This window comes from Pedobacter sp. Leaf132 (assembly GCF_920984695.1).
Lineage (GTDB): Bacteria > Bacteroidota > Bacteroidia > Sphingobacteriales > Sphingobacteriaceae > Pedobacter.
On record NZ_CAKLBO010000014.1, the window covers coordinates 57,672 to 100,420 of the forward strand.

The 42,749-nt window shown below is 37.3% G+C and carries 37 protein-coding genes and 1 tRNA gene (1 of these 38 only partly in view); 36 read left to right on the plus strand and 2 right to left on the minus strand.

Going from position 1 to position 42,749, the window contains the following annotated elements; genetic code table 11:
- The 18 genes from LUA86_RS18500 to LUA86_RS18585 all read left to right on the plus strand — a co-directional run.
- Positions 1 to 1,027 carry the 3' portion of a L,D-transpeptidase family protein gene (locus LUA86_RS18500; protein WP_231465590.1) on the plus strand. Its footprint begins 539 nt before the window's first position, so 1,027 of the gene's 1,566 nt are visible here — the last part of the coding sequence; the start codon falls outside the window, past its left edge; the stop codon is at positions 1,025 to 1,027.
- Positions 1,028 to 1,123: 96 nt separating this feature from the next.
- Positions 1,124 to 2,671, plus strand: a complete 1,548-nt coding sequence (locus LUA86_RS18505) for a L,D-transpeptidase family protein (RefSeq protein WP_231465593.1) — start codon at positions 1,124 to 1,126, stop codon at positions 2,669 to 2,671.
- Between the two features lie 18 nt (positions 2,672 to 2,689).
- Entirely contained in the window at positions 2,690 to 3,094 is a 405-nt protein-coding gene (locus LUA86_RS18510; RefSeq protein WP_231465595.1) for a hypothetical protein, read from the plus strand.
- Between the two features lie 70 nt (positions 3,095 to 3,164).
- Complete coding sequence (locus LUA86_RS18515) at positions 3,165 to 3,932, plus strand: TlpA disulfide reductase family protein (RefSeq protein WP_231465597.1); 768 nt, start codon at positions 3,165 to 3,167, stop codon at positions 3,930 to 3,932.
- 325 nt (positions 3,933 to 4,257) lie between these two features.
- Positions 4,258 to 6,297 carry a BatA and WFA domain-containing protein gene (locus LUA86_RS18520; protein ID WP_231465599.1) on the plus strand — a complete coding sequence of 680 codons (2,040 nt, stop codon included), beginning with the start codon at positions 4,258 to 4,260 and terminating at the stop codon, positions 6,295 to 6,297.
- On the plus strand, positions 6,294 to 7,550 hold the full coding sequence (locus LUA86_RS18525; RefSeq protein ID WP_231465601.1) for a dihydroorotase: 1,257 nt from the start codon (positions 6,294 to 6,296) through the stop codon (positions 7,548 to 7,550). The genes LUA86_RS18520 and LUA86_RS18525 overlap by 4 nt, the downstream gene beginning before the upstream one ends.
- Positions 7,551 to 7,634: 84 nt before the next feature.
- Positions 7,635 to 8,303 carry a hypothetical protein gene (locus tag LUA86_RS18530; RefSeq protein WP_231465603.1) on the plus strand — a complete coding sequence of 223 codons (669 nt, stop codon included), beginning with the start codon at positions 7,635 to 7,637 and terminating at the stop codon, positions 8,301 to 8,303.
- Between the two features lie 12 nt (positions 8,304 to 8,315).
- The gene (locus LUA86_RS18535) at positions 8,316 to 8,888 is read left to right on the plus strand and encodes a DUF4199 domain-containing protein (protein WP_231465605.1); all 573 of its coding nucleotides are present in this window, start codon (positions 8,316 to 8,318) and stop codon (positions 8,886 to 8,888) included.
- A gap of 179 nt (positions 8,889 to 9,067) precedes the next feature.
- Positions 9,068 to 10,018 (plus strand): glycosyltransferase family 2 protein, encoded by a 951-nt coding sequence (locus LUA86_RS18540; protein WP_231465607.1) that lies wholly within the window; start codon positions 9,068 to 9,070, stop codon positions 10,016 to 10,018.
- 75 nt (positions 10,019 to 10,093) lie between these two features.
- Entirely contained in the window at positions 10,094 to 11,083 is a 990-nt protein-coding gene (locus LUA86_RS18545) for a glycosyltransferase family 2 protein (protein WP_231465609.1), read from the plus strand.
- A gap of 84 nt (positions 11,084 to 11,167) precedes the next feature.
- On the plus strand, positions 11,168 to 11,956 hold the full coding sequence (locus tag LUA86_RS18550; protein ID WP_231465611.1) for a hypothetical protein: 789 nt from the start codon (positions 11,168 to 11,170) through the stop codon (positions 11,954 to 11,956).
- A gap of 53 nt (positions 11,957 to 12,009) precedes the next feature.
- A complete protein-coding gene (locus LUA86_RS18555; protein WP_231465613.1) occupies positions 12,010 to 13,509 on the plus strand; it encodes a GH3 auxin-responsive promoter family protein in 1,500 nt (499 codons plus the stop codon).
- 20 nt (positions 13,510 to 13,529) lie between these two features.
- Positions 13,530 to 13,766, plus strand: a complete 237-nt coding sequence (locus LUA86_RS18560; protein WP_231465615.1) for a hypothetical protein — start codon at positions 13,530 to 13,532, stop codon at positions 13,764 to 13,766.
- A 128-nt stretch (positions 13,767 to 13,894) separates the two neighbouring features.
- Positions 13,895 to 15,055, plus strand: coding sequence for a 1-deoxy-D-xylulose-5-phosphate reductoisomerase (locus LUA86_RS18565; RefSeq protein WP_231465616.1), 1,161 nt, complete (start codon positions 13,895 to 13,897; stop codon positions 15,053 to 15,055).
- Positions 15,056 to 15,084: 29 nt separating this feature from the next.
- The gene (gene rseP / locus LUA86_RS18570) at positions 15,085 to 16,401 is read left to right on the plus strand and encodes an RIP metalloprotease RseP (RefSeq protein WP_231465618.1); all 1,317 of its coding nucleotides are present in this window, start codon (positions 15,085 to 15,087) and stop codon (positions 16,399 to 16,401) included.
- Between the two features lie 85 nt (positions 16,402 to 16,486).
- Positions 16,487 to 17,005: an iron-sulfur cluster co-chaperone HscB C-terminal domain-containing protein gene (locus tag LUA86_RS18575; RefSeq protein WP_231465620.1), complete on the plus strand. Its 519-nt coding sequence runs from the start codon at positions 16,487 to 16,489 to the stop codon at positions 17,003 to 17,005.
- A gap of 110 nt (positions 17,006 to 17,115) precedes the next feature.
- A complete protein-coding gene (locus LUA86_RS18580; RefSeq protein ID WP_231465622.1) occupies positions 17,116 to 17,421 on the plus strand; it encodes a DUF3817 domain-containing protein in 306 nt (101 codons plus the stop codon).
- Positions 17,422 to 17,501: 80 nt separating this feature from the next.
- Positions 17,502 to 17,584 (plus strand) — tRNA-Leu (locus LUA86_RS18585).
- On the opposite strand, the gene LUA86_RS19370 is transcribed toward LUA86_RS18585, so the two are convergent.
- Together LUA86_RS19370 and LUA86_RS18590 are read right to left on the minus strand one after the other, a co-directional pair.
- A complete protein-coding gene (locus tag LUA86_RS19370) occupies positions 17,535 to 19,208 on the minus strand; it encodes a recombinase family protein (protein WP_109924960.1) in 1,674 nt (557 codons plus the stop codon). The two genes, LUA86_RS18585 and LUA86_RS19370, sit on opposite strands and share 50 nt — an antisense overlap.
- 253 nt (positions 19,209 to 19,461) lie before the next feature.
- Positions 19,462 to 19,725 carry a hypothetical protein gene (locus LUA86_RS18590; protein ID WP_109923930.1) on the minus strand — a complete coding sequence of 88 codons (264 nt, stop codon included), beginning with the start codon at positions 19,723 to 19,725 and terminating at the stop codon, positions 19,462 to 19,464.
- Between the two features lie 97 nt (positions 19,726 to 19,822).
- Here LUA86_RS18590 and LUA86_RS18595 point away from each other — a divergent pair, with 97 nt between their 5' ends.
- The 18 genes from LUA86_RS18595 to LUA86_RS18675 all read left to right on the plus strand — a co-directional run bounded on the left by LUA86_RS18595 (position 19,823) and on the right by LUA86_RS18675 (position 42,392).
- The gene (locus LUA86_RS18595; protein WP_109923929.1) at positions 19,823 to 20,662 is read left to right on the plus strand and encodes an RES domain-containing protein; all 840 of its coding nucleotides are present in this window, start codon (positions 19,823 to 19,825) and stop codon (positions 20,660 to 20,662) included.
- Between the two features lie 226 nt (positions 20,663 to 20,888).
- Complete coding sequence (mobC, locus tag LUA86_RS18600) at positions 20,889 to 21,296, plus strand: plasmid mobilization relaxosome protein MobC (RefSeq protein ID WP_109923928.1); 408 nt, start codon at positions 20,889 to 20,891, stop codon at positions 21,294 to 21,296.
- The gene (locus LUA86_RS18605) at positions 21,281 to 22,531 is read left to right on the plus strand and encodes a relaxase/mobilization nuclease domain-containing protein (RefSeq protein WP_109923927.1); all 1,251 of its coding nucleotides are present in this window, start codon (positions 21,281 to 21,283) and stop codon (positions 22,529 to 22,531) included. Before mobC (LUA86_RS18600) ends, LUA86_RS18605 begins: the two co-directional genes overlap by 16 nt.
- 9 nt (positions 22,532 to 22,540) lie before the next feature.
- Positions 22,541 to 24,547: a conjugal transfer protein MobC gene (gene mobC / locus LUA86_RS18610; RefSeq protein WP_109923926.1), complete on the plus strand. Its 2,007-nt coding sequence runs from the start codon at positions 22,541 to 22,543 to the stop codon at positions 24,545 to 24,547.
- Between the two features lie 70 nt (positions 24,548 to 24,617).
- A complete protein-coding gene (locus LUA86_RS19375) occupies positions 24,618 to 24,935 on the plus strand; it encodes a DUF6660 family protein (RefSeq protein ID WP_370634396.1) in 318 nt (105 codons plus the stop codon).
- A gap of 67 nt (positions 24,936 to 25,002) precedes the next feature.
- Positions 25,003 to 29,376: a CusA/CzcA family heavy metal efflux RND transporter gene (locus LUA86_RS18615; RefSeq protein WP_109923925.1), complete on the plus strand. Its 4,374-nt coding sequence runs from the start codon at positions 25,003 to 25,005 to the stop codon at positions 29,374 to 29,376.
- 1 nt (position 29,377) lies between these two features.
- A complete protein-coding gene (locus LUA86_RS18620) occupies positions 29,378 to 30,565 on the plus strand; it encodes an efflux RND transporter periplasmic adaptor subunit (protein ID WP_109923924.1) in 1,188 nt (395 codons plus the stop codon).
- Positions 30,565 to 30,978 (plus strand): Fur family transcriptional regulator, encoded by a 414-nt coding sequence (locus LUA86_RS18625; RefSeq protein WP_109923923.1) that lies wholly within the window; start codon positions 30,565 to 30,567, stop codon positions 30,976 to 30,978. Before LUA86_RS18620 ends, LUA86_RS18625 begins: the two co-directional genes overlap by 1 nt.
- A complete protein-coding gene (locus LUA86_RS18630; protein ID WP_231465629.1) occupies positions 30,953 to 31,210 on the plus strand; it encodes a hypothetical protein in 258 nt (85 codons plus the stop codon). Before LUA86_RS18625 ends, LUA86_RS18630 begins: the two co-directional genes overlap by 26 nt.
- A 16-nt stretch (positions 31,211 to 31,226) precedes the next feature.
- A complete protein-coding gene (locus tag LUA86_RS18635) occupies positions 31,227 to 33,230 on the plus strand; it encodes a heavy metal translocating P-type ATPase (protein WP_109923921.1) in 2,004 nt (667 codons plus the stop codon).
- A gap of 1,045 nt (positions 33,231 to 34,275) precedes the next feature.
- Positions 34,276 to 36,510: a cation-translocating P-type ATPase gene (locus LUA86_RS18640; protein WP_109923919.1), complete on the plus strand. Its 2,235-nt coding sequence runs from the start codon at positions 34,276 to 34,278 to the stop codon at positions 36,508 to 36,510.
- Positions 36,511 to 36,522: 12 nt separating this feature from the next.
- Positions 36,523 to 36,735 (plus strand): heavy-metal-associated domain-containing protein, encoded by a 213-nt coding sequence (locus tag LUA86_RS18645; RefSeq protein ID WP_109923918.1) that lies wholly within the window; start codon positions 36,523 to 36,525, stop codon positions 36,733 to 36,735.
- Between the two features lie 113 nt (positions 36,736 to 36,848).
- Entirely contained in the window at positions 36,849 to 37,412 is a 564-nt protein-coding gene (locus tag LUA86_RS18650; RefSeq protein WP_109923917.1) for an AraC family transcriptional regulator, read from the plus strand.
- A 101-nt stretch (positions 37,413 to 37,513) separates the two neighbouring features.
- A complete protein-coding gene (locus tag LUA86_RS18655) occupies positions 37,514 to 37,999 on the plus strand; it encodes a hypothetical protein (RefSeq protein WP_109923916.1) in 486 nt (161 codons plus the stop codon).
- Positions 38,000 to 38,077: 78 nt separating this feature from the next.
- Positions 38,078 to 38,557: a DUF3347 domain-containing protein gene (locus LUA86_RS18660; RefSeq protein ID WP_231465623.1), complete on the plus strand. Its 480-nt coding sequence runs from the start codon at positions 38,078 to 38,080 to the stop codon at positions 38,555 to 38,557.
- Positions 38,558 to 38,624: 67 nt separating this feature from the next.
- Entirely contained in the window at positions 38,625 to 39,191 is a 567-nt protein-coding gene (locus LUA86_RS18665) for a DUF3347 domain-containing protein (RefSeq protein ID WP_109923915.1), read from the plus strand.
- A 1-nt stretch (position 39,192) separates the two neighbouring features.
- Positions 39,193 to 39,663, plus strand: a complete 471-nt coding sequence (locus LUA86_RS18670; protein WP_109923914.1) for a heme-binding domain-containing protein — start codon at positions 39,193 to 39,195, stop codon at positions 39,661 to 39,663.
- Positions 39,660 to 42,392 (plus strand): multicopper oxidase domain-containing protein, encoded by a 2,733-nt coding sequence (locus LUA86_RS18675; protein WP_109923913.1) that lies wholly within the window; start codon positions 39,660 to 39,662, stop codon positions 42,390 to 42,392. The genes LUA86_RS18670 and LUA86_RS18675 overlap by 4 nt, the downstream gene beginning before the upstream one ends.
- Positions 42,393 to 42,749 lie beyond the last annotated feature (357 nt).

The window sequence follows — 42,749 nt, forward strand, 5'->3', positions numbered from 1 at the left end:
TAGTTTAAACATGGTTCAGCTATTGGGTACAGAAAGTTTATTAGATTCATTAAGAAGCATTCAGCCAAAATCTGAACAGTACAAAGGTTTACAGAATGCTTATCTAAATTCTAAAAGCGAGGCTGAAAAACGAATTTTACTGCTAAATATGGAACGTTTTCGTTGGCAAATGCCCGAAACCGGTACAAATTATGTACAGGTAAATATTCCTGATTTTAAGTTAACATGGTTTGATAACCAAGATACCGTTATCACCATGAAAGTTTGCGTAGGCGGCAAACGTGAAAGCGGTTATGAAGATAAATTAAAAGCCTTTGCCAAATCTGGTAACTTGGATGATAAGCCTAAAAACCACGAAACACCGCTTTTATTCAGTAAGATTAACTCAATTCAGGCAAATCCGGTTTGGAATATTCCGGTAAGTATAGCGCAAAGCGAAATTTATTGGATGGCCAGAAAAGACCCATATTACCTATCAAATAGCAACATTAACGTTTATTATAAAGATAAATTAATTGCCGAACCTGATACAATTAACTGGGATAGATACTCAAGAGATAAACTGCCTTTTAAATTTAAACAAGGCTCTGGTGGTGGAAATGCACTGGGTAAATTCAAATTTATTTTTGATAATAGCTCGAGCATTTATTTGCACGATACCAATAATAAAAACGGGTTTAATTTAAGCAACAGAGCCATTAGCCATGGTTGCGTAAGAATTGAAAAACCTTTAGAGTTTGCAGAAAAGCTTGTTGGTGATGATTACACATACGATAAGCTTAGAGCAGAAGTAGATTTGCCTCCGGTTGATAGTACCCACAATAAATGGTACAAAAAACGCCTGGCAGCAAAAGCAGATACCACCAAGGCCTTTAAACTGAAACCGGCGTGGTTTGGTCCTAAAAAACCAGTTCCTTTGCTGATTACATATTATACAGCATGGCCACAAAATGGTAAAATTCAATACAGGCCAGATGTTTACGACATGGATGAAAAGCTTTGGTTGGCCATGAAGAAAACAAGATAATTTATCTTTTAGTTATAAAATGTTTCCCTGCGTTTTATAACTTATTAAATATACATCCCAAACAAACTGACATTTTTATTCTAGCGGATTTATATTTTGAAAACCTTTATTGCTATTTTTTTTCCAGCCGCCTTACTATGCTTTTATGTTGCTTTTAATTTTAAACCCTCCACCGGTGACTTATTGGCCGAAAGTTTGGGGAAAGATATTTATACAAATTTCGATTCCGTAAAATTCGATTCTGTTTTTGTGAATGAATTAAGTGCTTTATGCAAAGCGGATAATAATCTTCGTGATCTAATAAAGTATTTTAATGGCAATAGTAATCCGAATTTTACCATTCGCTTTTTCGGTGCTAAAGGTTTAGACACTTTAATTAGTCATTTAGAGCATAGTTATAGCCACGGCTTTAATCCTCAAACTTTCCATGTAAAAGAAATTAAAGATTTATCTATAAGTTTAAAAGAAAGCAATTTTACCAATATAGAGGAGAGTTATTCAAAACTTGCACGGTTAGAAATTCTGTCATCAGCCGCTTATGTTAAATATGCCAGCTGTTTAAAGTTTGGTGTTGTTAATCCAAAGAAAATATATTCTAGATATCATATTGATGTTAAGCAGGCTGATAGTTTATTTATACCACAAATGTTGGCATCCTTAAATATTATTGATAGTTTAACTGTTCTGCCAAATAAATCGATGCAGTATTTAGCATTACAGAAGGCTTATTTATCATCAAAAAATGATTCTATAAAAAAGATTCTGGCTGTTAATATGGAACGTTTAAGGTGGGTTTTGCCGATTAAAAGTAACAAATATATCCAGGTAAATATTCCCGATTATCGCCTGGTTTACTTTAATGGCGAAGATACCATTACAACAATGAAGGTTTGCGTTGGCGAAAAAAGGGAGTTAGATTATGATAAAAAATTGAAAATTTTTGAAAAAACCGGCGATTTAGATGATAAACCAAATAATAGAGAAACGCCACAATTAGCAAGTGCCATAAAATTTTTGTACTCAAACCCTGAATGGAATATACCGGAAAGTATTGCGCAAACTGAAATATATACTATGGCAAAGCGAAATCCAAGCTATTTGCGCCGACATAACATTTTGGTTTATCATAAAAATAAATTGATAGAAAATCCATCTAGCATCAGGTGGTATAAATACGATAGAAAAAAATTGCCATTTTTATTTGTTCAACAATCTGGTCCGGATAATTCGCTTGGGAAATTAAAATTTATGTTTCCGAACAAAAGTAGCGTCTATCTCCACGATACAAACGTTAAAAGTGCTTTTAAATTAAGCAATAGAGCCATAAGTCATGGTTGTATTCGTTTGGAAAAACCTTTGCAACTTGCCTGGCATATTATGGCCAACGATACCAGGTTTGATAGTGTAAGGACTGAACTCGGTTTAAAGCCAATAAAACCAACATTAGCCATCAAAACTATTGTATCAAAAACTAAAGCGGATGAGAAACCTCCTTTAAAACCCGTTAAATTTTTATTAGATAACGAAATACCCTTGCTAATTACCTATCACACCGCCTGGGCAAAAAATGGTAAAATAGAATATCGTAAAGATGTTTACAACATGGACGATAAACTTTGGATGGCTATGAAAAAGTTTAGATAGAAGCCGTAGATTTGCCGGATGCAAGAAAATCCTAATTTTAATTACCAGGCCGATATTGTTAATACTGCCATCCGTTTTATAAATGCGTGGTTTAAACAATCAAAATCAATCACTGCCGAATTAAGTGATTTTTTTATCCTCCCGGGAAATAAAATAATCGGTAAAGATGTAATTATTAGCAGACTTAAAGGGATTTTTGGACAAGCTGATGAATACGTTGGCGGCAGATATGATATTATTGATGTGCATTTTGAATTGATGGGTGAGGAAAAGGGTATGGGCTTTGTTGAAGGCGTTGCAGGTTACCGCTCTGTATTGGCAAAACAATCAAAAATTGTAAGCGGTCCATTTAAATTATATTTTGCCCTAAGCAGCAACGAGTGGAAAGTTGTTAATATTGAGTTTCCTGGCTTTTCTTATTAAGCATATTTTTAGAACTATTTTATTAGTTTCAGAAAATTCTTTATATATTACAATAAAACCTGTAATCATTATGAAGTTTAATGCTCTACTGTATTTACTCATTTGTCTAATCTTGCTATCGTGTTCAAACGAGCAAGAAAAGCCCAAATTTGCTGCATCAGAAATATTGTTAAGTTCTGATGCATTTTGGAATTATTACTATAATGAAATTAACCTTTCTGATGATTTTATTGCTTTCGATACAAATAATAAGCCCGTAAGCAGGAAAGATTTTTTTGCAAAGCTGGAAGAAGGTTATTTTTTACCTATTTCTCTAGAAACAAAAGATTCGCTAAAACATTATAAGCTTTATGAGTTAACTACCGCTATAGATTCAGAACTAAGGGGCTTTATTATGAATACATTTAAAACAGATGTCAAATTTTTCAACATGGAGGGTAGCTCGATTCCTGAATTTAATTTTACAGACCTAACTTCAAAGGTTTATAATCTAAAAACAGTAAAGGATCAACTTGTATTGCTAAAGTTTTGGTTTATAGGTTGTGGAGCCTGTATAGAAGAAATGCCTGCGTTAAATAAACTGGTTTCAAAGTATTCCAAACGACAAAATGTAAAATTTTTGAGCTTGGCAACTGATTCAGATAAAATTCTTCGTAAGTTTTTACAAAAGACTAAATTTAATTATGCAACAGCATCTGTTGAAACAGATTATGTGACAGAGAAAATAGGCGTAAATTCTTTTCCTACGCACATGATTGTTAAAAATGGTAAAATTTTAAGAGTTATTTCTACAGAAAAGCAGCTTGAAGAAGTTTTAATGAGGTACCAAAAGCCATAATAATTGCAATTCATATTATATACTTGTTGCAATATATTAGACTAGAAACACCTGAATGGGAATGTATAGACAAAAAGATGAAAATTTTAAAATTGGAACTTTTAATTTTTTTTTAAGAAATAAACCAGACTTCGAATGAAATTAAAAATTTACAATTAAAGCTATGGCTTTCCATCAAACTAAAGGAAAGATTGCTACAGATGTCGATTGATAAAGAATTACTCGATGATTTCTGAAATAATGTTAAACCTGTATCTAAAGAGTATCATCAATAAAAAATAAAGATTCTAAATCCTCTGCATAATTTTTCTATCTTTGGTTTTTAATGAATTTCCTGTATCCGGGCTTTCTTTTCGCACTATTATCGGTCGCAATTCCGGTTATCATTCATTTATTCAATTTTCGCAAGTTTAAGAAAGTCTATTTCTCTAATGTTCAGCTTTTAAAAGAAGTAGAACAACAAAATTCATCCAGAGAAAAATTAAAAAATTTACTCATTCTGCTATCGCGAATACTCGCAATTATATTTTTAGTGTTGGCTTTTGCACAGCCATATATTCCTTTAAACAAACAAAAAACTACCATTTTAAATAATTCTGTAAGTATCTATATCGATAATTCTTTCAGTATGGATGCTGTAAATAAAGATGGCAGCCTGCTCGATGAAGCGAAAAGAAACGCCAGAGAATTAGTTAAAAATTTTGGCTTAAATGATAGATTTCAGCTACTAACCAACGATTTTGAGGGTAAATACCAAAGGCTGTTAAGTAAAGAAGAATTTTTGAAAGCGCTTAATGATGTTAAAATTTCATCAGCCAATAAAACATTACAACAAATTTTAGGCAGACAATGCAACATACTAACTGGTTCTGCCAATAAATACAGTTTTATAATATCCGATTTTCAAAAGAATTTTTTTAATCAAAAAAAGTTAGATGCAAAACAGGATATTCAATACGCTTTCTTAAAGTTGAATGCAACAACCTTACCTAATATTGCAATAGATAGTGTTTGGACATTGTCGCCCAATCATCAACCAGGTGCTAGTGAGAGATTGGTTGTGCAGCTGAAAAACTACTCTGAAGAAGATGCGAAGAACATCTCGCTTAAATTAAGCATCAACAACCGTCAAAAAGCTGTAAATGCTGTAAGTATTTTGGCTGGTAAAACCGTAAAAGATACGCTCAGTTTTTCGGGTTTAACCGCTGGTTGGCAAAGAGGAATGATTACCATAAAAGATTTTCCAATAACTTTTGATGACAGTCTTCTTTTTAGCTTTAATGTTGATGAAAATTTTCAGGTATTAAACATTAATGGTAGCGCAAGCCAAGATTATATCAAGCCATTATTTTCGGCAGATAAATACTATAAACTCACAAATAATGTCGAAACTAACATTAACTACAATAATTTTTCAAACTATGGCTTAATTGTTTTAAATGGATTAAGAAATCCTTCAACCGGCTTAGCTCAGCAATTAAAAACTTATGTAAATGCTGGCGGCATTTTGGCTGTTTTTCCAGATTTGGATGTTGATGTAAAAACGTTTAATACATTTTTAAGTGGGCTATCGCTTCCTTCCGTTTCAACATTAAACACCACGGCGACTAAAGTTGATAAAATTGATTTAAAGAATCTTGTATTTAAAAGTGTTTTTGAAGAAGTGCCAAAAAATCTGGATTTACCTGTAGTTAACAGATATTTCTCGTTTATTGAAAGTAACAAAACCAATAAAGAAGATATTTTACAACTTCCGGGAAGTAAATTATTTTTTGCAAAGTATGGTTTAGGTCAGGGGCAAATATATCTGTCGGCCACAAGTTTAAATCAAACCGATGGTAATTTTGCCCGACATCCAATTTTCGTGCCTTTGATGTTTCGTTTAAGTTTAGGTGCAGGTAGTTACGATGCCTTATATTCAGCAATCGGTTCTGAAAATGTGCTAAACAGCAAAAACATAACAATTGGAAAAAACCAATCTTTAAAACTCACCTCAAATCAGTTCGAATCTATTCCTGATGTGCGTTTTACAGAAGGCAGAACATTAATTTACACAGCCGATCAGATTAAAAATCCGGGGTTTTATAACCTAAAACTTAATGATTCTTTATTGGCTGTTTATAGTTTTAATAGTAATCGATCTGAATCGGATATGCACTATTTAAGTAAAACGGAATTGAATAGCTTAATTGGAAAAAGTAACTTAAAAATATACGACACAGAAAGAGACGCTGTAAAATTAATTTCTGGTCAGAACCAAATAGGGCAAACTTTATGGAAACTTTGTCTAATTTTGTCGCTGATTTTTATTGCAGCAGAAATTCTGCTCATCCGATTTTTTAACAACCCTAAAAAAACAATATGAATCTCCTTGTAAAGCAGGTAACCATTGCCGATCCTCAAAGTAAATTTAACAACCAACAGTGTGATTTAAGGATTACTGATGGTAAAATTCAGCAAATCGGTAAATTATCTGCCGAGAAAAATGAAGAGGTTTTTGAGGCAAATGGGGCTTTTTCAACTCCAGGTTTTTTCGATTTAAATTGTGCAGCAGGCGACCCTGGTTTTGAAACTAAAGAAGATATCCAAACTTTAACTGCAGCTGCAAAAGCTGGTGGTTTTACAGGTTTAGCGTTATTACCTCAAACTAGCCCGGTTGTTCAATCAAAATCTCAGGTAGAATATATTGTAAACAAATCAAAAGGAAATCTGGTTGATGTTTTGCCAATCGGAGCGATTAGTCAGAATCGAGAAGCAAAAGAAATTGCCGAATTATTTGATATGCAACAAGCCGGGGCTATCGCCTTTTCTGATGGCGACCGTGCCATTCAGGATGATGGCTTTATGAGTCGTGCTTTGCAATATGCTAAAGGATTAAATGCGCTTTTAATGGTTTATCCGGAGAACAAATCAATCGCCGGCAAATCTCAGATTAACGAAAGCAAAAACAGCGTTTTACTTGGTATGAAAGGTTTACCACCATTGGCCGAAGAAATGCACATCGCAAGAGATATCTTTTTAGCAACGTATAACGATACCAAAATTCACATTAGCAATATCTCTACGGCTGGCTCGGTTGCATTAATCCGCAAAGCGAAAAAAGATGGAGTAAAAATTACCTGCGACGTTACAGCGCATCACCTTGTGTTTACAGAAGACTTATTAATAGATTTTGATAGCAATTACAAAGTAAAACCACCCTTACGAAGCAAAGCTGATGTTAAGGCTTTAATAAGCGGATTAAAAGACGGTACAATTGACGCCATCGTTTCGCAACATCGTCCTGAGGAAATTGAATTTAAAAATGTTGAATTTGAAATAGCTCATTATGGTATTATCGGTTTACAAACTGTTTTACCCCTGTTACTAAAAGCTGGTTTAGATGCGGTTTTGATTGCAGAAAAATTAACCATTAACCCACGCAAATTGCTAAATTTAAATATTCCGGTAATTGCAGAAGGAGCAGAGGCGAACTTTACTATTTTCGATGCAAATGAGAAGTGGTTGTATAATTCAGGCTCTAACCAGTCAAAGTCGGCTAATAGTCCGCTACTTGGAACAGAACTAACCGGAAAAGTTAAATTAGTTTACAATAACAACCAATATTATACAAGCTAAAAGGCTATAAATTAAAGATTAGAGCTGAAGGTTGAATAATCAGCTTTAACCAAGTCTTGATACTAAATACTTGATACTAAAAACATGGATAACAGAGTAAAAAAAGCGCTAAGTGCATCAATAAATAAATATGCCGAAGTTTCGGCAGTTAACACCGGAAACTTTGAAACTGAGTTAATTGCAGCTTTTGAGTTAGATGTTAATTTTTTAGATAAAGCAACAGCTTTTGATGCAGTTTTCGATTCAAACCCTGATTTTGAAGACTTGAGAGAAGTTTTCTTCGATTTATTAATGGTGAATTTTTTCAGCAGCGATGTACAAAAACTCGAAGAGGATTATTTGGAAAGTGAAGAATGGGCAAATATTGAGGAAGAAACTATTGATAGGGGAACAGAACTTTTAAATTTATTATTGTATATTAAAGAATGTAAGGATGAAGATTTGGAACCGGAACTTGGCGATTTTCTGAAAGAATTTTTATTAGTGGAGGATGATGAATTTCAAGATGAATTTGAGATTTATGAAGAACTGATTAGCAACCAGCAACTTGCCGAAAGCAGTGTTGAAGATATTTGTAAAGCTTCAGGGAAGTTAAACATCAGCGAAGAAATGAAAGATTTGTTTGTTCCTTTTATGGTTTTTTTCCTTGATACTGAGGGTAGTGCAACAACAGTTCAAGAAATAAGTAAATTTAGTAGTAACAAATCGTTCGATTCAGCTACTTATATATTAATAACTACCATTAATAACTAAACTAAACTAAACATGGACAAAAGCACTTTAATTTCAAAACTATCCTTAAAATATGGATTAACATTAGCAGCAGTTTCTGTTGTTATTTCTTTAACATTCCATTTTATCAATCCCGTAATGCTTTACACTAATTTTTTAGCTCCCATTGGCGTTTTAGTGGTTTTTATTGCATTATTAGTTATTGTTGGTCTAAACATTAGAAAAGAAATTGGCGGCTATTGGACATTTGGAGAAGCTTTTAAATCGTATCTAATAATAGCATTAATCTTGGCTATCACTGCGGTATTGTTTAATGTGATATTAATGACTTTTATTGACCCTGATTTGCCTGCCACAGCAGCAGCAGCTATAGAAGAATCTCAACGTAAGATGATGGAGGGTTTTGGTATGTCTGGCGAACAGATTGATGATGCTTTGGCAAAAGCTGGTAATATGCAGGAAAAACTTCAGCCTACTTTTAAAAATTCATTAACTAGTTTTGGAGTTTCAATAGCCATGTATGGTGTCCTTTCATTAATTCTTGCCGCAATACTTAAGAAAAAGGAACCAGTTACTTTTAATAACTTTCAAGATCCTACTGCTTAATTTTATAAAATTATAAAATTTTCTAACGTGCAAGTTTTATCATTTAATTTGATGAAATTTGCACGTTATTCAATAATACGTCATTGCGAACGAAGCGTTGAAATGAGTAGAGTGTGCGGCAATCTTTATCAAATAGATTGCTTCGTCGTGCCTCCTCGCAATGACGAAAACACTAATAAATGGATATATCAATTGTAGTACCTTTATATAACGAAGACGAATCTTTACCCGAATTAACGGCCTGGATTGCTAATGTGATGAACGAGAATGGTTTCAGCTATGAAATTATTTTAGTTGATGATGGCAGCACCGATAAATCATGGGAAGTTATAGAGTCGTTGAAGCTACAAAACGATTCCATTAAAGGCATCAAATTCAGAAGAAATTACGGTAAATCTGCAGCATTAAACGTAGGCTTTGAAGCAACGCAAGGCGATGTAATCATCACTATGGATGCTGATTTGCAAGATAGTCCTGATGAAATACCAGAATTATACCGCAGAATAAAAGAGGAAAAACTGGATTTAATCTCCGGCTGGAAAAAGAAACGTTACGACCCAATAACTAAAACCATCCCAACAAAATTGTTTAACGCTGCAACCAGAAAAATGAGCGGCATTGAATTAAACGATTTTAATTGCGGCTTAAAAGCTTACAGAAGCGATGTTGTCAAAACCATCGAAGTTTATGGCGAAATGCATCGTTATATTCCTGTAATTGCAAAATGGGCAGGATTTACCAAAATTGAAGAGCAGGTTGTAGAGCATCGTGCCCGTAAATATGGTACAACAAAATTCGGTTTCAGCAGATTTATTAACGGCTTTTTAGATTTACTATCTATATTTTTTGTTGGTAAATTCGGCAAGCGCCCAATGCACTTTTTCGGTTCTTTAGGTGTTTTAAGCTTTGTTATCGGAACTTTTATGGCACTTTGGATGATTGGTGTAAAGCTTTATCACATCGCAGCGCACATTCCTTACAAAAGAGAAATTACCGATCAGCCTTTGTTTTACATTGCTTTGGTGGCCATTGTTGTCGGCTCGCAAATGTTTTTAACAGGTTTTGTAGCTGAATTGGTTACCCGAAATGCGCCAGAAAGAAATCAGTATTTAATAGAAAAGAGGGTTTAAGATAAATGGTTTAAGGCGTACGGATATTCGCCTAAACCCTACACCCTTTACCTTCTACCTTTTACCTTTTAAAAGATGTTTTTCTCCATAATAATTCCGCTTTATAATCGTCCGCAAGAAATTAACGAACTATTATACACATTAACCAAGCAAACTTATCTACAGTTTGAAGTTTTGGTTATTGAAGATGGTTCAAAAGATGATGCAAAAGCAATTGTAGAGAGTTACGCCAAGAAGCTTGATATACGCTATTTCTTTAAGGAGAACGAAGGGCAAGGTTTCACCAGAAATTTTGGTTTTGAAAGGGCAAAAGGCGATTACTTTATCATTTTCGATTCGGATTGTTTAATACCTTCTGATTATTTGGAGATAGTTAAAAATTACCTTTACGAACACGACCTGGATGCCTTTGGCGGTCCTGATGCAGCCCACGCAAGTTTTACACCAATTCAAAAGGCCATTAGTTACGCCATGACATCTCCTTTCACAACTGGAGGGATAAGAGGTAATAAAAAGCATGTCGGTCGGTTTCATCCACGTAGTTTTAACATGGGTGTTTCAAGAGAAGTTTGGGAAAAAGTTGGTGGTTTTATACTAACACGACTTGGAGAAGATATTGAATATAGCATCCGAATTCATGAAAATGGATTTAAAATCGGCTTAATTCCTGCGGCAAAAGTATATCATAAACGCAGAACAAGTTTTAGTCAATTTTACAAGCAGCTACACTTTTTCGGAAGGGCAAGAATCAATATTTATAAACATTTCCCTAATGAGCTTAAGCTCGTACACTTTTTTCCGGCAGTGTTTACGGTAGGCTTCATTTTCAGCGTGTTTTGTAACTTTATCTACCTGCCTTTGGCCTATGTTTGTAACTTCTTCATTCTGATTTACTTTATGTTGATATTTTTTCATTCATGGTCTGTAAATAAATCTATAAAAGTTGCATTTTTGAGCATCATTTCTTCTTTTATCCAACTAACAGCCTATGGCTTAGGATTTATCCAGGATTTGTTTAGGAGAGTAGTGTTTAAGGGGAAGTGGAAAGTAGAAAGTGGAGAGTAGAAAGTGGAAAGTGTAAAGTGGAAAGTATTAGGTTTGGAAATGAACATCTAAAAAACGAAACAACAAACCAACTAAAAAACTAAAATGATAAATTATTTAAAAGAAAGCACCTTTGCCGTTAACGATGTAATCCAAAAGGCTTGGAACATCACCAGGAAGCATTATTTTTCTATTGCAACCTTATGCTTTCTGATGTTTATTACAGCCAGCGCATCAAGTTTAATGGCGTTTTTTATCAAAGATGTAAGCAAAATATTAAGCTTTTTAATGGTTTGCATTTTCATCATGCTTTATTTTACTATCAACTTATCATTATTCAAATATATTTTCCATTTAATGGATGATGAATTGAATGATGTAAAAATTGTAGATACCATACCAACAAGGCAACAGATTATCAGATTTTTAGTTGCAACACTTTATTTTGTAGGTTGTATTTTAGGCGTTTATTTGGTTGTGATTTTAGTCGCCTTTCCATTTATCTATACCGGAATTAATATAGAAATTGTTAAAAATGTGGCAATTTCGGTCGGTATCGTTGCAATCTTTATTACCTGGTTAAGGATTTCTTTCTTTCCGTTTTTTATTATAGACAAGAATGCAAAGCCTTTCGAATCTATTAAGCTGAGCCTGGCCACTACGAAAGGTAATTTCACTAAAATATTATTGCTTTTAGTTATTTTGGGTGGCGGGTATTTAATTTATCTGTTATTGAACTATTTACAGTGGCCAATTGTTGCGTTTATTGTAAATATATTAAGTTCATTTATTATTGTTCCGCTTTCCAGCGTTGCACTAACGGTTGCATATCGTAAAATCTCCAGCGAATATAAGGGCGATGAACATCCCGATATTTTGCACAATATTGTTTAAGAGCAACAAAGTCATTCTATCATTTAATCATCCAATAGGTCAATCATTAAAATATGGGATTAAAAGCAGCATTAAGTAAGCCATTTGCAGCCTTCGTAGTTTGGCAGGTAAACAAATGGAAAAATAATGCCGTTGAAGCTCAAAAAAATACACTCTCGAAATTAGTAGCTCAAGCTGAAAAAACAGATTTTGGAAAAGATCATCAGTTTTCTTCTATTAAAAATTATACAGATTTTAAACAATGCGTTCCGATAAGAGATTACGAAGCATTAAAACCTTATGTTGACAGGGTTGTAGCGGGTGATGAAAATGTATTGTGGCCGGGTAAACCGCTTTATTTTGCTAAAACCTCTGGTACAACCTCTGGTGTAAAGTACATTCCGCTGTCTAAAGAATCTATGCCAGAGCATATTAAAGCTGCTCGAAATGCTATTTTAACCTACATTAATGAAACTGGCAAAGCCGATTTTGTTAAGGGAAAAATGATTTTTTTACAAGGAAGCCCGGTTTTAACTTTGAAAAATGGCGTAAATGTTGGTCGTTTATCAGGAATTGTGGCGCACCACGTGCCAGGCTATCTCCAAAAAAACAGATTACCATCATACGAAACGAATTGTATTGAAGATTGGGAGCAAAAGGTAGAAGCCATTGTAAATGAAACCATTCAGGAGAACATGACCTTGATTTCGGGTATTCCGCCATGGGTGCAGATGTATTTTGATAAGTTAAGTGAAAAAGCCAGTGGCCAAAAAATTAAAGATATTTTTAAAAATTTTAGCTTGTTTATTTACGGTGGTGTTAACTTTGAGCCTTATCGTGCTAAAATAGAGCAAAGTATCGGCAAAAAAATAGATTCTATTGAAACCTATCCGGCTTCCGAAGGATTTATAGCTTATCAGGATTCGCAACAAGATAAAGGTTTGTTGCTTTTAGCCGATGCCGGCATATTTTACGAATTTATTCCTGCTGATGAATACCACAACGAGAATCCAACGCGATTATCGCTAGGTGAAATTGAATTAGATACCAATTACGCTTTAATTTTGAATACGAATGCAGGCTTGTGGGGATATAGTATTGGTGATACGGTAAAGTTTGTATCTAAAAACCCTTATAAAATTGTTGTAACCGGGCGCATAAAACATTTTATTTCTGCCTTTGGCGAACATGTAATTGGAGAAGAAGTTGAACATGCGCTTTTAAGTGTAGCAAATGAGGAACAGGTAGAAATTACAGAATTTACGGTTGCGCCACAGGTTAACCCGAATGAGGGTGAATTGCCTTACCACGAGTGGTTTGTAGAATTTTCTAATCCGCCGAAAGATTTGGCAGCATTTAGTAAGAAAGTGGATGAAACTTTGCAGAAGAAAAATATTTACTATTTTGACCTAATTGAGGGAAAGATTTTGCAACCATTAATCATTCGGTCGTTGCAAAAAGATGCTTTTGTTAGTTATATGAAGAGTGAAGGTAAATTAGGTGGACAGAATAAAGTGCCGAGGTTGAGCAATGATAGGAAGTTGGCGGATGAGTTGGGGAGATATATTGTCTAAACTTCACATTATTGCAATGAATGAAGCAATCTCTTATTCGTCTTGGCCAGACAGGCTTTTTTCTTTTGGTACCAAAAGAAAAAAGAGTGTCGGGAGATACAAAAGAACAGATTCATTTGCCATTTAAACCCGATGGTAGTGGAAATACTTTTTTCTGCTGGGACCATAAATTTACTGTCATGCTGAGGAACGAAGCATCTGCCACCGATGAAACAGATGCTTCGTTCCTCAGCATGACAGCAGTTAAAAAAGATTGAAGCGGACAGCGGGGGGGTCGGAAGCGATAAGCAATAACCTGCTTTTCAAAATAAAGCAAGAAATGATTTTAAGCTTTATGAAAATATTAATTTAATACAGAGAAATAAACTGTAGCAAAACAAATAATTTGAAAAACATAATCATATTAGGCTCTACAGGGAGTATCGGTACGCAGGCGCTTGAGGTTGTTCGAGATAATCCGGATATTTTTAGAGTTACCGTACTATCTGCGCTTAAAAATTTAGCTTTGCTTATTCAGCAGGCTAAGGAGTTTAAGCCAGAAGTTGTTGTGATTTGCGATGAAACTAAATATCTAGAGGTTAAAAACGAATTATCATCATTCGATATTAAAGTTTTAGCCGGAGAGGCAGCTTTAACTGAAGCTGCGGTTTATCCAAAAGGTGACATTGTATTAACCGCATTAATGGGTTCTGTAGGTTTAAAGCCGACAATTGCAGCCATAAAAGCAAGAAAAAACATTGCGTTAGCAAACAAAGAAACTTTAGTAGTTGCCGGCGAATTAGTTACGCAACTGGCAATCGAAAACCAAGTTAAAATTTTACCTGTCGATTCCGAACATTCTGCAATATTTCAATGCCTGGTAGGCGAGGAGCAAAATGAAATTGAAAAGATTTACCTAACAGCTTCTGGCGGACCTTTTTTAGGGAAGGATAAGGATTTTCTTTCATCTGTTAAAAAAGAGCAAGCTTTAAAACACCCCAACTGGGTAATGGGGGCTAAAATTACGATCGACTCGGCAAGTTTGATGAATAAAGGCCTGGAAGTAATTGAGGCGAAATGGCTATTTAATTTAAATATAGACCAGATTGATGTCATCGTTCATCCTCAATCTATTATTCACTCTATTGTGCAGTTTACGGATGGCTCTATGAAAGCACAAATGGGCGTGCCGGATATGAAATTGCCAATTCAGTACGCTATAAATTATCCCGATAGGCTAAAAAACAATTTTAAACGTTTTAATTTTTTGGATTACCCAAATTTTAGCTTTCAGCAAGCCGATATAAAAACCTTCAAAAATTTAGGTTTAGCATTTGCTTCATTGAAAAAAGGAGGGAATATGCCTTGTATTTTAAATGCAGCTAATGAAATAGTTGTAGAGGCATTTTTGAATGATAAAATAGGTTTCCTTGAAATGAGTGATGTAATAGAACGGTGTATGAGTGATATCAATTTCATTGAAAAACCACAATTAAATGATTATTTAGAAACTGACAAACATAGCCGTATCTTAGCGGCCGAATTAGTAACAAAAAGTATATTCTAACATCTAACATAAAAACTTTATAATAGCATATGAATGGATTGATAATGGCGGGGCAGCTGTTGCTTGGATTGTCTATATTGGTAATACTACACGAATTAGGGCATTTTTTAGCAGCAAGGGCGTTTGGAATCAAAGTAGAAAAATTTTATCTGTTTTTTGATGCATGGGGATTTAAACTCTTCAGCTTTAAAAAAGGAGATGTTGAATATGGTGTGGGATGGTTGCCTTTGGGCGGTTATGTAAAAATTGCCGGAATGATTGATGAAAGCATGGACACTGAGCAAATGGCTCAGCCAGCTCAACCCTGGGAATTTCGCTCAAAACCAGCTTGGCAGCGTTTAATTGTAATGCTAGGCGGAATTATCGTAAACGTTATTGTAGGTATCATCATCTTTTGGATGCTAACTTTCAAGTATGGTGAAACCTTTACCCCAAATAGTGCGGTTGTAAATGGTATTCAGGTGGGTAAAGTTGCGGCTGATATCGGTTTAAAAAACGGCGATAAAATTCTTGCGATTAATGGTAATAAGGTTATCCGCTTTGAAGAGCTTAAAAGTTCTAAAGTTTTGATGGGTAACACACTTTTAACGGTTATCCGCGGCGATAAAACTCTTGAAATAAAAGTACCTGATGATTTTTTAAATAAAGTTGCAGATGGTAAAAGCTTATTTGCAGAGCCGCGTTTAAAAAGTATTGCAGATAGTTTGCTGCCTGGTTATGGCGCCATAAAAGCCGGTATGAAAGTAGGTGATAAAATTACCGCTGTGGATGGAATTCCGGTTACTTATCAGGATGAAATTAAGCCGATTACACTAAAAAAGAAGGGTAAAACTGTCGCTGTTGATATTAATAGGGCAGGAAAACCGCTCAAACTTAATGTAGCAGTAGATACGGCCGGTGCCATTGGTTTTTACGGAAACTTTAATGAAATTAAACGCAAAACCATTAATTATAGCTTTATGGCTGCACTTCCTATTGGTGCAAATATGGCTTGGAGTACTTTTATGGACAATGCTAAAGGCATCGGCAAGATGATTACCGGTAAAGTTAGCGCCCGCAACATTAGCAGTCCGATTGGTATTGCAAAAGTTTACGGAAGTACTTTCGATTGGGTTAAATTCTGGACTTTAACCGGATTAATCTCCATGGCGCTTGCATTTATGAATTTATTGCCTATTCCGGGTTTAGATGGTGGTCACGTAGTGTTTCTTTTAATTGAGATGATACAGCGCAAGCCGGTTAGCGAGAAAGTGCTTGAAAAGGCACAGATTGCAGGCTTTGTAATTTTGATTAGCTTAATGGTATTTGCTTTCGGTAATGATATTTTAAAAATATTCGGTAAGTAAAACACATATATTTTAAAGATGAGGCTAAGATTGAGGATTAACCTCAGCCTTAGCCTCACTTTTGTTTATCAGCAATCTATTTTCTATGAATTATTTCGATTTTTACGAACTGCCCGTTTCTTTTAAACCAGATTTGAACCTTGTAAAATCTAAGTTTTACGCACTTAGCAAAAAGTTTCATCCAGATTTTTATGCAAACGAATCTTATGAAAAGCAACAAGAGGTTCTGGATTTATCTACATTAAATAATAAAGCCTATCAAACGCTTAGCAACCGAAATAAAACACTCAAATACGTTCTGGAATTGAAGAATGTTGTTCAACCCGAAGAAGCTTATCAATTACCTCAGTCATTTTTAATGGATATGATGGACGTTAATGAAGCATTGATGGATTTAGAATTTGATCCGGATGCTGAAAAATTGCAGGAAGTATATGCAGATGTTATCTCAATAGAAAGAAAATTAGATGAAGAGCTGGAAAAACTTATCAGTCAATTTGATGAATCGCCTGCTGAATCTGACAGTTTGTCGAGTGAAATAAAAGACATTTTCTATCGTCAAAAGTATATCGCCAGAATCAGAGAAAAATTACCGAAGATTTAGCAAGGTTATTCAGTTTCCATCAAATTTCAATAACACTGTATTGTAAAATCATGATTTAGTTTTTGACGATGCTCAGCTTTGGCTTATTTTAGAAGCAATTAATCAGATACATGAGTTCTCTTTCCATCTTTAGAAAAGTTGCTGTTTTAGAAGGTATTTCTTATCTCCTTCTATTATTTGTAGCCATGCCCTTAAAATATTTTGCAAACCTGCCTTTGTATGTTAAATACACAGGATGGGCCCATGGTTTATTATTTGTGCTTTACGGTGCAACGTTAGTTTTAGCCTGGCAAGAACAAAAATGGAAATTTGGTAAAGCGGCATTGATTTTTCTAGCATCATTACTTCCATTTGCTCCATTTATTGTTGATAAAAAGCTTAAAGACGAGCACCCTGAAAACGCAAATGGCATATAATAAGTGTTTTACAGACTATTTTAAAATAATTTTGTGATTTAGCCAGGGGTTATATACATTTGCAACCCCGTCCAACACATGCCCAGCTGGCGGAATTGGTAGACGCGCTGGTCTCAAACACCTGTGGGAAACCGTGCCGGTTCGACTCCGGCGCTGGGTACCAAGCCGGAGTTAGTTCTAATTTTAGTTCTAACTCCGGTTTTTTTATGCGATAACAAACTGTTAATCTGATAGATAAGATGCGCTGCAAGATTGACTTTACCGGTTCGACCTTTATTTTCTAAAATAGTCCATTTTTCTGGAAAGATCGAACCGATAATATAACGTTTTGCTTCAATATCGCCTTTAGAATATAATTCAGTGAGCTTTTTGAACCTTTTTAAAGCTTCATCAACGATATCACTTACATCTGTCTTTGCATTGGCTTGATCTTTTAACTCTTTTAGCTGTGCTTCAAGTCTTACAATCTTCTCTTCACACTTTGATTTCATAATTTTATAATCAGCTACATCAATATCATCAGACAACAGCAATGCTCTTATTTTGGTCAGCATATTATTTTGATCTGAAATCTCAGAAACTAACTGTTTTCTTTTTTCATCAAAATTCTTTTTATTATCACCAAAGGTGTCACAAACAACCTGCTTGTATAATTCTGCCATTCCAGGTTTCGGAACAAACTTTTGCAATTCACGAACAAAGTCCTTATTCAATTCTTCAGCTTTAAACCTAGCTTTACATGGAGGTTTACAGTGGTAGTAATAATAATAGCCAGGCCTGCCCTTAGAAGCACTTCCAGTTAACGTGTGGCCACAATCTGGACAATACAAAAATCCTCTGAGAGGTAAATTTTCTGGGGTTTGTATTTTCACTTGCTGAACCTTTTTTCGGCCATCTAAAACATCCTGAACCTCCCAAAATAACCTCTCACTTATGAGGGGAGTATGCTTTCCGTCGGAAAGAAACATTCCATTATTCTCATCTGGTGGAACAATGATCTTTCCGCAATAAACAGGATTTCGAATGTTTGCCCAAAAAGTATTCCTTCTACATTTCATTCCTCTATCACTAGCAAGTTTCCAAACATGGTCTGTCGGATAAAGGCCTGAAGCAATTGCCTCAAATGCCCATTTCATGTGGGAAGCTTCTGGCTCAATTAAATCGATGTACTTATATTTATCTTCACGGATCTTATTTATATAACCTGCTGGCGCTTTTCCCATCCATCTTCCTTCTAACTTACCCCTGCGCATACCAACAACCACATTCATTCCTCGCCTAATATTCTCAGCTTCAGCCATAGAAATATATACAGCTAGCATTATTCGGCTTTCAGGTACTCTTAAATCTAATAATTGATCGATCGCATTTGGTTCTATATTCAAACCTGTAAGCGTGTCGATCATATTGTAAGCGTTGGCTGTATTCCTACTAAATCGATCCCACTTGGTAAATAAAATCAAATTACAATTCCTACCCTTAGTCTTTTTCAACTCTAAAAGTAGTTTAGACCAAGCAGGGCGCTTTTTAAATGTCTTGGCAGAATAATCTTCATAGATTACCCTTCCCACTTTTATATTATTCCGTTGGCAATATTCATGCAAGCGCTGATCTTGGTCTCTTTGCGAAAAACCTCTGTCAGCCTGTTCGTCTGTACTTACTCTGATATATAAAAAGGCGGTTGTTTGCTGTATAGTCTTTAAGCTGTTTGCCTTATTTCTTTGCTCTGGTTTATGTGTTCTTCTATCACGATAAACAATCTGATCAACTATATTTTTTGCTCCCATCGCTATTCGAATATTTATTTTTAACTAATTGATTTACAGACAATATAGCAAAATTATACATAAAATCCAAAATTATTTTTGCTTCTTCAAACGTTACAGTTGTGCCGTGGTTATTAAGTATTTCTATAGCTTTTTGAGGAGTTATCGAACGCTTTTTATCCTGCATAATTTACCTTACCTTTCTTTAATCAAAAGCAATATGCAAGGCATTAAGTTACATTGTGCGCAATAGGTACGGAAGGTGCGAGAATATTTAACTATTTCCGATTGAGCCAGGTTCAATTATATATTCTGCAAAAACTTTAGTAGGATAAGCTTCAACCTCAATACCATCTAAATGCGCTTTTGGCCCGAACTTATATTTTATAGCATTTCCGTAATGAACTTCAAAAGTATATTCCTTTTCTTCCTTATCTTTCTCATCTTTAATAACAACCAACTTTCGTTCAATATCTGTTTCTGGGATTAAAGTTATGTGGCAATATCCCTCGCTTATACTTCTTACATCATATTTCATATTAAAATTTTAAATTTATTGTATCACTGAAAATTATTATACCTCTGCCATTTCGATTGTGTAATTTTAAATAAATGTAATTAAAAGGGAGGTAAATATGACTATACAGAATGTTCAGAAAGCAATAGACAAATTAGAAGCAATTGATCCAAATGATGAGTTTGCTTACGAGAAAGCTTTTATGGCATATAAGATCATTCAGCAACTTCCAATACTTATTTATGACATTCATGATAATATTGAGGTTTTCAGAGCCAGAACACATTTTGAAGATGTATTTTACACATCTAAGAATGACATTTCATTAGCACCTCACGAAGCTATTAAGTCTTTTGCAAGATGCAATAGACCATACCAATCCAAATTTTACTGTGCAGAAAATAGACCCACATCATATTTAGAATTGGTAGATTATTGGTCCAAGGAAAAAGAAATAGATGAAAATCTTTACGTAACCATTGGCCGATGGATTGTCAAACGTCCTTTTACAACATTAATTATCACATCTCCAGATGCAGAAAATAGAGCCTCAAAATTTGATCTACAGCACGGGCCAGTCTTGGATGATTTTATCAATCAATACGATGGGGAGTTCAAAGAGGCGAATATCTTATTTTATCGATTTTTGTTTGAAAGGTTTAGAAAATCTGGTAAGGAAGATCCGCTAACTTATCTTATAACATCAGCCTACTGTAACATAGCTCTTTTTGAATTACCAATGAATGTTGATGCTATCTATTATCCGAGCGTACCATTTGATGGACAGGGTGTTAATTTCGCATTTAACAACAGATTTATTAACGATAATAACATCGAACTTATCAGTGCACTTAGAGATGAATTTAAAGTTTATCGTGTAGAAAATGATAAAAAGGATTTTCGCCAGATAAATGAATTTGAATCAAGAAAAGTTGAAAACGGCATCATTACTTGGTAAATAAACTTTCCGCACCTACCACCATACTTGCGCTTTGGCAATTTTTAAGTACACAATCTTTACATCACAATTAACCGAAGTTCAATTCACTTTCGGGAGGTCAGCGTTGTAGTCCGCGTGGACTTAGCAAAGATGTATTTTTGCATGCAAAAATATCTTTGCTGTCCTTACGGCCAGGACTTCACTCGGAACTCGTGAAGTCTGAACTTTCTAAAAGGTGCTGTATATGCCAAGAAAGAGAGCGACAAATCAAGATGCATTATTAACTAAAAATGTTATCGTCCGGATAACTGAAACTACGTTCAACAAGTTAGAAAAAATGCGGGTTGAAAGTGGTAGCGCTTCCATGGCTGAAGTTATCCGTAGAATTCTTTCAAACCGTAAGATCAAACTATTACATCAAGATAATTCTTTGAATGCTCCAATGGAAGAAATGGCTTTGATTAGAAAAGAGCTGAAAGCAATCGGCATCAATATCAATCAGATTACCAGAACATTTAATCAAGACAAGGTAGAAACTCATCGAGCTTTTTATGTAATGAAGGTCGCTGAACTGTACAAGAATGTTGATGAGAGGGTTGAAAAATTACTGGTTATAATTTCACAATTAGCGGAAAAATGGTTGCAAAAATAAAGATCGGTAAAAGCATCAGGGGCATCTTACATTATAATGAGAACAAGGTTTCTGAAGGAAGTGCTAGCTTGATTTTGGCAAGCGGTTTTGCAGGCGATATCGAGAAAATGAACATCCAACATAAAATCACAAGGTTTAAGCACCTTACTGAATTAAGGTCTAGCGTAAAAACCAACGCACTACATATATCACTAAATTTTGAGGCAAGCGAGAAAATTGATAACGCTAAAATGCAACAGATTGCCATCCGATATATGGATCTGATTGGGTTCGATGAGCAACCATTTCTAGTTTACAGGCATAGTGATGTAGCGCATCAGCATATCCATATTGCCACCACAAGCATCCTGCGGGACGGCAAATCGATCAACCTACATAATATTGGCAGAGAATTATCAGAGCCAGCCAGAAAGCAGATTGAAAAAGATTTCAATTTAATTGTGGCAGAAAGTAAAAAGTTTAAGCCTATGCCTGCAATAAAGCCAGTAAATCCAGATATCATTAGCTATGGTCGTACTCCAACAAAGCGGGCAATCAGTAATGTTGTTAATGCGGTGGTGGACAGTTACAAATTTACTTCAGTTGCCGAATTTAATGCAGTTCTCAATCTATTCAATGTAATCGCAGACAGAGGAAAAGACGACACTGCAATGTTCCAAAAAAAAGGACTACAATATGCTGTTTTGAATCAAACTGGACATAAAATAGGTGTTCCTATTAAAGCCAGCTCGTTTTATAGCAAACCTACTCTTAGAAATCTTGAAAATAAATTCGTAGGAAACACAGAAAAAAGAAAGCCTTATAAACAGGATTTGATGGGCCGAATAGACAGAACTTTAAGGAAGTATGATTCTATCACTGAAAAAACTCTTTTAACTGAGTTGAGAAAGCAAGGCGTAGATATAGTTTTCAGAAAGAATGAACAGGGATATAACTATGGAGCAACATTTATTGACCATATCCACAAAACCGTCTTTAATGGAAGCTCACTAGGAAAGTCCTACAGTGCTAAAGTCATTAATGAATTAATCAAAGATAAGGATCAACCTAAAACTTATCTGAAACCTAATAAGCAATGCAAGACAAATTTTATAATAGGCATTGCTCAACCACAGGCATACTTAGAAGCAATTTCAAATACCAATTATCTAAATGATTTACTAGGTAAAACTGAAAATGATTCTAAACCAACAATCGGCAAGAAGAAGAAAAAAAGAAGAGGGATAACTCGATAAAGCAAAATTATGAATACAGGAGAAGACATACAGGGACTAAGAAAAATAATTGATTTTACACGTTTACTCAGTTTGTTTATATTAAGCATACATTTCTATTTGTGCTGTTATATAGCTTTTGAACAATGGGGATTTACAGCAGAAATTACAGATAACATCATAGCAAATATTTCAAAAACAGGGCTGTTTAATGGCTTTCTGATACCTAAACTAGCAGTACTTCTTTGCTTGTTTATCTCTCTTATTGGGGCAAAGGGCAAAAAAGATGAAAAAATAAACATCATATCAATATCTAGCTACGTAGCATTTGGTTTGGTTTGTTATTTCACTAGTGTTTTTTGTTTTTACATTAACAGCGCCCCTACAACAGTTGCGATTTTTTATATAACTATTACGTCCTTAGGTTACGTTTTAATTCTTACTGGTGGAGGTTTGTTATCAAGACTGATAAAAGAAAATCTAAGCAAGGACATATTTAACGATGAAAATGAAACCTTTCCACAGGAAGAACGATTATTGGAAAATGAGTATTCAATTAATCTTCCGGCTAAGTATCGGTTAAAAGACAAAGTTCGTGATAGCTGGATCAACTTTATCAATCCTTTTCGTGGAATGCTTGTAGCGGGAACTCCGGGAGCAGGTAAATCTTATTTCGTAATCAGACATATTATAGATCAGCACATTAAAAAAGGATTTTCAATGTTTCTCTATGATTTTAAATATGATGATCTAAGTAAAATTGCTTACAATAAATTATTGAAATATCAAAAGAGCTATAAAATTAAACCCTCATTTTATGTTATTAACTTTGATGATCTAAACAGAACGCATCGCTGCAATCCACTTGACCCAGCGGGAATGGAAGATATAACCGATGCGACTGAGGCAAGCCGTACCATAATGTTAGGCCTAAATAGGGATTGGATAAAGAAACAGGGAGATTTTTTTGTTGAGAGTCCGATTAACTTTCTAACGGCAATAATATGGTTTTTACGAAAATATGAGAATGGGAAATATTGTACGTTGCCACATGTTATTGAATTAATGCAGGCCGATTACGACCCTTTGTTTGCTGTCCTACAACGGGAAGAGGAAATAAAAGTGTTGATCAATCCTTTCGTATCTGCATTTCAAAATAAGGCAAAAGAACAATTAGAGGGGCAAATTGCGAGTGCCAAGATTGGATTGGCAAGACTATCATCGCCTCAACTCTATTATGTACTTAGCGGAAACGATTTCACACTTGATGTAAATAATCCGCTTGAACCTAAAATCGTATGCGTTGGTAATAATCCTCAAAAAATACAGACTTATGGCGCAGTGCTTTCGCTTTATATTTCAAGGATGATAAAATTGGTGAACAGAAAAGATCAATTAAAAAGCAGTTTGGTGTTCGATGAATTTCCAACGATTTATTTCAATAATATGGATAGCCTAATCGCAACGGCAAGAAGTAATAAGGTTGCCACAACTTTAGCCGTTCAAGATTTTAGCCAACTTAAAAAAGATTATGGTTCAGAGCAGGCAGACGTAATCAGCGGTATCGTTGGGAATATAATCAGCGGTCAAGTGACTGGAAGTACTGCTAAAAAGCTGTCGGAAACTTTTGGCAAGATTATGCAAGATCGAACAAGTTTGAGCATTAACAGTTCTGATACTTCAATTTCAAAGTCGTTGCAGTTAGAATTTGCCATACCTGCCTCTAAAATTTCATCATTATCATCTGGAGAGTTTGTAGGTATTGTTGCCGACAATCCTGATCAAAAAATCAAACTTAAGATTTTTCATAGTGAAATTCAGAACGACCACAACGCCATTAAATATGAAGAAGAAAACTATAAACCGATTCCTATTGTAAAACAAGTTAGCGAAACCGATATACACGAAAACTACCTACAGATAAAGTCAGATATTGATGAGATTTTTAAAGTTGAGTTAAAAAAGATAGGTAGTGTTACCCAACAGAAAAATGAAGATGAGGATAACTCATCCAATGGGGTGGCAATTTCTATGTGAGTTACAATAGCAAGATGCCTATTCAGTATCTTGCTATTTCGTTTCTCAAAATTTTGTATATTTGTAGCGGATGAAATACGTAATTATCATATTTAGTCTTTATATGACCATGCTTACCCTGCTGCCCTGTCAGGATAACGATGATTTTGGCAAAAGTTCCATCGAAGTTTCATCGATAAAAAAATCTCCGAAAGGCATTGAGCACTATAATCAAGAAACTTGCCCTCCCTTTTGTACATGCGCCTGCTGTTCTGTCTCAAGACATTTTCCTATAGTAAAGGATCAGGTAGCAATATTCTCTTTTACAAAAACATCCTATACCACATATCGCATTCCTTCAATCAGCGAACAGCCGCTTGAAATCTATCAGCCCCCAAAGGTAGTTTAATACGTTTTACAAAATAGTTTGTTCCGCAGCCTAACTGTGGACATTTTTCACGTATTAACAAATTTCCATGTTTGAAAAAATAATTTCGTTCTCCATAAAGAACAAGATAACCATAGGGCTTGCAACGCTTGCACTGGTTTTGGTTGGCATTTATTCAGCCTATCATCTGCCAATAGATGCGCAACCCGACATCACCAATAATCAAGTGCAGATTATTACACAAGCACCAAGTTTAGGTGCTCAGGAAGTAGAACAGTTCATTACTGCACCGATTGAGCTTTCAATGGCTAATATTTCTGGTATCATTGAAAAACGTTCTATATCCCGCTCGGGCATATCAGTTATTACCATCGTCTTTAAGGATGATGTAGATATCTATTGGGCAAGAACGCAGGTCAATGCACAACTTAAAGAAGCTGAGGCCTCTATTCCTTCAGGACTTGGTGAACCAATGCTAGCTCCAATTACCACAGGCCTTGGTGAAATATATCAATATGTAATCCATACCAAAAAAGGCTATCACGATAAATACACCGCTACCGACCTTCGTACCCTTCAAGATTGGCTTGTACGAACCCAGCTTGCCGGAACCGTTGGTGTTGCAGAAGTGAGCGGTTGGGGCGGCTATGTTAAGCAATATGAAATAGCATTGGATAATGACAAGTTGAATTCCCTAGGACTCACCATCCCAGAAATCTATGAAGCGCTGGAAAACAACAATGAGAATACCGGAGGCTCTTATATTGAGCAGCAAAAAAATGCCTATTTCATAAGAGGACTTGGGCAAGTCCAAAATCTAGATGATATACGCAAGATCGTTGTTAAAAATGTTAACGGGACACCCATCCTTATTCGTGATGTTGCAACAGTTCAATTTGGAAGTGCGACCAGATATGGTGCCGTTACCCGCAATGGTGAGGGCGAAGTGGTTGCAGGTGTAACGCTTATGCTAAAGGGTGAGAACTTTAGCGAGGTAATCAAAAACGTAAAAGAAAGAATGACGCAAGTACAAAAGTCACTTCCCGAAGGAGTTGTAATCGAGCCTTTCATAGACCGTACAGAACTCGTAGGCCGTGCCATCGGAACAGTAAAGCAAAATCTTTTAGAAGGTGCATTGATTGTTGTTTTTGTACTGGTACTTCTTTTGGGTAATTGGCGAGCAGGGCTTGTTGTTGCTTCTGTAATTCCACTTGCCATGCTTTTTGCATTCTCCATGATGCAGCTATTCGGTGTTTCGGGAAATCTTATGAGCCTTGGAGCAATAGATTTTGGACTTATCGTGGATGGGGCAGTAATTATTGTTGAGAGTGTAGTCCATCATATTACAACAGGAAAATATCGAAAGGAAGGGATTCTTAAATTAACCTCTGCACAAATGGATACCGAGGTAAAAGAAAGTGCCAGTAAGCTAATGAAGTCCGCCGCTTTTGGGCAGATCATTATACTTATTGTTTATCTACCCTTATTATCCCTTATTGGCATTGAGGGCAAAATGTTCAAACCTATGGCGCAGACTGTTGCATTCGCCATATTGGGAGCATTTATTCTTTCCTTGACCTATGTTCCAATGGCAAGCGCTCTTTTCTTGAGCAAGAATACTGCGCCAAAACGAAATATCTCTGACAGATTAATCGAATTTTTACAACGTATTTATCAACGTGCGCTTATCAACATACTTAAGATTAAAAAACTGGCAGTTGCTATTGTAGTTCTCGTATTTGCAGTTGCAATTTGGGCATTCACGAATATGGGCGGAGAATTTATTCCCACACTTGAAGAAGGCGACTTGACAGTAGAAATCTCAATGGCACAGGGCACTTCACTTTCCGAAGTGGTAAGCACTTTCGGAAAAGCTGAGAAACTACTTAAAAACAAATTCCCTGAAATCAAACAAGCGGTAACGCGAATTGGGAGTTCAGAAATCCCTACCGATCCAATGCCGATGGAACGTGGCGATATGATGCTTTCAATGTTGCCAAAAAAAGAATGGAAATCTGCTGGTAGCAGGGAAGAAATGATGGAGAAAATGGAAGAGGAACTTGCAATTATCCCAGGCATAAATGTGGAAATTTCCCAACCTATGCAGATGCGTTTTAATGAACTCATGACTGGCATACGACAAGACGTAGCTGTTAAAATCTATGGAAGTGATTTGGAAGTGTTAGCCGTTCAAGCCAATAAAATTGCAAAGATGATTTCACCAGTGGAAGGTGTAAACGAACCATTTATAGAAAAAGTAGATGGTTTACCACAGATACAGGTTGCGTATGACCGTGATAAAATGGCTCAATATGGGCTTAACATCCGAAATGTTAATATGATCTTGAAGACTGCATTTGCAGGAAGCGTTACCGGAGTTGTTTTTGAAGGAGAAAAACGTTTTGACATGGTCATCAGACTGAATAGGGATTTGCGTGAGAATATTTCGGGGGTTGAAAATCTATTAATACCGCTTCCATCTGGAAACAAAGTCCCGCTTAATCAAGTTGCTTCAATTCAGTTTAAGGATGCACCAGCTCAGATTTCTAGAGAAGGTGGTAATCGAAGAATCTATGTAGGTTTTAATGTAAAAGGTCGTGATATTGAAACAACGGTTAAAGAGATACAGGAAAAACTAAATAGGGAACTTAAACTGCCAAGTGGCTACTACATAACCTATGGCGGACAGTTCCAAAACCTTCAGGCGGCAAAAACAAGATTATCCATAGCTGTACCAGCTGCATTAATCCTTATATTATTACTGTTATATGTAACGTTCAGATCGGTAAAAGATAGCCTGCTGATTTTTACCGCAGTACCACTAGCTTCTATTGGAGGTATTGCAGCTCTTCTACTAAGGGGTATGCCATTCAGTATATCTGCGGGAGTTGGATTTATCGCACTCTTTGGTGTCGCTGTATTGAATGGGATTGTATTGATCGGATATTTCAACCAGCTTAGGGATGAAGGGATAGGAAATATTTATGAACGTGTACTTGAAGGCACAAGAACCAGATTGCGCCCTGTATTAATGACTGCTTGTGTGGCATCACTTGGCTTCCTTCCTATGGCATTATCATCCAGTGCAGGTGCCGAAGTACAAAAACCATTGGCAACAGTAGTTATTGGTGGGCTGATTACTGCAACCTTACTTACATTATTCATCCTGCCTTGCCTATACCTATTGTTCAATAAGAAAGAAAGCACAAAAGTATCCATACACAAAGGTGTCGCTACGCTTTTAATCATGTGCGGCCTTATGGTCAGCGGAACATTTATGGCAAATGCACAAAAATCCAAAGCAATAACATTAGATAGTGCAATTTCTCTAGCACTGAAGAACAACCTGCAATTGAGGTCTTCCAGATTGACCGTTGAACAATCACGAGTGCTGCAAAAATCTGGAACTGATATTGCAAAAACCGAGGTGCTATTAACCCAGGATCCGACCAGTGGCGGCAATATGGATAATTCGATTGGCATCAGCCAAAATATAGCATGGCCAGGCCTCTATAAAAATAACAGGAAACTGCTCAACCAACAGACGATTTTGGCAGAAAGGACAAATCGCTCTCTGGAATCGGAAATTATAAGAAACGTAAAAAATGCTTGGTATAGTTATTTGCTGAACAGAGAAACTTTACGGGTATTAAATTTTCAGGATAGTATCTATACTAATTTCGTGAAAAAGGCTGAAATTAGGTTAAAGACGGGCGAGACTTCGAAGTTGGAGCTTATTAGTGCTACTTCCAAATCTCAAGAAGTAAGAGCAATGCGTGCTAATGCAGAAGCAGAATTGAAAAACAGCGAGTCTACCCTAAAGCAACTGTTAAATTTAGGAGCAAAGCTCAATATTGCCGAAAGTGGCTTGATTGCCCCCTTTGAAGTTGCACCTAGTATCGATCCATCTTTGAATGCGCAATCTAAAATTGAGCTTCAGAATATCGAAGTTGCAGGTGCACGACTTGCAGTAGAAAGATCAAAATCTTTGCCCGAGTTTACGGTTGGCTATAGTCAACAGCTTCTGATTTCTGGCTTCAACCCAGCAAATATTTCAAGAACATATTCTCCAGGTACACGAATAGCAGGTGTCCAGCTAGGCATTGCTGTTCCGCTTTTTAATGGAGCAAATCGGTCAAGAATAAATGCAGAGAAAATAGCGGTTGAGGTTGCAAGATCAAATTATGAAAATGTCCAATCCCAAATTAGTCTGGCCTACAACCAAGAGTTAGAACACTACGCTACTTTTAGGAAGCTTGTGGATTACTATAATAGTTCGGGCTTAAAATTGGCCGATGAACAATCGAGAATCGCACAGGTGTCGTTCAACCTAGGCGAGATCGGCTACCTCGAATATATACAACATATATCAGGTGCGGTACAGACCAAACTTGCCTACATCGAGGCACTCAGCCAACTTAATCAATCTGCAATTCAATTACAATATTTAAAAGGAAACTAAAATGTATAAATCTAAAATAAAATATCTCTTTTTTGTCTTGATCACGCTATCTGTGGCATGTTCAAATGATCAAAAAGAAAATGCGAAAAGTGAAGCCCCTATTGAGGAGGCAAATGAAGAGGCAAGTGGTCTTGAACTTACAAGCGAACAAATGAAAACCGTTGGGATTACCATTGGTGAAATCGAACAGAAGAACTTAGACGCTGTTGTTAAGGCTAATGGCCAATTAGCAGTGCCGCCTCAGAATAAAGCCGATGTGAGCATTCTTTCGGGAGGAATTATCACCAGAATTAACGTGCTAGAGGGTCAACAAGTGAGAAAGGGACAGGTGCTAGCCACAATCAACAACCAAGATCTGATTAAAATTCAGCAGGATTATTTAGCTAGTAAGAACAGCTTCACCTATGTGCAGGCAGAGTATGAACGTCAAAAACAATTACAGGCCGCTGATGCTGGAACGGGCAAATCCTTTCAATCTGCACAAGCTACTTACAATGCTGAAAAGTCAAAATTGAATGCATACGAAAGTCAACTTCAACAACTTGGCGTATCTCCCGCTAGTATCGCAAAGGGCAAGATTGTTTCCCAATTCCCCGTCTTGTCTCCAATAAACGGTACAGTTGGTCAGATTACGGCAAATACAGGAGCGTTTGTTCAGCCCGGCACATCAATTATGGAAGTTGTAGATAACTCAAAGATACATTGCGACCTTACCGTTTTTGAGAAAGATCTGATGGCTGTGCGTGTTGGACAGAAAGTAAGTTTTCAATTGACTAATCAAGAAAACCAATTGATCAGTGGACGAATAAATGGCATCAATAAATCATTTGAGAACGAGAGCAAAGGTGTAGTTGTTCATGCGGTTATTGATAATGCGGGAAACAAAAACCTGATTCCTGGCATGTATGTTACCGCATTGATTAGTACGGGAAGCAAACTTACTGCTGCACTTCCAGTTGATGCGGTTGTCCGATCAGAGGGAAAACAGTATATTTTTATCGTAACCAGTGAAAAAGAAAGTAAGGCTGACACCTTCCACTTTGTAAAAACAGAGGTGAAAACTGGTGTTGTTGAGCAGGGATATGTACAGATTATCTTTCTGGAGGAGTTGCCAAAGAATGCTAAGGTTATAACTAAGGGCGCATTTTATCTCCAGTCAAAATCCGCTGGTGGAGCAGAGGAAGAATAATGAAACACTTAGAGTCTAGACTTACAGAAAAAAATATAAAGCCAACCGCTATGCGGTTGGTTGTTCTGGATTCTTTGATCAGACAATCATCTGCCCAGAGTCTTACAGATATGGAACTTAAGATGGAGCGTTTAGATAGGGTCACGCTGTATAGAACCATAAGGACTTTTGAGGAAAATGGTCTCGTGCATCGAATTGAAGATGGAAGCGGAATTACCAAATTTGCACTTTGTGCATCAGGATGTGACATAGAAGGCCACCATGATCTCCATCTGCATTTTTATTGTACAGAATGCAGGGAAACCCACTGCCTTCCAAAAACAATCATACCGGAGATTAAATTACCCAAAGGTTACCAGTCTTTAGAAACCCAACTGATTGTTAAGGGTGTCTGTAGAAGCTGTGGAAGTTAATGTTTGCAATACAATTGCAACAGATTGTAGTTTACTTTTGTTATTAATTAAAAACATGAACAATCAATTCGAAAATATCGACGTGGAATTAAAAGATCTAAGGCCTACGGTTAGGGTAAAAGCATTAGAAATTTTAGAGGCCATGCCAGAAGAAATGAAGACAGATCGAATGTCAGCTTTAAAAAATGCGATTGAGCAGGCAGAAAACTGGTTCATGGATTCTGAGGGATAAATATTAAAATACCGTTATGAAAGACTGTTGCGAAAACGACGATAAAAAAAACGTAAAGACCAAGCACCTTGTTAAGGATGCAAAGGCTTCACCAAAAATAAAGGAACCTGAAAATTCAGATGAAGAAGAAGAAGAGCATGACCACGGCCATGCTGATCCAAATCAGCCACAGTGGAAGCAACATCTTGGCCTGTTAACTGGACTTTTAATATTGGTCTGTGTACTGGTTATGGACTATGGCTTTGGCGTTAAGCTTTCCAAATGGGTTTCACTTGGCGTCAATAGTGTAGCCTTTTTGTTGGCTGGTTGGAGTGTACTAGGCTTGGCATTCCGCAAGGCAATTAGAGGCGATATTTTCAACGAGTTTGTGCTGATGAGCGTTGCCACCTTAGGTGCATTCTATATTGGAGAATACTCAGAGGGAGTAGCTGTAATGGTATTTTATTCCATTGGAGAGTGGTTTCAAGACTCTGCTGTTGATCGGGCTACTGCGAGTATCAAAGCACTGCTGGATATTAGGCCCGACGAAGTAACGGTGATAAGGGACGGAAAAACCCAGGTCATTCCGTCGGCGGAAGTTAAAATGGGAGAAATTATTCAGGTTAAGGCAGGTGAAAAAGTGGCACTTGATGGCAAACTTGTTTCCGATAAAGGCTCTTTCAATACTGCCGCACTCACAGGTGAAAGTCGCCCAGATAGTAAATATAAAGGCGAAGCAGTTCTTGCCGGAATGATCAACTTAAATACAGTTTCGGAAATTGAAATAACGGCTCTGTTTAAGGATAGCAAATTGAGCAAGATATTGGAGATGGTACAGGATGCTTCTGCGAGAAAATCACAGACCCAGCTTTTTATCTCAAAATTTGCAAAAATTTATACACCAATAGTTTTCTTTCTAGCGATAGCGCTTGCTCTAGTTCCCTATTTCGTAGTAGAGAATTATGTTTTCAACGATTGGTTGTACAGGGCGCTTGTTTTCCTTGTAATCAGTTGTCCTTGTGCACTAGTGGTCTCTATTCCGCTGGGCTACTTCGGTGGTATTGGGCTAGCTTCTAAAAATGGAATCCTATTTAAAGGTGGAAACTTTTTGGACGTGATGACCAAGATCAACACGATTGTGATGGACAAGACTGGTACGCTTACCAAGGGAGTCTTCAAGGTTCAGAAGGTAGTAACTGAGGGAATTACAGAAAAGGAATTGGTTAAGCTAGTGGCTATCCTCGAAAAAAACTCAACACATCCAGTTGGACAGGCCATTATTGAATATGCTGGGAAAGAAGCTGATAGTGGAAAGGCAACTGCTGTGGAAGAAATTTCTGGACATGGTCTAAAAGGAAAAGTGGATGGCAAGGACGTGTTGGCAGGAAATATAAAATTACTACAAAAGTATAAGATTGAGTTTCCGAAGGAGGTAGAAGAAATTGTAGACACTATAGTGGTAATTGCAATCGATAAAAAATACGCTGGCTATATTACCATTGCAGATGAAATTAAGGAAGATGCGGCCAAAGGGATTAAAATGATGCACGACCTTAATATTAGAACGGTAATGCTTTCAGGCGACAAACAATCAGTAGTAGATCAGGTAGCGAAAAAGCTCGGAATTGACGAGGCTTTTGGCGACCTATTGCCAGAGGGAAAGGTTGAAAAAGTCGAGGCACTGATAAAAGAAGGCAGGCATATCGCATTTGTTGGCGACGGAGTAAATGATGCACCTGTTATTGCGCTTGCTGATGCAGGAATTGCAATGGGCGGTCTTGGAAGTGATGCGGCAATCGAAACAGCTGATATTGTAATCCAGAACGATCAAATTGTGAAGATTGTTTCAGCATTGAAGATTGGAAAACTTACACGCAACATTGTTTGGCAGAATATCATCCTTGCGATGGCGGTAAAGGTTGCGGTGCTGTCGCTAGGTGCTTTTGGTGTCGCAAATCTTTGGGAAGCAGTAATTGCCGATGTTGGTGTAGCTTTTTTGGCAATACTTAATGCAATCAGGATCCAGCGTAAGCATATATAATTTTATTTGCCTATGAATAACAAAGGTCGAAAAAGGTCAAGAAAAAAGTTGACCACAGCTTATATTGTGAAAATGACTTTGTTTTGGACGATGTGGATTGTGTTAGGAATCGCTGTAATTATGAAATTTTTCCATGTATTTAAGCTTCACATTTTAAACTAATGCGATTTTTGTAAATGATATAGATTCTAAATGAATTTCAAATAAGTTAAGAAAGCCGGGTCTCCCCGGCTTTCTTGCTATTTACAGGTTTTTTTACACTCACCCAAAGCTTTACACGCTTTACTACAAGTATCCATGCAGTTTGGCTTACCACACGTTTTTGAACACTTTGTACAACTGTTCATTTTGCTGTTACAGCAAGGGGTATTAGCGTAAGAAATAGAAGATATAGATAATAGCATCACCATTGCGGTGAAAAAATACTTTTTCATGATTTTTGATTTTAAGATTAATAATATTTATAGTACAGGTAGACGTACAGAAATTATTATTAAACTTTTGGAGGATGCCAACCGATTTGTGTAAATCCAGAAACGATGTCCATGTCGAAGATATATTGGGACACGCTTTCGTTCAGTACATATTGGTTCGGTAATACCAACTGCTCTGCCACGACAAAGCCACAACGGGCGTAGGAAACCATACGATTACAAGCCTTGCTGTCACAACCTTTGTCCTTTTGCTCAGGTTTTCCATGCTTACAAGAAGCACCCGTGCAGCAATTGGTTATCGATTTAGATTGCGCAGTGCTTCCAACTCCCTGAACGGAAGATAGGAACATTAGGCAAGATAACAATATGTAGGCAAGCGGTTTCACAATACAAATAACGTAATTTCATTTCAATATGTTTCTTAATCAAGAAATTATTATTATCTATTGCAATTATGACAACATAAGGCATAATTTATAAAGAAAACTTTCGATAGCAATCTCTTACTCTCTACATTATCCCTTACGAAAGAAATTATGCAACTTTTTCACAAAATCATGTAAAAATCGAGAGAGGGTACCGTCGTAAATTTGTTTATCAATAATTAAGTAATGAAAGCTCAAAACGATATTCAAACTCTTTCGCTCCCAGTTCTTGGAATGACATGTGCTGCCTGTGCAAACAGTGTGGAAAGTATGATCGCCGCCCAACAAGGAGTTGAGAAAGCAGAGGTTAACTATGCTGCTCAGACAGTTAAGGTTTCCTATCATCCAGATCAGGTGCAGCCGACCGCGTTCCAAAAAGCAGTACAGTCAATAGGCTACGATCTGATCATGGATACCGAAAGCGGAAAGGAAAAACAGGAAGAGGTACAGCAAAAAAACTATAGTTCGCTAAAGAAGCGTATGATAGCATCTGGGATATTAACACTTCCAGTGGTAGCTATTGGGATGTTCTTTATGGATATCCAATATGCAAATTATTATATGTTGGCACTAACTACACCAGTACTTTTTATTTTTGGAAAAAACTTCTTTGTTAACGCCTTCAAACAGGCAAGGCATGGTAGAGCAAATATGGATACCCTTGTTGCCTTGAGTACTGGCATTGCATACCTTTTCAGTCTCTTCAATACACTATATCCAGAATTTTGGCACCAAAGAGGGCTTCATCCACATGTCTATTATGAAGCCGCCGCCGTGGTCATCGTATTTATCATGTTGGGGAAACTGCTCGAAGAACGTGCAAAATCCAATACTTCTTCCGCCATCCAAAAGCTGATCGGACTACAGCCAAAAACGGTGCTTGTTATCACCGAAAATGGAGAGAAAGAAATTCCGCTTTCTGATATTGCAATTGGCGATAAAATACTTGTGCGTTCTGGTGAAAAGATCCCAGTAGACGGCGAAATATATGAGGGCGAATCCTACGTGGATGAAAGCATGATTTCTGGAGAACCTGTAGCAGTTTCGAAAAAAGTAGGAGCTCAGGTCTTTGCAGGAACAATCAACCAAAAGGGAAGCTTTCGATTTGTAGCCCGAAAGGTCTGTGGGGAAACAATGCTTGCACAGATCATAAAAATGGTGCAAGATGCCCAAGGCTCTAAAGCTCCAGTACAAAGGCTCGTAGATAAAATTGCAGGGATATTTGTTCCGATAGTTATCGGTATCTCAGTGCTTACCCTTATAATATGGGTAGTGGTTGGTGGTGAAAATGCCCTGACCCAGGGAATGCTGGCGATGGTTACCGTACTGGTTATTGCCTGTCCTTGTGCGCTCGGCCTTGCAACTCCAACAGCTATTATGGTAGGTGTTGGCAAGGGCGCTGAAAACGGTATATTGATAAAAGATGCCGAAGCTCTGGAACTTGGCCATAAGGTTAATGCAGTTGTTCTCGATAAGACCGGAACTCTTACAAAAGGCAAACCTGAAGTAACGGAACTCCATTGGCAAAATGAGGTCGATACCGACAAGCAAAAGCTTATTGGTATCCTGTTTGCACTTGAACAGCAATCTGAACATCCGCTTGCTGAAGCTATTGTTCGCCATCTACAAACAGGAAATGTTAACCCGATAAGAGTTACGGGGTTTGAAAGCCTTACTGGAAAAGGCGTACGAGCTACATTTGAAGGACAAAAGTATTGGGCAGGCAGCCATAAAATATTGAAAGACGCTGGTATCGAAGTTGAAGAAAATTTACAGCAGTCAGTGAAAAAGTTACAGGAACAGGCAAAGACGGTAATTTATTTTACCAATGAAAATAAAGTATTAGCCACTATTGCCATTGCCGATCAGATCAAAGATGGTTCTGCCCTTGCTATCTCTGAACTTTTGAAGCGTAATATTGCAGTGTATATGCTCACTGGAGATAACGAACAAACTGCGGCCGCTGTAGCAAAACAGGTTGGGATTACAGATTTTAGGGCCGAAGTGCTACCTTCCGAAAAAGCAAAGTTCATTAAGGAACTACAATCGCAGGGAAAAATAGTTGCCATGATCGGTGACGGTATTAATGATAGCCATGCCCTGGCACAGGCCGATGTGTCGATTGCCATGGGGAAAGGCTCGGATATTGCAATTGATGTTGCCAAGATTACCTTGGTTTCCTCCGATCTTTTACAGGTTCCCAAGGCCTTGCGTCTGTCGAAGCTCACTGTTCGCACGATACGCCAAAACCTGTTCTGGGCATTCATTTATAACTTGATAGGAATTCCCCTTGCTGCTGGTATTTTATATCCAATCAATGGCTTTCTGCTAAATCCGATGATCGCGGGTGCAGCAATGGCGCTTAGTTCTGTATCGGTGGTAAGCAATAGTCTTCGCTTAAAATTTTCTAAACTTATTTAAACAATCACAATCATGGAAACATTAAAATTCAAAACAAATATCAAATGTGGTGGCTGTATAGCTGCCGTTACCCCCCACCTGAACAATCTTTTAGCTATTGAAAAATGGGAAGTTGACACGCAGAATCCAGACAAGATATTAACAGTGGAGGGAAAGCAGGGAATCGATACCTATCAGGTTATCGACACGCTTGAAAAGGCTGGTTACAAGGCAGAAAAAATTTAATTCGGTTTTCATTTTGGCAAGGACGTCATTTTGTTATCAATTGATGTTCTTCCCATTGATAATTATCTCGTTGAAACAAAGCGTATATTAGCATTTAATCTAACCTATAGGGTATGTTGTTATCAATAAAAAACATGGTGTGCGACCGTTGCATTTCGGTGGTGACACAACAGCTTCAGCACCACGATCTCCAGGTTGATGATATTTCACTTGGGCAGGCCGTTGTTTCTCCCGAGCCTTCGGAGGAATTGTTGAGCGAAATTTCCGCCTCGCTTAAAATTTTGGGCTTCGAACTGATTGACAGGGATAAGGATAAGATGGTTGAGCGGATCCGTAACACGATAATTGAACTCATACACCATTCACCACATCCCGAACTTCACATTGTTTTCAGTGAAGCGTTGAGTGATCGATTGCACCGGGAATATAGCTACTTGAGCAGGTTATTTTCCGAAAGTGAAGATACTACCATTGAAAAATTTATCATCCAGCAAAAAATAGAGAAGGTAAAAGAGCTTATCCAATATGGTGAACTTAACCTAAATGAAATAGCTTGGAAGATGGGTTATAGTAGTAGCGCCCACCTTTCCAACCAGTTCAAGTCAGTAACAGGTTTATCGCCTAGTCAATTCAAAACATTAAAAGTTAATGATCGAAGACCATTAGACCAGATATAGAGGACAAGGAATTATGTAAATTTTTCGCCTAATTGTGTAATAACCAAAACTCTTACTTCGCTATCTTTGTTCATATTAAAATAATAGCTTACTTTGTACTAATGAAAATCAGTCTGTCAATAAAGTTTAAGGCCGTGTTTCTGACAATTCTATTCCTTTCGAATACAGTTGTTGGCTTTGCCTGTACTATTGGTGCAGATATGGTAATTAACAAAGAGCACCACGACGAACATTCTACAATTCCCGTAACTAGGGTTCATAATCATCCAAAAGGCACGAAACCTCACAGCCATTCAAATAAAAACACCGAATCTTCTGCCGCTCACTCTCATAATAAAAAGCAAGAGGGTAAAAAAGATAATTGTTGCAAAGATGAAGTAGCCAAATTTGTAGCAGTTGACAAGCAATTAAGCAAAACTATATCCATAAAGTCACCGCAGATATTTGCAGATCTTCTTCATCCTGTTTCTATTTTGGTAGATGTTGAAATGGCTAACTTCCACACGCCAGACAACAGTTATTTTGTTAGGTGCCACCATCCCCCCATACCTGATATCCGCATTGCGGTACAGAGTTTTCAGATTTGATTTAATGACTGTTTTATTTTTTTGACGGTAGAGAAATGCCGTCAACGTAATAATCTATGTACATTAAATTAATACAAAATGAAAAAAATATTTTTATTGGTTGCCGTAATCGCAACAACTTTGGTGCAGGCTACTTTTGCACAGGAACATAATGGACATGATGCCAATACATCGGTGCTGGCATCATACTATTCACTTAAAAACGCTCTAGTTGCAGGCGATGCAACCCTTGCAAGTGCAAAGTCGCTCGAACTTGTCAAGTCCATCGAAAGTACCGATAACAAAATTATTGGAGATAAGGACAAAGCAGAACTGTTGAAGCATTCGACAATGGTATCCAAAACGACGGATATCAAGGCCCAAAGGGAGGATTTTGCACCGCTTTCAACGGCAATGATTACACTGGCAAAGTCTGGAAAGCTATCTGCCGACCCTATTTATGTACAGTACTGTCCGATGAAAAAGAGCAGCTGGCTCAGCAGTGAAAAACCTGTCAAGAACCCTTACTATGGTAGTGCCATGCTTACCTGTGGAAAAATTTCTGAGACCATCAACTAATTATTCCTGTACAGTCCACAGGCATATATGCTGGGGACTGTACTTACCTTTCTTAAAGTCCAAAAAAATGAAAAATATCTTCTTAGGCATGGCAATGTCGAGCTTGGTGCTCGCTGCATGCAATAGCAATAAACAGACTAATGGCGATGCAAAAGATACTATTGCCAAAGGTGCAGTAACAGCAGAAGCAAACAAAGTCTCCGCTATCGATGCGGTTACCAAAGATTACCTAAAACTTAAAAATGCCCTTGTGGAGGACAATGATAAACAAGCAGCAGAAGCAGGTAAAAGCCTTGTCACTTCGCTTGCAGCTGTGGACAAAACTTCACTCTCGGCCGAGCAGGCAAAAGTCTTCGAAGACATCAATGCCGATGCAAAGGAGCATGCGGAACACATTGGTTCAAATGTGGGAAACATCAAACATCAACGTGAACATTTCGAAACGTTAAGCGGTGAAATCTATGACCTCTTAAAAGCAGATAAAGCTACAGGACAAAAACTCTTTTACGACAACTGTCCAATGTACAATAAGGGAAAGGGAGGAAACTGGATCAGTGAAACCAAGGAAATCAAAAACCCCTACTATGGGAAATCGATGGTTGACTGCGGAAGCGTAAAAGAAGAACTGAACTAATATGACTGGCAAAAGGAAAGTTTTTTTTGGCATTGCGGCGGTTTTTCTACTGTTGCAATTCTTACAACCAACGAGAAACAATGGTGGAGACCCCCGCCATATTAAATTCTTGCATACTTTTCCGGTTCCAGAAAATGTTGGAAAGATACTAAGCAACTCGTGTTTCGATTGCCATAGCAATTATACCAAATACCCATGGTATACAATGATCCAACCTTTCGGTAGATGGATGGGGTCACACATTGCTGAGGGAAAATCCGAACTGAACTTTGATGAGTTTGACAGCTATAGCAATCGAAGAAAGATGAGCAAGCTCAAGTCTATTTCATCTAGTATTGAAGACAGAAGCATGCCGCTTCCTTCCTATACCATGATCCACCAGAGTACAAAGCTTTCTGCAAAGGAGCAGAAGATAATAACAGATTGGGCCAGTGCAGTACTGGACAGTCTGGAAAAAAAAGATAACAGATGAAAAAGATAATATTATTAATTTTGGCTGTCTTCACGTTGCAGATGGCCAATGCGCAACACGACCAGCATGGAACAGCGTCAACAGCCGTTAAAAATGCTGACATCTATACATGCCCCATGCATCCAGAAATACAACAGGGAAAACCTGGCAAATGCCCAAAATGCGGAATGGCATTGGTGATGAAGAAACCAGTAGCCGTTAAGAAGCAACCCGTGAAAAAAGCTTCGCCTGCTGTAAAGCAAACAGTGCCAGCAAAAAAGGAAGCTGAAAAGATGGAGATGGGAACCAGCAAAACTTCTGATAGCAAGCCGTCTGGTGAAAAAAGTGCATCGTACACTTGTCCGATGCATCCAGAAATTCATCAAGATGCGCCAGGAAAGTGCCCGAAATGCGGAATGAAGCTGGTTTCAGAAAAAACTAAGTCTGAGAACAAAAGCCACGATGGCATGGATATGCCTGGCAATACATCGAAAACAGCAATGGAAGACATGGATATGAACGACAATGATGCAACACTGACCAACATCAAGAAAGCAAAGGCTAACCTCGGCCCTATAAAAACCATAACTAACAGTGCCAAGCCCAGAACGGTACGTTACGATCTATATATTGCAGATACTACAGTTACGTATGGCAAAAAACCAAGACGTGCCATTGCCGTTAATGGACAGATCCCTATGCCAACCTTGATATTTACAGAAGGTGATACCGCAGAGATCTATGTACACAATAACTTGGATGAAGAAACATCGTTGCACTGGCATGGCCTTTTTCTTCCCAACAAGGAAGACGGTGTTCCATTTTTGACCCAAATGCCGATTAAACCGCATACGACCTATATTTACAGATTTCCAATTGTGCAGCACGGAACTCATTGGTACCATAGCCATAGCAAGTTACAGGAACAGATAGGGATGTATGGTTCGTTTATCATGAACAAACGTAATAAGGAATGGGATATTCCAACATTGCCAATTGTAATTAGCGAATGGACAGATATGAAGCCAGAGGAAGTCCATCGCAGTTTAAAAAATGCAACCGACTGGTTTGCCATTCAAAAAGGTGCTACACAAAGTTATGCGGAAGCCATTCGATCTGGAGAGTTTAAAACGAAAGTGAACAATGAATGGAAGCGGATGAACGCTATGGATGTAAGTGACGTATATTACGATGCTTTTTTGATTAATGGAAAGAACCAGAACGTACAGACCCAATTTAAGGCTGGCGATAAGGTAAGGCTACGCATAGCCAATGCTGGCGCATCTGATTATTTTTGGCTGACCTATTCTGGCGGAAAGATTACTGTTGTAGCCACTGATGGAAACGATGTAGAGCCAGTTGAAGTAGATCGACTGATTATTGCTGTATCTGAAACCTATGATGTAGTTGTTACCATTCCCGAAAATAAGAGCTATGAATTTTTGGTGACCCCAGAAGACAGGACAAAATCTGCATCCCTGTGGCTGGGCAAAGGCGAAAAAGTTCCCGCCAAGTCACTTCCGAAACTCAAATATTTCGCAGGGATGAAAATGATGAACGACATGATGGACATGCAGGGTAACATGATCGAGATGGACGGTATGAAGATGCAGAACCAAATTATGGACATGAATACGGTGATGTATCCTGAAATTACTGGTGAAGAGCCTGCTAAAAAAAGTCCAAAAGCTGAAGACAAAAGCATGGCGGGAATGGATATGGGGACTACTAGCTCGGATATTGTCACCCTTAACTATGATATGTTGAGAGACCCAAAAATAACCACGTTACCGAGAGGGCCATGGAAGGAAATTAAGTTTGAGCTCACGGGCAACATGAACAGGTATGTTTGGAGCCTTGATAATAAAACAGTTTCAGAAACCGATAAGATACTGATAAAGAAGGGCGAAAACGTTAGGATTATTCTCTACAATAATAGCATGATGCGCCATCCGATGCACTTGCATGGCCATGATTTTAGGGTAGTGAATGCGCAGGGAGATAATGCTGTTATGAAAAATGTTCTGGATATCATGCCAATGGAACGTGATACCATAGAATTTGCCGCAACTGAACCAGGCGGAGATTGGTTTTTCCATTGCCATATCCTTTACCACATGATGAGCGGCATGGGCAGGGTTTTCAGCTATGAGAACTCGCCAGCGAATCCAGAAATCCCCAATCCACGACTTGCCCAGCGCAAATTGTTCAGCGACGATAGGGAATTCCATCTGATGGGAAACATTGGACTGGAAAGCAACGGTAGCGATGGTGAAGTGATGTTGGCGAATACGCGATATCGTTTTTCTAGTGAATTTAGGTTGGGATTGAAGTCAGAACATGGGAATGAAGTAGAAACATATTTCGGCCGCTATATTGGAAAAATGCAATGGTTCATGCCCTTCATTGGATTTGATTATCACTATAATAGTATGGGCAATACGGCAGAGAAAAATATGTTTGGACAGCTCAGCAATCAGATGAACAGAAAGGCAGCTGTGATTGGTGCGCAATACATTCTTCCAATGTTGGTTACTGCCGAAGCTCGTCTGGACAGTAAAGGCAAGTTTCGTTTTCAATTGATGCGTGAGGATATGCCATTGAGCAAAAGATTAAGGCTAAATATTATGGGAAACACGGATAAGGAATATATGGCTGGACTTAGATACATTGTAACTAAATACTTTTCATTTTCTACCCATTATGATAGCGATATGGGTTATGGAGGAGGAATCACATTGACGTACTAATTTATTTTAGGGGAGTAAGAAATGGTCTTTTTCCAAGATATAATTTAGTGATACACATCATTTTAGTAGTTGATGAGGGTCAATAGATTAGATGGTGTCTAAGCGTACATTCGGTAAACAAATTATAGAAATCATGAAAAAAATCCATTTCTTATTCTCCTTAATGTTGATGGCATTAACAGTACTTACAGTCAATGTCTTCGGTCAGACAAAAGCATAAAAAGTGAAAGTGGAATTGCAATAGTACACTAGAGATTTTGTTTCGTCAGATATTTTTTTTTGAGATGCATTTATTTAGATTCCTCTGGATGCAATTTATGCGGCTTTTTTGCTGTTCCTCATCGTTTTTTCAAACTC

Excerpts from the sequence above, each read along its gene's own strand:
- LUA86_RS18510 (WP_231465595.1), top strand. The coding sequence starts at position 2,690 with ATGCAAGAAAATCCTAATTTTAATTACCAGGCCGATATTGTTAATACT.
- LUA86_RS18515 (WP_231465597.1), top strand. The coding sequence starts at position 3,165 with ATGAAGTTTAATGCTCTACTGTATTTACTCATTTGTCTAATCTTGCTA.
- LUA86_RS18520 (WP_231465599.1), top strand. The coding sequence starts at position 4,258 with ATGAATTTCCTGTATCCGGGCTTTCTTTTCGCACTATTATCGGTCGCA.
- LUA86_RS18525 (WP_231465601.1), top strand. The coding sequence starts at position 6,294 with ATGAATCTCCTTGTAAAGCAGGTAACCATTGCCGATCCTCAAAGTAAA.
- LUA86_RS18530 (WP_231465603.1), top strand. The coding sequence starts at position 7,635 with ATGGATAACAGAGTAAAAAAAGCGCTAAGTGCATCAATAAATAAATAT.
- LUA86_RS18535 (WP_231465605.1), top strand. The coding sequence starts at position 8,316 with ATGGACAAAAGCACTTTAATTTCAAAACTATCCTTAAAATATGGATTA.
- LUA86_RS18540 (WP_231465607.1), top strand. The coding sequence starts at position 9,068 with ATGGATATATCAATTGTAGTACCTTTATATAACGAAGACGAATCTTTA.
- LUA86_RS18545 (WP_231465609.1), top strand. The coding sequence starts at position 10,094 with ATGTTTTTCTCCATAATAATTCCGCTTTATAATCGTCCGCAAGAAATT.
- LUA86_RS18550 (WP_231465611.1), top strand. The coding sequence starts at position 11,168 with ATGATAAATTATTTAAAAGAAAGCACCTTTGCCGTTAACGATGTAATC.
- LUA86_RS18555 (WP_231465613.1), top strand. The coding sequence starts at position 12,010 with ATGGGATTAAAAGCAGCATTAAGTAAGCCATTTGCAGCCTTCGTAGTT.
- LUA86_RS18560 (WP_231465615.1), top strand. The coding sequence starts at position 13,530 with ATGAAGCAATCTCTTATTCGTCTTGGCCAGACAGGCTTTTTTCTTTTG.
- rseP (WP_231465618.1), top strand. The coding sequence starts at position 15,085 with ATGAATGGATTGATAATGGCGGGGCAGCTGTTGCTTGGATTGTCTATA.
- LUA86_RS18575 (WP_231465620.1), top strand. The coding sequence starts at position 16,487 with ATGAATTATTTCGATTTTTACGAACTGCCCGTTTCTTTTAAACCAGAT.
- LUA86_RS18580 (WP_231465622.1), top strand. The coding sequence starts at position 17,116 with ATGAGTTCTCTTTCCATCTTTAGAAAAGTTGCTGTTTTAGAAGGTATT.
- LUA86_RS19370 (WP_109924960.1), bottom strand. The coding sequence starts at position 19,208 with ATGGGAGCAAAAAATATAGTTGATCAGATTGTTTATCGTGATAGAAGA.
- LUA86_RS18590 (WP_109923930.1), bottom strand. The coding sequence starts at position 19,725 with ATGAAATATGATGTAAGAAGTATAAGCGAGGGATATTGCCACATAACT.
- LUA86_RS18595 (WP_109923929.1), top strand. The coding sequence starts at position 19,823 with ATGACTATACAGAATGTTCAGAAAGCAATAGACAAATTAGAAGCAATT.
- mobC (WP_109923928.1), top strand. The coding sequence starts at position 20,889 with ATGCCAAGAAAGAGAGCGACAAATCAAGATGCATTATTAACTAAAAAT.
- LUA86_RS18605 (WP_109923927.1), top strand. The coding sequence starts at position 21,281 with ATGGTTGCAAAAATAAAGATCGGTAAAAGCATCAGGGGCATCTTACAT.
- mobC (WP_109923926.1), top strand. The coding sequence starts at position 22,541 with ATGAATACAGGAGAAGACATACAGGGACTAAGAAAAATAATTGATTTT.
- LUA86_RS19375 (WP_370634396.1), top strand. The coding sequence starts at position 24,618 with ATGAAATACGTAATTATCATATTTAGTCTTTATATGACCATGCTTACC.
- LUA86_RS18615 (WP_109923925.1), top strand. The coding sequence starts at position 25,003 with ATGTTTGAAAAAATAATTTCGTTCTCCATAAAGAACAAGATAACCATA.
- LUA86_RS18620 (WP_109923924.1), top strand. The coding sequence starts at position 29,378 with ATGTATAAATCTAAAATAAAATATCTCTTTTTTGTCTTGATCACGCTA.
- LUA86_RS18625 (WP_109923923.1), top strand. The coding sequence starts at position 30,565 with ATGAAACACTTAGAGTCTAGACTTACAGAAAAAAATATAAAGCCAACC.
- LUA86_RS18635 (WP_109923921.1), top strand. The coding sequence starts at position 31,227 with ATGAAAGACTGTTGCGAAAACGACGATAAAAAAAACGTAAAGACCAAG.
- LUA86_RS18640 (WP_109923919.1), top strand. The coding sequence starts at position 34,276 with ATGAAAGCTCAAAACGATATTCAAACTCTTTCGCTCCCAGTTCTTGGA.
- LUA86_RS18645 (WP_109923918.1), top strand. The coding sequence starts at position 36,523 with ATGGAAACATTAAAATTCAAAACAAATATCAAATGTGGTGGCTGTATA.
- LUA86_RS18650 (WP_109923917.1), top strand. The coding sequence starts at position 36,849 with ATGTTGTTATCAATAAAAAACATGGTGTGCGACCGTTGCATTTCGGTG.
- LUA86_RS18655 (WP_109923916.1), top strand. The coding sequence starts at position 37,514 with ATGAAAATCAGTCTGTCAATAAAGTTTAAGGCCGTGTTTCTGACAATT.
- LUA86_RS18660 (WP_231465623.1), top strand. The coding sequence starts at position 38,078 with ATGAAAAAAATATTTTTATTGGTTGCCGTAATCGCAACAACTTTGGTG.
- LUA86_RS18665 (WP_109923915.1), top strand. The coding sequence starts at position 38,625 with ATGAAAAATATCTTCTTAGGCATGGCAATGTCGAGCTTGGTGCTCGCT.
- LUA86_RS18670 (WP_109923914.1), top strand. The coding sequence starts at position 39,193 with ATGACTGGCAAAAGGAAAGTTTTTTTTGGCATTGCGGCGGTTTTTCTA.
- LUA86_RS18675 (WP_109923913.1), top strand. The coding sequence starts at position 39,660 with ATGAAAAAGATAATATTATTAATTTTGGCTGTCTTCACGTTGCAGATG.